Raw genomic sequence first — 42,108 nt, forward strand, 5'->3', positions numbered from 1 at the left:
CGGTGGCTGCTGCCGCTGCCACCTTCCGGCCGGCCTTCTCGGCATGCGCCCTGGCGATCTGTGCTCCGGCGCCGCCGGCGCGGTGGATGGACTCGCCGTCGGTGCCGTCGGCTGCCCAGTGCACGAACTTGAAGACCGCGTACGGGCACAGCAGCACCAGCACCATGACCACGATGCCGGACATGACATCTGCCAGTGCGGCGACACCATCCTTGGCCTCGGTCTTGCCCATGGCGGAGATACCGAGCACGAAGATCACGGTCATCAGCAGCTTGCTGACGACGAGGGTGGCGGTGGCTTCGATCCAGCCCCTGCGCCAGCGCCGTGCGACCTCCCAGCCGCCGCCGGCCGAGGCGAAAATGGCCAGGGTGACCATGACGAGGATTCCGACCTTGCGGACCATCATCACGCACCAGTAGAGAAAGGCGCCGACGGCGGAGCCGAGACCGGCGACGACCGGGACGAGCCAGCCCATGCCGGACAGGGACGCGATCATGTTGACCATCACAATGCGACGTACCGCCGACTCGATGCTCAGATGCGCGGTCTTGAACAGTCCGTCGCTGATGACATCGACGACCTCGATGGCGACCGTGGTCAGGGCGATGCAGCAGAAGGCGAACAGAACGCCGGACATGGTGCCGGTAAATGCCTGGGTGAGGGCCTGACCGTCGCGTTTGATTGCGGCACGGACGAGCTGCGCGCAGAACGTAGCGACCAGCAGGACCAGGCCCAGCGGTAGCAGCATTTCGTAATTGTCGCGGAACCAGCCGGCGTTCAGGTCCACGTTCGTGGTGGTGTTCACCACCTCGGCCGCCAGGTCGGCGGCGGCTGCCGCCAGTTCACCCGCCGACTTCATCATCCAGTTGCCGATGGCCTGGGCGGGGTCCGAGGCGAAAGAGACCGCGTCGCCGACGGCGCATAGCTTGTCGGTCAGGGGGAGATCGCAGAAACCCATGGGAGTTCCTCCTTTCTTGTCTCAGGTGCGGGTCACTGCGTCACGTTAGGAGCGATGGCGGCCAGGGTGCAGTCGTGGTTGGGGCGGCACTGCACGGCGAGGGTCACGGCGCGTTCCTCGGATCCGCCGCCGCCCTTCTTCCAGGCGATCCGCTGCGTGCCGTTGACGGTGACGACGTAGACGTACGCCTTGGTGATCGCGGATGGGTCGTCGGCCAGGGCTGCCTTGAATGCGCTGGGGAAGTGGCCCTCGGTGATGCCGGCGGTGGCGCGCTGGTTCTGGTCAGCCATCCGCGACCAGAGCACCGGGTCAGGGACCTGGCCGGAGACCGAGGCCCAGTCCGCGTACGCGGTCTCGTCGGTCATCCAGGCACGCATGCCGGCGAGTTGCTGGTCACGGCCGGTGTTGCGCGTGTCGTAGGACCACAGCATCTGTGCCGCGGCCTTGGCGTAGGCGACGGGCTCGGAGATCTGCGGGGGTTTGGCCACGGACCCGGTCCCGGCAGCCGGCTTCGGGGCGGTCTCGGAGGTGGACGGGCTGCTTGCTGGGGCCTGGGTGGTGTGGTCCGGGGTCTGGCGAGTGTCCTTGCTGCCGGACAGCCAGGCGACGGTGGCGGCGGTGGCGATCAGGGCGGTGACGACCAGAGTGACCATCGCGATGCGCTTGTTGGCCGACCAGCCAACGCCGTAGGAGGACAGCGAGAGGATGGGGAGTCGTTTCTGCATCAGTGGACCTGCGACCCCAAGCCTGAGAAGAACGCGACGATCCCGTTCGCGGCACCGAGTCCGAGGGCGGCGCCCGCGGCGACGAGGGCGCCCTTCTTGCCGTTGGCCTCTGCCTGGTGGCCGCCGGTGTGGTGGCCCCAGGCCCACACGCCGAGCGAGACGGCGAGGGCACCGACGACGGCGATGATCCCGAACAGGTTGATGCTGTTGACCACGTTCTTCAGCACGCTCAGGCCGGGCAGACCGCCGCCCTGGGGGGAGACGCCCGGGTCGTAGGCGAGCTGGATGACGCGGTCTGTGAGAGGGAGGGACATAGGTGTGGCGGGGCTCCTTGCATGCGCGGGCCAGGCGAGGGCTGGCGGGGAAGAGGAGAGACGAGGGAGAGGCGCGTTCGGGGCGCGGGAGATGGCCGCGGCGGCGGGCCGCTCGGAGCGGTGTCCGGGCGGGGCAACGTCAGAGGACGCGGCGGGCGGCGAGGATGTCCCAGTCCTTGATCGGGGTGATCCGGACCGGTTTTGATGTGCGTGGCGCCTCGATCACGAGGCCCTCGCCCATGTACATGCCGACGTGTTCGGGGCGGGCAGCGGTGCCGCGGCTGAAGATCAGGTCACCGGGCTGGAGCTGGCTGGGCGAGACCGCCTTGCCATCTTTGACCTGCGTGTACGTGGTGCGGGTGAGCGTGATGTCGGCGTGCGCGTACGCCTGTTGCATCAGCGAGCTGCAGTCGCAGCGGCGCATCGGGTCGGGTCCGTGCGAGTCGGTGCAGGATCCGCCCCACTGGTAGAGCGTGCCGAGCTGGTACATCGCCCACTCGATGGCCTTGCGTGCCTTCGGGGCAGCGTTCTTGGGGATCTTGTATCCCTTTGGGATGCTTCCCTCGGGGATGCGGCCGAAGCCGGAGCCGTCCTTGTCCGGAGCGCAGCCGGTGCTATCGGTCTGCTTGCTTTGATCCTCTGTGTCCTTGTCGGCGCCGGGGAAGGTCTTGGCAATGGCCGCCTGGAGTGCGGTGGCCAGGGATTCCCACGTCGCGTACGCATCCGGCCAGCCGGACTTCTGGACGGCCTGCGCGGCCTGGGTGACGGTCATCTGCTGCCAGCCGTTCACCTTGAGCAGTGCCTTGTAGAACTGTTCGCTCGCGTGGACCGGGTCGTGGATCTGCTGGGCGGTGCCCCAGCCCTGTGAAGGACGCTGCTGGAACAGGCCGAGGCTGTCCCGGTCGCCGTAGTTGAGGTTGCGCAACCGGGACTCCTGCATCGCCGTGGCGAGCGCGATGACCTGCCCCTTCCTGGGGACGTCGAGGCTGCGGCCGGTGGCCACGATCGTCTGGGCATTGGGGACCTGCTCGGCGGGCAGGTCCAGGCCCTCGATGTGAGCGTTCTTGCCGGACGCACCGTCGAGGATCTTGGCGACCTGCTGGGCGACGTCGTCGGCGTCGATGTCGGTCAGGCAGTTGTTGACCGACACGCTGTTCTGCACGGCGTTGGCGGAAACGGCCAGCATCATGCCGGTGCCGGCGAGCAGGAGCGGGGAGAGGAAGACGACGCCGATGCCGGCGGCGATCGCCTTCAATCCGTGTGGCCCGATCGCCGGTCACGGCATGTGGGCAGGGGCGGGTAGCGACATGTCATGCAGGTGTCCTTGGGGTGCGTGATCCGGTGTGCCGCGTGTGCATGGCGTGGTGGAAGGGACGCGGCGACCGGGGTGGGCGATCAGGGAATGGCCGACACAGGCGAGTTGCCGCTCGCTGAGCTGGACCCGCAGACGGGCCAGATGTGTCGGGGGCAGGAGAACAACGGCCAGACGTGGTGTGCGCCGGGCGGTTCAAAAACAGTAGGCCCGGATCGGCGGTTGACCAAAAAGTCGACGTGAGGTGCCGGAATCCGGCCCCTCGCCAGGGCACTTCTTGGTCGTCGGCGAATTCGCCCCTACAGTTTTGGAACTCCTCTCGCCTCCCCGCTCTCGGGCCCTGGGCTTCTGTATGCCCAGATCCGGCCCTCGGGGACACGCCTGCGAGACGGATGCACCCTCCGTCCCTCCACCCGAATCGGGGTTCCTCTTTGCCTTTTTCCCTGCACCAGGGCGACGCCCTCAGCGTCCTCACCAGCCTGCCGGACGACTGCGTCGACTCCGTCATCACCGACCCCCCGTACAACTCGGGCGGGCGGACCGCGAAGGAAAGGACCAGCCGCTCGGCAAAGGCGAAGTACACCTCCGCCGATGCCAAGCACGCCTTGCCGGACTTCACCGGCGAGAACATGGACCAGCGGTCGTACGGGTTCTGGCTGACGCAGATCATGACCGAAGCACACCGCCTCACCAAGACGGGCGGAACCGCGCTCCTGTTCACCGACTGGCGGCAGCTGCCCACCACGACGGACGCGATCCAGGCCGCCGGGTGGCTGTGGCGCGGAGTGCTGGCCTGGCACAAGCCACAGGCCAGGCCGCAGAAGGGCCGGTTCACCCAGAACTGCGAATTCATCGTCTGGGCCTCGAAGGGAGCGATCGACGGCTCCCGGAACCCCGTCTACCTGCCCGGCCTCTACAGCGCCTCGCAGCCCTCGGGGGCGAAGCGTCAGCACATCACCCAGAAGCCCGTCGAGGTCATGCGCGAACTGGTCAAGATCGCACCCGAGGCCGGCACAGTCCTCGACTTCTGTGCCGGCTCCGGTTCCACGGGCGTCGCTGCCCTGCTCGAAGGCCGCGACTTCATCGGCGTGGAGAAGACCGAAGACTACGCGTCCATCGCGGCCGAACGGCTCACGGAGACGATCCGCGAAACGCTGACCCAGGACGACGTGGGTCTCACCGCCTGACGCCGCAACGGCATCTCTGCAGCGGCAACCAGCGCCAGTTCCCGGTCAACGGCTGCGCCTCGAAACGCCTCGTCCATGGCCCAATGGGCGGTCTGCCCGATATCGCTTTCACTGTCCCCGTTTCCACGCCCTCCAGGAGACCACTCTCAACATGACTGAACCCGTAGAACCCCCGGCCGACGGGTTGGAGCCGGTCCGTATCCCAGATCTGCAGTTGGAAGGGATTGAGGCCAGCGTCCGGCGGCTGATGGAGCAGTCGGCGCAGCAGTCGCAGCAGCTCGACCATCTCGCCTCCGCGCCGGCCCCCACCGGCCCCTCACCGTTCGCGGCGTTCGGTATGCCGGGGCTCGGCGGTCCGCCCCCGGCTGCCCCGCCAGAACCACGGTCCATCATGGAGCTGGACGGGGAGGAACGCGAGGACGAACTCGACGCCCTGTCCGACTGGGTCGACGACTTTCTGCTGCCCGTTTACGGGTCGGAAGTCACTACGGCGACGCCCTGGTGCCTGCAGTGGCAGGAGCACGACGACGTCGTCGCTTGGCTTCACGCCCTGTGGCTCGCGTACCAGCAGCACAAGGATCCCGAGGCCGGGCTGAGCGGCCTGTTCGTGTGGCACCGGGATTTCCTCACGCACGCGATTGCTGCGATCCGTGCGCCAGGAGGGCCGCTGTCGGCGTGCATGACCGCCCCGGAGCGACCGGCACACCGGATCCTGCCCGGCCCGCCGCCCTCGGCCCGGTCGGGGAAGGGGACGGCGACCGAAGCGGAACAGGACGGGCCCGGCGAGCCTGAGATGCCGACGTCGTGAACGGCGGGCAGCAGCGGCCCGCTTTTGGCCTGAGCTTCGATCCCCGTGCCCTGACCGATCTCCTCCAGGCCCCCAGCGACATCCGGGACCTGACCCTCACCTACCTGCAGGAAGTCGTGAACGCTCGGCGCTTCGGGCTCCGGCTCACCGGTGACCTGGAGGGCTACCGCAAATTGTTCGTGGATTCCCGGCGGGAGTGGCGCGTCGTCTACGGCTTGCGCACGGCGCCGGAATCATCCGCGCACCAGCGGGAGATCCATGTGGTTGCGGTCCGGCCCCGGGCCGGCAACCAGGTCTATGACGAGGTCGGACGCCGTCTTGGGATGTCGCGCCGACCGCTGAGTGCCCGCACCCACGCGGCCCGTACCCGCTCCCCTCAGCTCATCACCCGCGGCCCAGTGCCGAGCCCGGGGCCACCGTCCTCCGCGCTGCCGGGCCAGCCCCGCCCCGCGCAGAACCTTTCGCAACGTCATTCCCGCTGAACTGCCTGGAGCCCCGCCTATGCCCTCTGATCCCGCACCGCCAGTCCGGCGTGCGGTCTCCTCCCTCGACCACCGCATCGAGGCTGTCACCGGTCATGACACCGACACTCTGTGGGCCCATCGAGACTGAGGCATCCTCGATGACCCACTTGCCAGCCTGGCCGACCAGCACCGCGAGCTGGACCGAGCCGAAAGCGGTGTGACCTTCTACCGAGTCCTCCTCCACCGCCTGTCCAGCGGAGAGTTTCCCGTCGATGGCGCCCTCTTCGAGCGCATCGACCGCACCGTGGAACAACTGGAGCAGGCCGCCGACGTACGCGACGGTGCCGCGCAGCGGGTGATCGCCGCACTGGAGCACATCGAAGCCGCCGCAGCAACGGCGCCGGTCGGCGGGAGAGCCCCGCTGTCGACTGCCGACCAGGCGACGCTGCTCGCCATCGTCGGCGGAGCCAAGCTCTACCAGCACCTCCTGACCAACCGGATGTCGGTGACCACCGCTTCCGGAACCCGCATCGCCTACGAGGAGCTGCAGCGCCTGGAAGGCTCCGGTCTGGTCACCCGGGACGCAGACACTCCCGTGCATGCCGGCCAGCCGGTCGCGCTGACCGACGCCGGACGAGCGGCACGGGCCGCCGCCCGTCGGCTCACCACATCCCAAGCGCCGCCGAGGGCAGGCCGGCCCGGGGCGTGGCCGTCCGCCCCCACACAGCGGCGTTGACTTCCCAGCAGAAAGGCCCTTCTTGACCTCCACCACATCGACACCCGCCCAGGGGAACTGCGATGAAGTCGACTTCCAACTCGACGAGTTCGACGCCGACGAGGAGATGAACGTCGCGTTCTACCACCAGATGGCGGTGGACGAGGACTTGCTCGTCCCTTTCGCTGAGCACCACACTGCCGACGGAGCGCACAGCTACTACGTCCTGTTCGACCGCTCAGCCACCTACGGCCACCCCGGCGACGCCCAATACGTGGCCGTCCACCTGCAACGGGATCGGGAGAAGCGGAGCTTCGATTTCGAGCACGCTTCGCTGCCGCTGCCCGCGATGGCACAGTCCTGGCTGATCCACCGAGGCTGTCCTCCCGATGCCATCGGCCTCGACCCCGAGCTGGGCCCTCCGCCGGCGGATGAGGCGACGCGGGCTCTGGGACAGCGCCTCGTGGGTGATGGCGACCACTACGCGATGGGCTACTCCTACACCCAGGACGACCCGGACGACTGGGTCACCGTCGTGGCCCTGCGCTCCCTGCACGAGCGTGCCCCGTCTCCGTACCGCGTCGTGGTCGAGGAGGTCGACACCGACGCGTGGACCCACACCCTGCGCGAGGGCGGCTTCGACACCGTCCAAGAAGCCCTCCAGTGGTGCCACGACAGGCTCAGCGGCACGGCCGGCCCTCTCCCTCCGGTGCGGTCATCCTCGGTGCCGACTCGCCCGCATCTCCCGGCAAATGCGCCTGCTCCACGCCCTCCTGGCCGGTCTCGCTGAACAACACGGCTGAATATCCGGGCGGATTGGGGCGGCAACATAGCCCACGATCGCCGGTTGGCCAAACCGGCGATTGTCCGGACTCTTTATGAGGCCGACGGGAAACGTCCCCCCGGCCGCCTCTCACTCATTCCTCTCTCCTGCACGGAGGTTTCTTCCACATGCGTTCAACCCGAATTGCCTTGTCCGCAGCGATGCTCGGTGCCCTTGCTCTGCCGGTGCTGTCCGCCACCACCGCGAGCGCGGCACCCGTGGCCGCTTCGGCGCTCGCGAGCAGCTGCTCGTCGCTGCCGCCGCTGCCGTACGAGGTGCACACGAAGGCCGTGACCATCAGGTCCAAGGCCACCACGAAGTCCACCGCGCTCGGCGTGCTCTACCGCGGCCACAAGTTCACCGTGCACAAGAAGAGCGGTAACTGGCTCTACATCACGGACAAGACGACCGGTGTCAAGGGCTGGGTTTCCGGCACGTACGTCTACCGCGACATCCGCATGTGTCTGGACTGAAAGACCCGCAGAGGCCCGCGCATTACCTGACTGCTCCGCCGGGACGGCTGCTGATTTGCGCCCCCAGGCGTCACTTTTCCTGAAAAGGAGTTCTCCCTTGTCCGACGACATACCCGACGGCAGCGACGATGTCGTGGGCGTGCTCACCGAGCGGATCGAAGCCCGCTTCGGAATGGGCCTGGCCCAGCTGAAGGCCGCAGTCGCCGCCGCGCCGGACGCGAACCCCGATGCCACCGCTGTCGTCAAGTACCACGGTCTCCTTCTCGACTCTCAGGCTGTGCTTGACCGTGCGGAGGACACCCTTCTTGCCGCGCTGGAAACGCGGCCCAGCGAGGTCGATGACCCGACGATGCACCTCGCCCAGCGGGTCAATGCGGCCGTATCCGCGCGCGACGGCCGGGCGCTGGTTGTGCGGTGGCTCCTGGACCCGGACGCTCCGGGGAAGCAGGGCCTTGCCGCAGATCGCCTCGCCCGTCTCAACCGCGGCTCCAGGAAAGGCCCGGCGGTGCAGACCACCGCTCCGCACCTCCCCGCGACGGCGTCGGTTCCGCGAGCGGGAAGGGCCACCCTGTGAGCGTCAGCCTCAAGCCCAGCAGCGTGGACGGCCGGCTGCAGGAGGTCTTCGGCGCTCCGGTCGCCGAGCTGTACGCGAGTGTGACCGGGCCCGATACTTCTGCCGCATTGGCCCGTGCCCTGGAATTGCGTTCCTTCCTCGCGTTGACCGAGGAGCAGGTCGCCCGCGTCCGGGACCGGGTACACGCCGACATGGCGCCGGACCGGGACATGGGCGAGCTGTCGGCGGACAAGCTCCGGTTCGACTCGCAGTGGCTGGAAGCGGCGCTCGATGCCCGCGATGGCTACCGCGCCGCGCTCGGCGAGCTGCTGCACACCATGCCCCCGCCCAACCAGCAGCCCCGGCCCGTCCGCCTCGCGCAGCCGATAGCCGTCGCGTCCCTGCCACCCTCCGCCGTTCCGGCACCCCCACGTGCCGGGATACCCCGGGCCCGCCGACCGTGAAAGCCCCCGCTTGCCCCTCCTCACCGCCGCCGAGATAGCCGGACGGATCGAGGACCTTTACGGCGCACCGCTCGCCACCCTCGAATCCCACGTTCAGGACCAGCCCCCCGGCATGCTCTCGGCCCTCCTCGGCATGCACCACGAACTCGCCTTCGCGGAGCGGAGCATCGCCGTCCACCGCGACCGCCTCGCCCAGCTCGTCCAACCCGGGCGGCACATCAGTGGACACGAGGTGTCGCACGTACTCGACTGTGCCCGCCGTCTCGCCGATGCGGTCGCCGTCCGCGACACCCAGGCCACGACGGTCACCGCAGTCCTCCAGAGCCTGGGCCGAGTTTCCCCGCCCGAGCCGGCCCCCGCCACCACCACGCCGGCTGTGCCCGCTCCGCCCGGTCGGCCTGCGAGCGCGACACCGGGGCGCTGACCACCCTTCTTCAACCAAGGAGTTCCCTTGACCACCACCGGTCTGTCCCCGGACACCGATGCCGACATCGCCCGGGTCACCGAAGCCCTTGGCATGATCACCCCACGCTGGACCGTACGGATCATCCTGGCGCTGAGCGGACGGCCCCAGCGCTACACGGACCTCGCGGTCAAGCTGCCCTGGCTGCAGAGCGGACAGCTTCACCCCAAGGTCCGGTCGCTGTGCGACTCCGGCCTGGTCGAACGCGTCGAGCACTCACCGCGGCACGTCACCTACGGTCTCACCGGGCGCGGCACGGATCTGCTCCCTGTACTGCCGCTGATCGCCGGGTGGGCCGACCGCTTTCTGGAGAAGCCGGACACGCCCACGTCCGCGATCGAGAACATCGAGGACAGCCTCACCCTGCTCACCCGCCGGCACGCCACAACGATCCTGTGGGTACTCAAATCCCGCCAGGAGACCAGCGCGCGGGCCCTGGCCAGCATCGTCATACCCGACGGCTACTGGACCAGTATCTATCCGCCGCTGCGGCAGCTCGTCGACGACGGCCTGGTGACGACAGCCGGCGCCGGGCAACCCTACCGGCTGTCCGAGGCCGGCGACGGTCTCGGAGGCGTCTTCGGAGCCCTGTCCGCGTGGTCTGCCGGTCGGCCGCTCACCCACACGTCCCAGCATCCGGTCTGGGGACACACCGACCACTCCGTGCGTACCGGCCCGCAGACCCAGGCCGCCCCCCACTCCCGGCGCCCCGCCCCCATGACGACCGCACCGGCACGTTCCGCGCACCATCCGGCCTGGCAGAACCGCGACCTGTTCTCCCACACCGCCCCGTCCCGTCCCAAGGCCGCGCTCACGGCGGGAGGGCCGGGCCGGTGACCACCGCTACATCCCAGGGACAGGTCGCGCGAGCGTGCACGGCACTGGCATCCGCCGACTTGATCCGCCTGATCACGGAGATCGACGACAACGGCCCCGTTCCGCCCCGCGGGCTGGCGCGCATCTTTCCGGATCTCACAAGGCGCCGGATCCGGCACACCATCGAGCAGGTTCAAACCCTCGGTCTGGTTAGCATCCGGTCCGGAGCCGGGCTCGGGCTCACCGACGCCGGCCTGCAGTTGGCCGACCTCTACGACTCCACCGCCCGATGGGCCCGGACCCACAACCACCCCAGTTCCACCTGTACCTTCATCACCCGTGTCCGGGCCACACTTCAGCTCCTCACCCCCGTTCAGCGCCCGGTCGCTGCACCACCAGCAGGCCCTGTGGAGGCTGTTGAGGATCTCGCCCGACTGCGTGAGGCCCTGGACCGCTGGATCGACTCCCACTGGAGCGACGACGAACCGGCCGATGCCCTCCAGGACCTCCCGGAAGCGGCGTGATCCCGCCACGCAGAGCGGTGAGCGCCCTTGGCACGAAGACCGCTGCGATGTGCTTGCCGCCCAGGGCATCACCCTGACCACCCACCCGTCCGGCAGCGCCCTGGACACTCTCGTCCAGCTCATCCAGGAAACAGCCGCGTCCGCGGACGAGGTACAGCACCAACTCCTCGACCAGGCGGAAACAGCCAGCCGAACTCTGGACCGGATCACCAGCGGGCGGGACACCGTCCACCACGCGACCACCGACGGGCTTCTGCAAATCACCGGCGTGTCCATCGACATGCTCATCGCCCGCCGAGGCGAAGGCATCCGCCTGCTGCGCATGCTCACCAACTCTTACGCAGACCAGCGGGCTTCGCTGGAACGGGACTCACCTCAGCAGATGCCAGCCCCGGCACAAGCCCCGCCCCGCGCACATCGCCGCCCCCCGCGCATAGCCCCTTCCTCCCGCCGGCCCAGGCTCCCTCTTCCAGCGGGCCGGCTTTCTCGAAGAAAGCATCGATGACCGACCTGATCACTGGCGGCCCCCGGCACGCCCGCCACACCACAGCACTGCTGCGCGGTATCTACCTGCCACGCAGCATGGACGCCGGCGGCTCCGCCATGACCACGTACGGCATCCCGCTCCTGGTGCTCGCCGCCACCAACTCCGCAGCGCTGACCGGCCTCGCGTTCGCACTGGAGTGGATCCCGCGACTGGCCGCGTTCGCAGTCGCAGGCGCCATGGTCGACCGCTACGGGGCCACCCGGGTGTTCCGTCTCGCCTCGGCAGCGCGGGCCACCGTGGTCCTGGCCGCAGCCCTCGCCCTGGCCCAGCTCAGCGGCGGCGGACCCAGCACCACGATCACCGTCATGCTGCTCGCCGCCGGTACGGGCGTGCTCACGGAGTTCTCCTACATCGCCGCCGAGACAGCGGGCGGCACGGCCAGCCGGGATGCCGGCGACCGCGCGCACCGCGTGCAGTCCGTCCTGCTCGGCATCGACCAGGTCGCCACTCTGGCCGGCCCCGCTCTCGCCGGACTGCTGCTGCAGTGGGCCGGAGCAACCGCGATGCTCATCGTGATCGCCGCCTTCTCACTGCTCGCCTCCGCTCTCACCACTCGCCGACACGACAAGGGACACACTGCCGCTCCCGAGCCCGTCCTCCGGGGGCTGCGCACCGGCTGGTCGACCTTGCGGTCGCTTCCTGCCCTCGGCTGGCTGGTGACGGGGCTGGCCGTGTCGAATCTGGCCACCGGCCTGCTGCAGGCCGCGGCCCCGGTGATCGTGGTGCAGCAAATGGGACGCTCCACCGCCGACGTGGGCCTGATCTGGTCGGCCGCCGCCGTTGCCTCGCTCGGGGCGGTCGCCATGTGCCGTTGGGCCATCGAACGCTTCGGCCTGTGGCCCGTCGGAGCTCTCTGCGCCACGATCGCCGCCTCGGCATGCCTGGCCGTCTCACTCACCCACACGTACCACGCCTACCTCGTGCTGATCGCCGTCCTCATGGCTGCCGAGGGCGGCATGACGGTGGTCCTGCGCACCCTGCGATCCCACCTGGTCCCCGCCCCGGTGTTCGGTAGCACCCTCGCACTGACCGTCCTCCTCCTGCTGGCCCCCTTCCCCGTCGCCGGCGTCCTGGTCGCCGCCGCGCCACCCGCCTTGCTCGGCCACACGATCACTGCCTGCGCCGTTCTGCAGGCCCTCGGTCTGGGCCTCACCTTCACCCGCCTGCGCACCCTCCCCGCCCTGCACACCCGTTCCGCCTGACCTCCCCACGCGATTTCGGCCGCCTGCCTCCCGGAGATCGACTTGACCCCCACGACCCGCCCCGCACCGCCCCAGACCGCCCGGCCCGCGTCCCGGCCGTCAGCCCGCGCAGGGGCCCGACCTACGATCACCGACCGGTTCCACGCATTCGACTCTGCCCACCCCTACGTCTACCGCGCCCTGGAGCAGCTGACCGCGGAACGGCTGGCAGCCGGGGACACCCGCCTCGGTCTCAAGCAGCTGTTCGAGACTCTGCGCTGGCGGCTGCCGAAGGACATGCGCGGCCTGGACAACAACTACACGGCGCTGTATGCCCGCAAGCTGCTCGCCGACCACCCCCAGTGGGCCCCTGCGTTCGAGCTTCGCCGACGCCGCGCCGCCTGAAGCCGGCATGCACCGCTACTGAACCTCTCGTATCCATATTTCCTGGAGTTCTTTTGCCTTCTCGCACTGTTCTTGTCGTTTCCCCGGGGGACGAGGTCTACCGCCGGTACTGCCTGGAGCAGGTGGCCGCAGCATGCAAGGTGGTGATCGTCACCGATTCCCAGCCCACCTGGCAGACCCCGCTCATCGCCGACTGGGAAGTCACCGACCTCACCGCCCCGGACGCGGTTGTCGCCGCCGGCCGTGAACTCGCCGCCCGTCACGATGTGTCCGGCGTGCTCACGTGGGACGAGTACCAGCTCGTGCCGACGGCTCGGCTCGCCGAGCACCTCGGTCTACCCGGCTCCGGCCCGGAGGCGATGCGAGCGTGCCGCGACAAGGGGCGCACCCGTACCGTACTGGCCGAGCACCGGGTCGGATCCGCCACCTCGATTCGCACCAGGTCGCTACTGGAGGCCCTCCTCGCGGCGGAATCGATCGGCTACCCGGTCGTCCTCAAGCCCGCCTCCAACGCGGCCAGTCTCGGTGTCATCCGCGTCGACAACGGCGAGAACCTGGCAGCCGGATACGCCTTCGCCACCGCCAGCGCCGGGGGAGTCGGCAGCGAGTCCGACGACGTGCTCGTCGAGGAATACCTCGACGGTCCCGAGGTATCGGTGGAGTGTGTCACCCACCGCGGCGTCACCGCAGCTGTCGCCGTCACCCGCAAGACGGTCGGCTTCGCCCCGTACTTCGAAGAGATCGCACACTCGGTCGACGCCTACGACCCGCTGCTCGCCGAAGTGGCGCCCGTCGCCACTGCCGCCGTAGCCGCACTCGGTATCACCACCGGCATCCAGCACGTAGAACTGCGCCTGACCGACCGCGGCCCGCGCATCATCGAGGTCAACGCCCGGATCGGAGGCGACCTCATCGGCCGCCTCGTCTCGCTCGCCACCGGCCTCGACCTCGCTCGCATCGCAGCAGACCTGGCCTGCGGCACCGCCCCCAACCTCGCTCCCACCCGGCACCAGGCCGCCGCCATCCGCATCCTGTACCCGGATGCCACAGGCACCCTCACTCACCGCTCGATCGACGCCCGGTTCGCCCACACCGTCGACTGGCTCGAAGAAGTCCGATGGCTCCGCGAACCCGGCGACCGGGCCGTCCTCCCGCCCGACGGCGACCTCGACACCGCCCGCATCGGCCACATCCTCGTCACCGCCCCCACGGCAGAAGACGCACAGGAGCGCCTGCGCCTGGCCACCGGCCATGTGACGGTCACTGTCGACACGCGCATGGCCTCTGGGGCTGACGGCGCCCCGAATGTGTGACGTCCTGTCCAGTCGGCCCGTCCGCGCAAGAAAGTGATGCATCATCCGCAAGGACGCGATCCGGCACTGCACACCCACCCACCGCAGGGTTGACCCGCGGTCACCCTCTTCCGGCCCGGTGCCGAGCGTGAAACCGCCGCAGCACGGCCCCAACCGTCCCCGCTGAACAGGAACCGCCCTGGCACCGACACACCAACTTCCTTACCCCACATTCGATTCAGGATCCCCATGCGTCTTTGTACTCGCTCGGTCGCTGTCCTCGTAGCTGCCGGCATATCCGGAACCTTGGCCTGGTCGCCGGCCCAGGCCGCCCCCTCGCCTTCCACTGTCCTGGGCCCCGGCTACACGATCCCCGACTCCGAGGGAAACGCCGGCACCTCCCACATCGGCGCCTACGGTCCTCCCGGCCCCAGCGTGTGGGGCCCCAATGAGACCTACTGTGGTGACCCGGAGCGGAAGGGGCCCGCCGATGCGGGCCGCTACAGTGCACCGGCCTCCGTCACGTCCTGGACCTCGTCGATGACCGGCAAGCCCGTACCTGCGGCGAACCTCGCGTACGCCTCGTACGTGATCGGCCGGTACGGGCAGACGCGGAACAACGCGCAGGCCGCCGCGGTGGATGCCGCCGTCTACGAATGGCTGGCTGGCGGTGCGTACGGCATCAACGGCCCCCGCGGCCGGGAACGCCTGGCCTACCCGGTGGTCTCACCCACCGCTCGCACCCTCGCGCTGCGCTACATCGACGAGGCACAGCACCTCGCGGGCCCGTACGCGTTGCACATCACTCCGTCGGTGACCCAGACGCACGCGGGGCAGAAGGTCTCTGTCTCGGTGAAGCTCACCTCCACCCTCACCGGCGAGGCCATTCCCGGCGTCGAGGTTTCCCTGGCCGAGTCCGGCTCCGGTACGGCAGAGGGCACAGTCACCACAGACAGGAACGGCTCCGGCAGCTGGTCGTTCACGCCCCGAGGCGCCGGGAAGGCCAAGGTCATGGCCACGGCAACCGGCCTGGCCGGGGCGCAGCTTAAGGTCCTCAGCCCCCAGAACCCGGCCGCGCAGCGCATGCTGCTGGCCGGCGACACGACCACCGCCCAGGACGGGGCCACCGTGGACGTGGAAGCCGCTCCGGGCGGGGTGGAGATCCACAAGAAGGATCCCGAGGGCAGCATCCTGACCGGCGCCAGGTTCCAGCTCCTCGACAGGACCGACAAGATCGTCGCTCAAGGGGAGACTGGTGCCAGGGGAGTGCTCGTCTTCGAAGGTATCGCCCCGGGCACCTACCGGCTGCGCGAGACCTCCACCGGCGACACCGTCCACGAGCTGGTGCCGGACCGGGACATCACCATCGCCGAGGGACGCACCGCCCACGCCAACCCCGTCACGGTCATCGACCCGTTCAAGACGGCCGAGCTGCTGGTCCGCAAGACGGACAAGGACAGCGGCAAGCCCCTGGCCGGAGCGGAAATCAACATCAGGGCCGACACCGTCGACCCGTCCGGCAAGCACCGCCCGGGCAAGCAGGTGCTCTCCCTGACGACAGGAAAGGACGGCACCGCTACGGCCAAGCTGGACGTCGCGCTCAAGGCAGGCACCCGCTACTGGGCCACCGAGGTCAAGGCTCCGGCCGGCTATCAACGCGACGCCGACGCGCTCACGTTCACCGCGAAGCCTGGTACCACCGTCACCGTGACGCTGGCCGACACCGCGACCCCGCCGACCACGCACCCGACGACTCCGCCCACCACTCCGCCGTTCTCGCCTCCCGCCGACACGCCACCTTCCGGCAGCCTCGCCCACACCGGCTCCGAGGCCACGGCGTGGTTGCTTAGCTCTGCCGGCTTGCTTCTCATTGCGGGAGGGGCCACCTACTGGGTTGCGCGTCGTCGGCGCCTGGGCTCGGAACCCGCGTCCGGCTGACGCGCCTGCGCAGCCACTTCGCCCCGCCGCTTCGCGCAGACATCCACAGGAACCTCTCATCGAATCTGACCTCTTCACAGACATTGACGGCGACATCTATGTCTCCCCTCGCTACCTCGCCAGCACCACCGGAACCGGCGACCCCGCCCTCACCCCGCTTCTCGACCTCGGCTGGGACCTCCAGCACGACGACCTCGGCAATGTGTACGTGACAGCCCCCGACCGGCGCGTGCGTCTGGGCTATCTGCCCGAAGGCGAGGACGACGGGCTCTGGCGCCTCAACGCCTACAAGGACCCGTTCGGCCCGCCGACGTGGGGTGTTTGTTTCAACGATCGCGTGCCCACGGAGTTCGTGGCCGCCTTCACCACCGTCCTCGCCACGGCGTACGAGCAGGGGCCGGGCGCCTACCTCGCCCGGCCGGACGCCAGAAGCGACGAGCACGAGCCCTTCCGCGCCATCGTCCCGCTCCTGAAGCAGGGCTGGCAGATCGACCGCCCGCGCCCGGGCGTCTTCACGGTGCAGGCCCCGGACGGGCTCGCCGGCATGGAGATCACCACCGGGGACCTCGATCCGGAATCCGAGCTGACCACGCGCGACGCCCGCTGGCAGCTGTGGGCCGGCAAGTCCATCGACCGGCCCGCCTGGTACGCGACGGCCAGCACCGACACCCCCGTCGCCCTGCTCACAGCCGTCACTCAATGCGTCTCCGACCCGGCACCACTGCCTCGGTGGCGCCAGGACACCCTCAGCTACTTCAAGGACATGGCTCGGCTCACCCCCATCCTCCCGTCCCAACCGTCGGCTCCCACCCCGCTCGACGTGCAACGGGCCGCCACATCCCGCCGCCCGACCGCGCTCCCCGCTTCCAGCGTCCCGCGCTGGAGCACTACCAGCCGCCCTGCCCTGCCCGGCCCCCGCCGATAGCCCCAGCTCGCCCCCGACCGGAGACCCTTCTTGTCCCTGCAAGCCCCCGAGTTCTTTGCCGAGTTGTGCCTCCCCTTCCACGACAGCACCGTCGTGGGCACCACCTACTACGCGTCCCCTGTCTCGGGCTCACCACTACGACTGCGGATCGACTTCACCGGAACCAAGCACGTAGACACGTATGGCGGTTTGTGCCTGGCGGTCGTCCACGCGGACAAGGGCGAGATCGACTCGGTAGCACTCAGCTTCCTGGATCACGGCACCTTCCACCGCCGCGACGAAGCCACCAACACCCGCCCGCACACCAAGCAGTACGGCACCTTCGACAAGTACCACCGCCCCGGCCGGCCTCCATGGGAGGGAGCCGTCACCACCGGGCTGCGCGACGCCATCCAGCGCTACAGCGCCGTCTGGTTCCCCGGAGCCTGGGCCGCGACCGCGCCGAGCCGTGCTGCGAGCCCCACCGCTCACAAGGCCCCTTTGCCGGCTGCCCCGAGCAGCGGTCGCGCCCGCTGAGTCTCCGTCCTTACCTCCGTCTCGCAGGTCTTGCGCGGCCCGTTCAAGCAGGAGCCCCCGCTTTGCCCCTCGACCCTTTCAACGACCTCGACCCCGACCAGACCGTGAACGTTCTCCCCCGCCGCCTTGCCGGCCCCGGCGCGCTGGACCTCCACACGGTGTGGCCCTTCCCTTTCGATGATGGCTGGCACCTCCATCCGGCAGACGCAGGGATGGTGTTCGCCAGCAGTCCCTGCGCGCGGCTGTGGACCCGCTTCGCTCCCGAACCCGAAAAGCGGGGCAAAGGGACGTGGACCATCGGCGCGAGCCGTGTCCCCTTCGGCGAGCTGACCTGGCAGACCGTCTTCGACGCCACTACCCCCGCAGAACTGCTGCGCGACGTCCACGCCGAGCTGCTCGACCTCTACGACCAGGGCCGGCTGTTTGACGGTGCGACGGAGCGATACGAGGGGTACGCGCTGCTGCTCGACCGCGGGTGGAGCCACAACGTCAAGACCAGCGACATCCAGACCTTCCTTGCCCCGGACTTGCTTGGAGGCGTGCACCAGTACGTCAACAGGGCGGCCGACAGGCCGGAGTGGCGGGTGTGGGGCGGGGACATCTGGGAGCCGGACTGGAGTGCGGAACTCTCGTCGGGCACGCCCACCGCGCTCGTCGCGGCCTTCACCGCCTCACTGGTCTCTACCGAGCCGGTGCAACGTGCAGTCAGAGACCTGCCCGTTCATGCTCGACAGCACCTCTATATGGCCACTCCGACAGCCAAGCGGCCCCCCGGCTGCTCACCCGTCGCTTTGCCTTTCTCTGGGCCCGTCCCAGGCCGGGCCCGATGACCTTCCCTCCACCTGATCAAGGAGTTCCACTTCTCGTGCATGCACGCACTGTCCGCGGCGCCGTCCGATCCGCTGCCGCCGTCGCTGCGGTGACGGGCACCCTCGTGTGGGCACCTGCCGCGACTGCCCAGCCGTCCGAGCCGACGCCCTCGGCTTCCGCTGCCCCCGCCGAGACACCGGTTCCGGCGGCGGGCAGCATCACGATCACCAAGAAGGACACGGCAGGGGACATCCTCCCCGGCGCCGCGTTCCTGCTGCTCGACTCCGCTGGCCAGGAAGCCGGACGAGGGAAGACCGATGCGCAAGGGACACTTGTCTTCCCCGACCTGCCCCCCGGTGTCTACCGGCTCAAGGAGACGGCCTCCGGTAGCCCGCTCCACGAGGTCGCCGCGGACCAAGACGTCATCGTCACTCCGGGCGCGACCACGCGGCTGACCATCACCGACGCGTTCAAAGCCGCCAAGGTCCTCCTCCAGGCCAAGGACGACAAGACCGGCAAGCTTCTGACCGGCGCGACCGTGAACATCGGCAGCGGCGACAAGACGCTGCTCACTCTCACCACCGGGGCCAAGGGCACGGCCTCCGGCGAGCTGCCGGTGCCGAGCCGGAAGGCCGAATTCTGGGTCAAGCAGATCAAGGCCCCTAGGGGCTACGACCTCTACAAGACCGTGAAGACGTTCGCCGCCGGCCCCGCGGCCCCGGTCACCGTGACCGTCACCAACGCCAAGACCGCAAGCACTCCGAAGCCTGACCCGTCCGGCAAGCCTGCGGACAAGCCCGCCCCCACCCCCTCTACGCCAGAGGACAAGCCGACTCACGACTCCTCCGGCGGCACGTCTCTCGCTGCTCCCGGCTCGGCCACGCCGAGTGCTGATCCCTCGCTTCCCGCGTCAGCCGAGTCCGACAAAACAACGCCGAAGGCCCCGAAGGGCTCCCTCGCTCACACCGGAGCCGACGCCACACCCTGGCTTCTCGGCGTCGGCGGACTCCTTGTCGCCGCCGGTAGCGGCGCTCTGATCGCTGCCCGCCGCCGCAAGCCAGCCGACCCTGTCCAGGACAGCAACGGCGAAACCAGCTAATCCCACGATCACTTGCCGACCAGCAGGCCCCCGGATCTCCGGGGGCCTCTTGCGTATACCGACGATAGAAACAGGCCGGCACCCCCGCCTCGGCACTATGCGTGAGCTTCTGAGGCGGAGAACCTTTCGCTCGAGAGCATGGCTAGCCTCGCGCTTTCACGAGGTGGGCTGTCCAAGAGTTGATCAGAAACACGGAAAGTGCCCTTGACCTGCAACGATAGGACTTGCTGAGGGTCCTGTTGACTGCAAGGAAAAGAGCACTTTCCAGGTGAGAAAGCCTATCTCGTCGTACCCACGTGTCCGTGTCCAGGGAGACGGTCGGTAGGTGGTCTCGCAGGCCGGTGCGGTCCTGCTGCTGGAGACGGTCCGCAAGACGGGCTTTGACCAGGTGATATCCGCAGCTCTGGCTCCGTGGCGGAAGCCGCGGGCCGTCCACGATCCCGGCAAGGTTCTCGTGGACGTGGCCCTGGCGGTCGCACTGGGCGACAGCGCTGCGGTGTGAGCCGGCTGTCTTCGGCCCGGTCGCCTCCGGCCCGACCGTCTCCCGTCTGATCGACACCCTCGCGGCATCCGGCGAGAAAGCCCTGCAGGCCGTCCGGTCCGCACGCTCCGAAGTCCGGCATCGTGCCCGGTCATTGGCGGGCGATACGGCCCCGGACGCCGACGGCCAGGTCACGGTCGATCTCGACGGCGTCCTCGTGATCGCCCACTCCGACAAAGAGGACGCGGCCGCGACCTGGAAGAAGACCTACGGCCATCACCCCCTGACGGCCTTCGTCGACCACGGACCGGGCGGAATCGGTGAGCCCGTCGCCGCGCTCCTCCGACCGGGAAACGCGGGCTCCAACACCGCCGCCGACCACATCACCACCGCCCAACTCGCCCTGGCCCAACTGCCCAGGCGCTACCGACGAGGACGGCAGACGCTGATCCGCACGGATTCCGCCGGCGGCACCCACGACTTCGTGTCCTGGCTCGCGAAGCGGGGCCGATGGCTGTCCTACTCGGTCGGCATGACGGTCACCGACGCGATCCACGAATACGTGCTGAAGGCCCCCACCTCGGCCTGGACCCCGGCCGTCGAGGCCGACGGTGAGGCCCGGAACGGGGCCTGGGTCGCCGAGCTCACCGGCAAGCTCCTTCACGGCTGGCCCAAGGGCATGCGGCTCATCGTGCGAAAGGAACGGCCCCATCCCGGAGCCCAGCTGAGGATCACGGACGCGGACGGCATGCGGATCACGTGCTTCGCGACCAATACCACCGGCCGACCGATCGCCGAGCTCAAGCTGCGTCACCGGCTCCGGGCACGGGCCGAGGACCGGATCCGGGCTGCTCGGGCCACCGGTCTACGCAACCTGCCCCTGCACGACACCGCCCAGAATCGGGTCTGGATGGAGATCGTCCAGATCGCGTTCGACCTGCTGGCCTGGATGCCCATGCTCGCGCTGACCGGCCGGGCGAGGCTCTGGGAACCACGTCGCTTGCGGTTACGCCTGTTCTCCGCAGCCGGCCAGCTCGTCATCACCGGTCGGCGCAGGATTCTCCGCGTCGCCCGGCATTGGCCTTGGACCGGCGAGATCACAGAAGCCCTTGAACGGCTCGCGCTCCTGCCCAACCCCGGCTGACCAGCAACCCACCGTCCCTGCGACAGCATCACCCACCCCGGGCAGTGGAACCCGGCGCCCACCCGCCACGACAGCCGGGCCACCGGCCTGCCCACCATCAGCTCCGGAAAGCGAAAGGGTCCACCGACGGAGTCGGTGGACCCTCGCGAGAGATCGAGGTTAGTGACACTCGTGCCACAACGGACCGATCTCAGCGATCACATCGGGCGAGAGCCCGGTGATCCGCTGGCTGCGGATGATTGCTGCAAGAGCCCGGCCCCCACCACACTCACCATGATCAACAATCAAGGTTCTGACGCGCTATCACCAACCATGCGCGCGCTCGCTGGCTGCGCATGCGCCGAGGCAGACGGAACTGGTGGCCCGACCCTTGCCGTCACGGAGATTGCAACAGAGCAGCCGTTCGATTGCCACTTTCGATTCGAGATGCTAATCACACGAGCAGGTAAAGCACGCCGGAGCGTCTCCTCATTCGTTACGTCACGCGCGAATTCACTGGGCAAACGCACCGTGCGCCACGGCAGTCACGGAAATGCTCACAGTCTGCCGGTTTCACGGTGTATGCACCCATATTTGATGATGCGAGAAGGGCTTGCGCCCCGTGGCGAGCACTGGCGCCCCGTGGCGACGAGGAACAGGCTTCGCGAACGCGAAGATCGTTAATTCCCATATGCACGTGCATTGGAGATTTACATCTACGGTCCCGCCGAAGCGTTCGGCACCCTACCGGAGCATTGATCGAGCAATTTCAACGACGATTCGATCAAATAACGCCAGAACTGCAGAGTGAAGTGCGGAAAATGGGTCCTCCCAGCGCTGAAGCCGCTGGGGGCGATTCTCGTTTGGTCAAGGGCCCGAGGATTGCAATGAGCTTCGGTGCATTCCTCTGAGAGCTGTAGTCTCGTGAAACGCAGGGTCGCCGCGCGACCACTGCGCGTGGGTGCACGCCCCAGAGGGTCCAGCCTCTGGGGCACACCGAAAGCACCCAACCGACTCCGAGGAGTAGATGGTGTTCCTCCGAAAAGGCCGAGGGTCCTCTAAAGCCGCCCCGGCCTACGTCTCCAGTATGCCTACGTGCACTTGCCGGGAAACCGGCCAGGCGGGCGCCAGGCGCCGCCGCCTGGGCGTGATCGCCGCCCTTGGCATCACCGGCTGCTTCGCGCTCTATGCCGAGCCCTTCCCGTGGGATTTCGTCCTGTCCGTGCTGGTCGCCCTGATTCTGCGGGGCTGAAGCGGTAAGGGTGGCCAGGCCAGCGGCCTGGCCACCCGTCACCCGGTACGCGATTCCCTCTCAGTCGGCTGTCTATCGGCCGACCCATGTGGAGATACGGACACCTCATGCATATGCCTATGGAACCTGCCCGCTGTGCGTACGCACCATGCAGGAAAGAGTTGAAGCAAACCGCGAAGACGGGCGCGCGCAGGAAGTACTGCGACCCCCGCTGCCGCCGGCGCGCGCAAGAGGCACGGGACCGCGCCCGGCGTACCCCGGTGCCACGGACGACGGCAGGGCAAAGTTCGGCGATCGCCTCCAACATCCAAGCTTGCGTGCAGCAGCTCCTGGACGAGGAGCGGCGCCACGCACCGCTGGAGGTGCGGTTCAAGCTGTCGCAGCTGCTAAACCGCGAGATCCGCTGTTATGTGGCAGCCGCAGTCCAGGAGGAGAGGGCGGCCGGTGAGGGGTGGGCCGGCATTGGCGAGGCGGCCGGGGTCCCCGCAGCCTCGGCCCGCGCAAGCTGGAGCGAGACGAAGGTCGCAGCGATACTCGCGTCGCGGCCGGTTCCATCTGCCGCCCGAGGAGCCTGTTCGCAGACTCCGGGTGCGGAAAGGACGCTCGACTGGGCGTTCGCCCGTCCCTCCTGTCGGTTGCAGCGGGCGGCTGCACGGGTTCTGCGGACGTACCTGACGGGCCTGCTGAAGACCGGTCCCGTCTCGGTCGACGATGTGGCCGTGCAGGCTTGCCTGCCTCGCGATGCGGTCACTTTGAGCCTGGGGGGCGAATTGATCGCCTCATGGCCCGTCACCTACATGCTGGCGTCGCTTCTGGGCGGGCAGCCCGGGATCCTTCGTACGGTGTGGGAAGCGGCCTCTGGGGAGCGAGTGCCGGGCGAGCAGCGGGTGGTTGAGGTCAAGCGTTGTGTGGGGGACGTGCTGCGGGTGCTGCACGTGGCCGCGGGCGAGCCGGATACCGAGACTCTGGCCGCGCTCGCGCACCTCGCTCCGGAAGCCGTCGCTGACGCGATCGCCGGCACCCGCATTCCGGACTGGTCGGGGACCGAGCGGCTTACCGCTTCCCTTGGAGCGGAACCGAGCATCGTTCAGCCTTTCTGGGAGTGCTGGTCGACCGCCGAGGCCGTCAACGAGGGTCACCATCACGTGGCCTGACGTACACCCCGTTCCCGCCCACGTCCAGGCGCCTTCCGACCGCTCCCTGGAGTACGACGCCTTCCGCCAGCTGCACGAGCGTCTGCATCCGACTTGCGCCCGTCTACGGACCGGCGACGCAGGACGTGCTGCCCAGGCCGTGGCCGAGGCATTCACCACCCTGTCCTCCCGGTGGGCGGAGGCTCTGCGAAGTGAGTGCCTCGCCGCGGACGCGTGGAACATCCTCAATGCAGCGGTCGGTGGCGCGGCTGAGTTCCGCCCCGGCGGGCCGCAGCGGCGCTGTCACTTGACCACGGTGCAGGCCGATGCTTGGTCCGGCTCCACCACCGCCTGGGCCGGCCTCACCCTGCCGGGCGCTGCGGCGCTCATGGGGACGGACAACCACACCGTACGTGCGGCGCTGAGTTCGGCTGCCCTCCAGGACTCAGAGGGGGCCGGGCGGGCATGTGCGCGCAGGACACACGGAGCGCGCGCGGAGGAAGTTCGGGCTGATGCGTTTCACACCAAGTGTCCACCCGTACTCTCCCGCACCATTCACTCCAAGGAGGGCTGCCGCCAGCTCAACTATCGCTCTACCATGGACTCTTCCCAACCCCGATCTTCAAATGAGGTCGAAAGGAGGGCAGATGGTCTACGGGGAGAAACCCCAAACTCACCACATCGACATGGATACCCCAAGTGTCGCCCGCATGTACGACGCGCTCTTAGGAGGCGTCACCAACTATGCGGTGGACCGCGATGCCTGCAACGAGCTGCTGCGCATCGCACCCAGCACCCAGCTCCTCGCCCGGAACAACCGGGCGTTCCTCGGCCGGGTCGTCCGCTACCTCGTCGAGGAACATGACATCCGGCAGTTCCTCGACCACGGCTCCGGGCTCCCCTCCCTGGAGAACGTCCATGAAGTCGCCCAGGACCTGTACGAGGACTGCCGCGTCGCCTACGTCGACAACGACCCCATGGTCCACGCCTTCGGCCGCACGACCCTGGACGAGAACGACAACACCATGGTCATAGACGCGGACATGCGCGACTCCGAGGACATCTTCCGGGCCACCGCGGAGTTCTTCGACTGGAAGAAACCTATCGCCGCCCTGTTCGTCTCCGTTCTGCACTGCCTCGCCGACACGAACAATGACCGCGACCCCGGCGCCATGATCAAGCGTGTCGCCACGAAGCTTCCCGCCGGCAGCTTCCTCGTCATCTGCCAACTCGTCAGCAATAATGCCGCCGTACGCACCAAAGTCACTCAGCTGATGGACGAAGCCACTGGTGGACACTGGGGAAGAGTCCGCAAACCGGACGAGGTGCGAGCCTACTTCGAGGGCCTGACGATCATCGAGCCAGGGCTCGTCGACGTCGTCGACTGGAAAGCCGACACGCCGCCGCCCCCACCGGAGCTCCGGGCCACCGACTGGGTCGAGTGGGGCGGAGTCGCCAGCATCTAAAGGGCGTTGCAGAAGGCCGCCTCCTCCGTGGGGCCATCGTCCTACGAGTGGTAGCCCTTGATGGCCTCACGGATCAGCCGTTTACTCTCCACCCGGTCGGCCGCCACCGCCATGAGCTGGTGCAAGTCGTTGCGGTACTTGTCCACGATGTCAGGGCGCGTGATGTAGTCAGCCCCGTTGATGTGCTCCACATACACCAGATCCGACGGGCCCTGAGCAGGAAAATCCAACTGCGCGATGGCGTACGGAGGCGTCACATCGGCACCGCAACCGAACGGTACGATTCGAATGTTCGTCCTCTTGACGTCCGCCTGCTCCAGCAGATACTCCAACTGCTCCCGCATCACCCCGCGCCCGCCCCGAGGTCGCAGCAGAACTCCCTCGTCGATGAGGGCCGTTAGCCGCAGGGACCGCTGCAACCGCGCTTCTCGCAGCTTCTCCTGACGTTCCTGACGCATCTCACCGACGCGCTCCGCCTCGCGCTCGTCCTTCTTCACCGTCTTCGCGAGACTCACAGCATATTCACGGGTCTGGAGAACTCCGGGAACAACCTGGTTCTCGTACGCACGGATTTCCCGTGCGCTACCCTCCAGTGCGATCAGTCGCCTCAAGTAGGTCGGGGTGACGTCGCTAAACTTCTGATACCAGGCACCATCTCGTGTCTGGTCCAGCAGACGTTCTATGGTCCGTCGCTCTTGGTGGCTGAGCTTCATGAAGTCAGCGAGGTCCATCACGTCACGAGTTCGCGGCGGACTCTCTCCACGCTCCAGTCGGCTGATCTTGGAGACTGATGCGCGAATTGCGTAGCCCAACTCCGCCTGTTTCAGTCCCCGTTCCTCCCGACACTGCCTCAGAAACTCGCCGAACATGAGGTTGGCAACGTCGGGGCCAGGATGCAACTGAGTGACAGTCGCCTCCTGGTCGTCCGGCCGTACACGAGGAACAGCGGGCATGCGAAGCTCCCGAGAGGACAGATGCCAGTATCAGCCCCAGGATGCACCCCGCACGCCCGCAGCTCCAAGCTTTGGCCCAAGCTCGGGCATCACTCGATCAGATGATCGAACTCCCCGAGCTTGGCCGCCGCAATAAAGCGCCGCACCTCTTCGGAGGTGTACAGCAGCGCACCACTACTCGGAAACCGAGAGTTCCGGATCGCCATACCAGAGTCCAGCTTGGCCAGTTCGACACAGTTGCCATCCCCCTGGCTCGACCGGGCCTTCACCCACCGAACGCCCTCGACCTCGCTCGCCACAACACCGTTCTCGATCTGCATGAACTTCCCCTCTCTCGCGCTCCAACCGAATGGCCTGCCGCGACGAAGAGTCGATTCCCCCTCCGACTCACATTCCCATATGGGATTGCACGGCGAGGCTCGGTGGGAATCCTAGCTAGCGGAACGCCGATGCGAAGTCCCCCGGGAGAGTGCAACCGCTCCCCCTGCTTTAGGGATAGGCATATTGGAATACTTGTCGGAGCCGGGGCATTTCCCGTAGACGGTCTCCGCCCCGGGGTGCGTCCAGTGCGGGGACACGCGACGCGTGGCGGGCGACCAACCGTTCCCCGGAGAACCAGAAGATCGTTTACGGGACAACCCTTTGCCATCTCCGCCAGTTGCACGCCGCGGCGGGCGTGCCCTCCACGCGGCACATGGCCGCACGGACCGGGTACGGCAAGAGCACGATCAGCGAAGCCTTCGCGGGGCGCCGCCTGCCAACCTGGCCGGTCGTGGAAAGGCTCGCCGCCGCACTCGGCGCAGACGCAGACGATCTGCGTGTTCGGTGGGTTGCGGCCCGGGGACGACCGGCCACGGCGCAGCCGGTACCCGACTGGCTCACCTCCGTGCGCACCAGTGCCGGAATCCCCGAGATCGTCACCGGCCTGAGCCTTGGGGACGCGGTTGCGGTCGCGCCGAGCGACCCGAAGCGGGCCATCGCATCGAGCTGGGAGGTCTTGCGTGTGTGCGCCCTGCAACTGGCGCACTGCTACTACGGCGACATCCCGGGAAGCTGGTCATCCAACATCGTGGCGACCTATCAGAGGGCCGAGGACGACGGACTGCTCCCCGCCGGCGTCGCCGCCGTCGCCCACACGGTCCACTACCGCCACGTCGAAGCCCAATTCCCCGACAAGGAACTGCCGAGCGCGGCCGAACTCCTCCAGATCATCGTCCTCGCCTACCGGCTGGCCTGGCAGGCACGCGACGTTGTCGAGATCTACGAGGAGACCGGCAAGCCCCAGCCGTAGGGCTTCACTCCCAAAACAGGCCGCCGAAGCGCGTCCGTCACCGTCACGGTGGCGCGGCCTTTTTGCGGGCGGAGGCATGCCGGAATCGTCAGGGCTCGGTTCGATGGCAAAACGACTGGGTTCGATGTCAACGGACAAAGTTCGCCCGAGGCAGACAGGAAAGACTCCCGAAAGACTGGCCAACCTCTGCGAGAGCATGTCAATGTAGACGACCTTGCAGGAAATCCCAGGTCAGAGAGGTGATTGCCTGTGGCCGTGACGCCCGTTGGTCCCGGATTCTCCACCACTGCCGAAGCCCTGCGGTTGCGTGACTGGCAGCTTGGCCCCGGCCAGCCCATGCTCGTGCTGGACCTTTTTCCCGGCGAAGACTTCCACCTGATTGTGGACGACCGAGCTGACGTGCATGTCAGCTCGAAGGACGGCCGCTTCTACCTCGGCTGGTTTCCGTCCGGCCGTCCCGGCACCGACGGTGAGGGATGGAAGATCGCCGTCACAGGCACGGCCAAGGTGCCCGGCTACCACATGTCGTTCGACACCGAGACGCCGGCCGACATTGTCGCCGCTGCCGTGGCGCGCGTGCTGGAGACCTCGCATCGCGCGTGACAGCGCAGGTGCCCACAGGCAGTGCTTGCTCCGAAAACGGGCTGGCCCCCGGCCTTTCCATCACTCACCATTCCCCTCCTCAGGAGGCTGTTCGTGACGTCCCCGGACATGACCGTCGGTGATCTGATCGCCCTGCTGTCCGACTGCGACCGGAGCGCTCCGGTCCGCCAGGCCATGAACCCGTTCTTTCCGATGGCACACCGCTTGGCGCAGGTCGTGCAGTCCGTAGACGAGACCGGCCAGACCGTCGTCTATCTCGCCGAAGGGCGGGACGAGGACACGCAGCTTGGCCACCTGCCGCCCGAGGTCGCCGTCGCCCTGACCTGGCAGGGCCCCGTCCAGGCACCCCCGCGCCGCCCTCGCCGCAGTGCCGGCGGCAACTAGATCCGCACCGAGTCCTTGGAGGCGCCTTTGTACCCCGACATCCCGCTCGCCTCATCCACTCCGCCCGGCGGCCAGCCCGCCTTCTGGGTCGGTCCTCGGTATCTGGCAGGCGACGACCAGCGCCTCTACGACGTCGTTTCCGACACGCTCGCTGGCCTGGGCTGGACAAGCCTGACGATCGTCCGCGGTCGGCACGAGCCGGACGAGGCACCGGAGGACCGCCAGGTCCTGCGCAGCACCGTCCTGCACATCGCCCCCGACACCCTCCGATGGGCGCAGTGGGTCCTGGCGGACGAGCCGTTCCACCTGGGGGACCGGCAGGTCGCCTGGCAGGTCTCTGCCCGAGCGGACACGAGCGGTCCGCTCGCCGAATGGTCGGCCTACTTCACCCCCGACGTTCCCGGCGAGGCGGTGGCCGACTTCCTCGTCGCACTCGATGCCCGCGACCAGCCCGCCGTGCCGCTCGCTGGCCCCGAGCTGGTCCTCGATGCCGTCGCCGGGCACGGATGGCTCCGTGACATCGACCAGCCCCAGGCAGCAGCGACGGACCCGACGTTCACCTCTCACTTCAGTCTCGGCGAGGTGCCGGCCCTCATCCAGGACGCCGACCCGCGCGCCCTGACCACCGAGGCCGACGAGGCGGGACCGGCCGGATGGCAGGCATGGGCCACGCCCGCCATCGGCGCACCGTGCTTGTGGGCGGTGTCTTTCGGCGCCAGCGTCCCGCACGACCTCGTCGCCGCCTTCGCCGCCTCCCTCAGCTCGACCGCACCGGTCCTGCGCCGGGTCCTGCCCGAGGCCACCCGGGAGCGACTGCTGCGGGCGCCGGCCTAGAAATCGACGGTGCCCCTCAGCCCGCCGGACGAAGCCTGGTCCTCCTGAATGGAGGGCCGGGCTTCTGGCATTTCCCTCCGAGGCTCGGGCGGGCCATCGAGTCGGAGGAGGGAGGTTTGGGCGACGAGCAAAAGGTGTCGGGCCCGCCCTGCTGGAGGTGAACCGCCTTCGAGGAAGTGGGGTGTAGTGGGGTCGGCTCGGTGTAGCGGTGAGGATTCCTCACGTGGCATCGGCGGCGTCTCAAACGGGGCAAAGTGGCCACACTTTGGCGTGGCGGTGTCGTTCAGCATGTGGTAATCGGCGGCACGTTGAAGTGGGGCAAGATGGCCAAGGTATGGCGTAGCGATGCCACATTCCAGTGCGGCTGAATAGCCATATGCCTCGAACCGAAGAGAAGCAGCAGCCAGCCCTTGAACTCCGTTGCGGTGGAGTGCACGTCATCGTTCAACGCATCCCGCCCTGGCTCGTGACGGCCGTGGTCACGGCCTTCGTCACGACGATGGGGAGTGGACTCGCAACATGGTTCACGTCCCGTTAGGAACCTGCTGGACGGTGCAGCGGGGCGAGCCGCACAGCACTACTGCCCCCGACCATCTTGGTCGGGGGCAGTAGTGCGCCGGGGCCGTTCAGCTGGCTGCCGTGGCCTTGGCGAGGGCCTTGTCGAGGTGGCGGTCGACGAGGGCCGGAGAGCCGGAGACCACCAGAAGCAGGCTGCCGTCCCGGATCGCGGTCTGCTTGACCACGGTGCTCCGTCCTCCGGTGGAGAACGTCAGGAGCTGGCTCCACTGCTCGTCCCCGAGGCCGTGGGGCGCGGGCAGCTTCTGCGAGGCCATGTCGATCGGGGTGCCGCCCACGATGACCTGATAGGTCGGGCATTCGGTCATGGCGTCGGAGATCCGTTCGATGCCCTCGGACAGCTTGTTCGCGCTGTCGCTGTACAGCTCCTCGGCGACCTCGGAGCTGCTGCCGCCGTAGGTGAAGGCCGTCTTCGCCTTGCGCGGGAAGGCGAGCGTGCCGCCACCGGTTGCCGCGTCGCCGCCCAGCGCGCTCAGGGCCGGGCAGCCGATGACGGTGACGTCGTCGTGCTGGGTGGGGCGCTCCGGCTTGCGCAGGTATCCGCTGCCGAGGTCGCTCTGGTCGAGCAGGCGCTTCTTCAATGCGGCCGAGGACAGCGGAGCGGTGTTCTGGGCGGCACGGGCCGGCGGCCCGGCCTGGGCGGAGGAGACGGCGGCGGGCTTCGCTCCGGTGGTGTCGGTGGAGCAGGCGGGCACGGTGAGGAGCGTGAGGGCGGTGAAGCCGAGGGCGGTGGTGTGGCGAACGCGCATGCTGGAACTGACCCCTTGGTTAGGCGACGGGTGGTCAGTGCGGGCCCCGGAGGCCCGGTGGGGTCGTAGGAGTGGGGGTCAGTGGCCGAGGTGGCGCAGGCAGTCCTCGAACGTGGCGTGCCTCGTGCCCGAGGGGCCAGTGTGCCGGTTGTACCAGGCGGTGTCGAGACGGATCTCCTGCTGCTGGTGGCCGGCCCGGCAGCGCAGCCAGATCTGGTCGCGGGTAGAGAGGATGAGCCAGTCCCGGTATGCGCCGCACTCGGCACAAGCGACCATCTCGCCATCGATGACGAGGGGCTGCTTCCAGGAGGTCATTCGGCCATCGAGCTGGTCGTGGCTGGGCACGCGCAGCTCCGGCGGGAGAAAGTCGTTCACCGCGGTGGGCGACTCGGCGTGCTCCGGTTCGGCAGGCGCTCGCTCGATCTCCGGCGGTACTTGGCCCTCCAGCTGCGCCGACAGCGCGGAGTACCGGCGCTGTATCTCGCTGGGCTCTGCGGCCCGGCGGCGTATCCGGTGAAACACCCTGGCGTCTCCTTCGTTTCGTCCTGCACGCGTCATGATCGTCCCTCACGTCGCAGGCGGTTTCAATTCACAAAGTTCACAGTCATGTTCCACGAGGCCGGTGTCTCGTCCCTCGTCATCTTGCCGCTGTCCCAAGTGAGCTTGTTCAGTTCTCTGTTCGTCCCGAGCCACCTCGCCACCTCGCATCGAGCTTCTGTGCGCGATTCTTCGGCCGCTTCGACGTCAGCGACGACCGTGCGTAGACGCTCCGGCAGTTCGGGTTCATCGTGTGTTGCCAGCTTCCTCGCCGCGATGCCGGCCAGGTGACGTGGGGTGGGACGCTCCAGGACGCATGGCCGACAGCTTCTCCACCGTGCCGTGTTCGGATGCTCCAGAGGTGTCGGCAGGCAGATCGGCGAGATGCCGCAGCCGCCACACCAGTACGTCGCTGACCGAGTCCGCGGTGTCGAGTTCGCGGCGCTCTACTGCGTTGGACAGGAGGGTGGCTGGGTCGTGGCCGGCGGCTTCGGCGTCCGCGATGGTCGTGGCCAGGGCGTACCAGCCGGGCTCGGCGAGGATCTTCTCGGCCAGTTCCGGCAGCGTCCCGCGCAGCATTGCCGTCTGCCGCTGGAGCAGGGGGCGATTCAGGCGCCGGCCGCGCTGGTAGAGCGCCGTGAGTGGCTGAGCGGCGGCGGCCCGATAGGCGGAACGCAGGTGTTCGGCGGCTTGGAGGGCGGCGGCGGCCTGCTGTGCGTGGCCGTTCTTCGCGTGCCAGTGAACGGCTGCGGTGACGAGGAAGAACAGCATGTCGATCGCCATCGCGGTGGTCGCGCCGTCCTCGCCGCGGCCGAGGGCGGGACCGCCGTGGACGAGGTCGCGGGCGGCCTGACGCAGGGCACGGTCGTGTCCCCGCTCGGCACGGATGTGAGAGCGGGAGGCACGCTCGTACGCGGCGGCGGCGGCGCGCAGGTCGCGACGGGTGTGAGCAGCGGACGTTTTCGCGAGCGCGTCCAAGACCTCGCCGGCCGACGCGATGTACGCGGCGGCGACCGCGCCCCGGCCCTGTTCGATGATCGTTATCGCCGCCCATGCGGCTGACGCGGTCTGCCGACGTGCGGCAGACGGGCTCGATGCAGCCCTGGGAGCACCTGTGGGTGGGGTCTGGGCCGAGTGGTCGGCGGACCAGCGCTCCCGTATCCGGGGCAGGGACAGGTCGGGGGCGAGGCGCGCGCCCGGGTAGAACACGGGCTCGCCGTCCTTGTTGCGGTCGTCGGGAAGAGCCACCTTGTAGCCGAGCAGGTCGCCGGAGGGGGCGGCACGCGTGCGGATCAGGAGGCCGGCGGCGGCCAGTCGGCCGAGGAACTCCGCCTCGCTCCTGGCGCCGGTCACCGCCTGGCGTACGGTCTCGCGCAGTTCCTCGCGTGCGGTGCGCGCGCGGCCCTGGCGCTGGGCCTTGTGGCGCTCGGCGCTGGTGGGGCGTTGGGCGGCTGTGCCGTCCCCGGTGTTGAGCTGCTTGAGTCCGTACTCGGCTTCGACCAGGCGGGCTTCGGCCTGGGAGCGCTTTGCGTCGTTGTGCAGCCGGGGCTTGCGGCCGTCCTCGCGCACAAGGGTGGCGATGATGTGGATGTGGTCGTCCGCGTGGCGTACGGCAGCCCAACGGCACCCCGCGTCGTCGTCCGCCGGGGCGATGCCGGTCGCGGCGACCATGCGTCGGGCGATCTGTGCCCACTGCTCGTCTGTCAGGACCGGATCCTCTGGGGCGGCACGGACTGACAGGTGCCATACGTGCTTGGCCGGACGGCGCGATGCCGCCAGGGCGTCGACCGGCTGGTCCAGGAGCTGTTGGAGTTGCTTGAGCGTCGCCTGCGGATCGCGGCCGGGGTCAGGGACGAAACCATCCCACGCCGCAACGAGGTGGGGGTCGGTGTGTTCCTCGTGGGTGCCGGGTCCGTAGAGGTAGGCAAGCAGGCCGATGGTGCGCGACCCCCGCTTGTGGACTCGGGGGATCATCCGGCTCGTGTTTCGGTGTCGAGGTAGTGCTGGGCGAAGGTGTCCACGCGCTGGGCGGCGGCGCGGACGGCGTTGAGGACGGCCGTGGCATGCGGAACGTCCGCACCGGAGTTCGTGGCCTTGGCCACCTGATTGAGGTTGTTGCCGATCTGGCTCAGGTGGCGGCGTACGGCAAAAAGTTCATCAATCACTTCGCGTTCCGAAGCTATTTCGGCGGCTGTGCGGTTGAGGTCACGGGCGGCTCTGAGCGCTGCGTGGGCGAGAAAACTGGCGACGCTCATCTGGCACACGGTGGCGGCGCGGACGAGCTGCTGGAACTCGTCGTCGTTCATGCGGCAACTGGGCTGGTGTTTACGCTTGTTCGCGTCGTGGAGGCGCTGACGCGAGCGCGGCTTGGCGGGCGCGGCATGAGTGCAGCGTGGGCTGTGGCAGGTGTGTTGTTCCTTCCCCTGGGGATGCGATCCGCCCTCGGTCGCATCCCCCCGGACCGGCGCCCCCTGGTGCCGGTCCGATCCTCCCGCCATTTCAGGGGCGGGGAATCCAATTGCATTGCTCCCGACGGGAGCAATGCAATTGGGATAACTTGCTCGGCCTGAGCCCGAGTTGGAGTCGTGTGCAGGTTCCGGGGTGTTGGCGGTCCGGGTCGGGTGCGTCATCGGGATTCGGGCCTCGCAGAGCGGATGCGGTGCTGGATGGTGGCGGCCAGGTCGACAACATCGACCGGTCCCATAAGGACACGGACGGGGCCGTCGTGCCGGAACTGGACGAGCCACTGGCCCGTAGGAGCGAGAACTGCGGTGTGAAGCAGCCCTCGTCGGACAAGGACGTCGGCCCAGGCGCTGGCCTCGGCGGTCGTGGGCTCGGATGAGCGGGTGGGGTGCGGGATCACGGCGTGTTTCCTGGAGCAGGGGGGTGGCCCGGCACGGAGCCGGGCCACCCGTCGCGGGTTGGGGGATTTGAGCTGCGGCTTTGCTGGTTCAGCCGCACTCGGGGCAGCGACTGACGTGGCTGGTGAGTGCCCTGGCCATCCGCGCCTTCGTTGACGTGGCTTGCTTCGCGCTGGACTTTGCTGCTGGCTTACCCTCGTGCCGTTCGGAGTGGGCGAGCATGTAGCCGATCTCCCGCTCGTACTCTGCGCGGACAGTCTTGAACCGGCGGCAGGTCTTCATCGTGCGGTGCCCCTTGTCTTGTTGGTGTTGTCGCTCCGTAGTTCATGGAGGACGTGGCTCAGGCGGTCGTTTCGGCCGCCCGTAAGGCCCTCGCGCCGCAGGATCTCCCGCAGCTGGACACGAGTTATGGCTGCGTTGCCGTCCCGTTCGAGCAGGGCGGGTACGTGGGGGCGGACCTGCTGGACGAGTTGGTCCACGGACTGCTCCAGCTCGCGCGGCAGACGCTGCGTCTGAGGGCTGCGGGACCGGCCACTTCGCTTCCCTTTGTTGATCTTCGTGGTCGGCTTCCGCCGGAGAGAAACCTTGTGTCCCCGGTCCCCGGTGGGTTCGGTCCCCGTGTCGGGGGTGGTCGGTCCCCGGTCCCCGGTGGGTTCGGTCCCCGAATCGGCGGCGGACGGTCCCCGATAATCAGGGCCCTGAGCAGGCACTTCTCGCGCAGGAGGGCCGGTCCCCACGCTTCCGGCGCTCCCCGCCGAGGCTTCCGAATCGGCGGGACCGGTCCCCGGGACCGTGTCCCTCTCCGGGGCCCTGGCCTCCGCTCCGGTCCCACCGTTGTGGCCCTCGGTCCCCGCGCATGACGCTGCCTTCGAGTCCGCGATCTCGGGGACCGGTCCCCTCAGGCCGCTCGGTCCCCGGTCCCCGTCCGACTCGTCGGGACCGGCCACGGGGACCGGCGCTCTCGCGGTCTGCGGCGAGGGGACCGTGGCTGTTGTGGTGCTGTGTTCCGGGGACCAGGGAGAGGGCAGCGGGACCGTGGCGAGCGCGAGCGCGTGCCGCCGGGCGGCGAGCTGATCGAGCAGCTTCGCGCGCTGTAGGGGATCAGCGCCGACCGAAGCCCCGCCGACCGCCTTCGACAGCCGCCGGGTAAGTCGTCGGCCGCGCCGGCTTCGCTGTTGCTCGGGGGTGCGCTCTGCGAGGCGAGCGGCCAGGGCGACCGCGCGGCTGGTGGCCCGGTCCCGGGTGATCTGTGCGGCGTCGCGGTCTCGCGTGGCTATGCCGAGGCGGGACAGCAGCCGCTCGCGCACCTCCCGTCCCAGGACGGCGATCAACCCGTGGGAGGCAGCGCCCGGGGTGCGCAGGCGCAGCTCGATTCCCATGGCTTGGTGCCACAGCATCGCTGCCATGACTGGCCCGACGAAGGCTCGGACCGTACCCCCGATGAGACCGCTCTCCGCGTAGGCGGGGATCACCTGCACTCCGGTGATCACCCAGACCAGTGTGCCCGGCAGACCGGGGGCACCCTGGGCGGCCAGATTCTGCCGCGCCATCAGCGCGGTCGCGAAGAGCGCCAGTTCGGCCGCGGCAAACATGCCGGCCCGCTCGGCGGTGCCCGCCATGTCGAGGTAGTCGGCGGCGAAGCGCCAGCTCGTGTCGGCGCTGTAGGCGGTGCAGCCGAGGGCGGCGACGGCCGCGACCTTGACCGCCGGGCCGCCGAAACGTTTCTGCGAGCGTGTGCTCCGGCGCCGGGCTGTCCAGGCGGTCAGCACCAGGGCGAAGGCGGCGGGCACACCGGCTGCGAGGAGGAGGGAAAGGTCCGGAGCGGCACCGAGGGACAGGACGGGGTGGGTCATGCGGCCTTTCCGAGAGGGGCGTGCGCCGAGGCAGATGTCACCGGGCGGCAGACCGGCTGGCGTGTGCCGGGCTTGGCGGGCGAGGGGCCGACTGCGGGCGGGGTGGCCTTCGTCCGCTTCTTTTTGGGCCGGGGCACGCCATGGGTGCGGTCGCGGTCGAAGACTTTGGTGGCGGCCTGCTGGAGGAGGTCACGGGCGTGTGTGCGGCTGATCCGCAGAGCGACGGCGAGCCGGTCTGGCTGCCATCCCCGGACGTAGGCGTGGTCGATGACGATCTGCCGCTCGGCCGCAGTCAGGTGCACGTCGCGTCCCCGGAAGATGGCCGTCACACGTTGGTAGTCGAGGCGCTGGGACAGTCCGTCGTGCCAGGGGCGTCGCTCGGCCTCGGTGAGCCCGCCCCAGATGCCTTCCTTGAGGCTGTTCTCCAGGGCGTAGTTGAGGCAGTCGCGGCGTACTGGGCACCAGCCGCACAGCTCCTTGGCCTCGGCGATGTCTTCGTGGTCCCGGGGGCCCGGGAAGAACACCGCGTCGGCGTCCTCGACGTCCATGCCGTGGCACGCACCGCGGGTGTGCCAGCTGGTGTCGCCGATGCCGCGCAGGCCGGTGGGCGTGTCGTAGGTGGTGATGTGGCGCAAGGCGGTCTCCGATGTGCTGCTGCGTCGGCCGGCCGGGGCTGGACAGCGGGCGGACGCGGCGTCGATGCCGGCTGCAGCCCAGGCAGGCGTCGCAGCCGGGGCGGAAGAGGTGGTGCTGCAGCCGATGCACCGGACGGGGGTGCACCGGCGGGCCGGTCAGGCCAACGCGGGCTGCTCGGGTGCCTGGGCCCGCTCGGCGTCGGCGAGGTCGCGACGGCTCGGGTGCGGGGCGCCGAGCGGGACATTGCCGCGTGCGCTGCTGCGGAAGCACGGGGCGCCGGGCTGGGCCCGGCACCACGGGCAGCGGACCGAGAGCACGTCGGACTTCCCGGCAGCCACGGCTGCCTCGCGAGCCGCGCGGGCGGGCCGGTAGGGCATGAGGGTGGCTCGGGCCGCAGGAGGTATGCAGGAGCCGATTTCCCGCAGCCGCGCTTCCAGTTCCGGATCGATCTGGCGGCGACCGCTGGTGATCGCCCGAGCCTGCGCGGGCTGGGCGGTGCCGAAGGCCACGGCGTGCCGGGTGCCGACCAGTTCGGCGGTCCAGGCCGCCTGGTCGTCCGGGTCGACGCTGGGGGTGGGGTCGGTGTGCTGGCCCAAGCGGTCGCGCCGGTAGCTCTCCCACGGGCGGCCGATGTCCGCGGGCAGGATCTGGTACGGCGAGAGGCGGATGTGCTGCCGGGCGACGGTCCGGGCGTCCCAGCCGTGCGGCGTGGCCATGGGCACGTTGTCCAGAAGCTCGTGCCACTGGGCAAGCTGGTCGCGGGCCTCGCCCCGGTCGGTACGGATGGTGCGGGGGTCGAGTCGGCCGATGTAGGCCAGCAGGGCGGCGATTTCGCGGCGATCCACGGTGTGGCTACTCCGTTCCGGTCGGCTCGTCGAGGGCGGCAAGGAGGGCTGCGGTGTGGGCTTCGGCGCGGGTCATGCCGCCGGGCCGGGCAGAGCTGTTGCCGGGCAGGGAGTTGAGGTCCGGGCGGCCCGGGGCGTGCTCACGGGCGATCCAGGAGCGCCAGTCGGCAGCCCAGGCGCCCGCCGACCGGCGCTTCCAGCCGGTGCGGTGCAGACGCCACTTCGCGTCGGCATCGGCCAGACCCTGCGCACCGAGGCGGTCGAGATGTCCTTGTAGGCGGGTCCAGGCGTGGGTGTCTGGGTCGATTCGCCATTCGGCAGCCGAAGTGACGGCGGTGCCACCACTGCTGTACCTACGGTTCAAATCCGGTTCACTACGGTTCTGTGTGCCGGATCCCGGTACATCGGGGTACCGGCTTCCGGTACGCCGGGGTACCGGTTTCCGTCGTGAGGTGCCGGTTTTCGGCCCTGCCGGTTTCCGGCCCGTCGTTGGGGGTTCCGGTACCTCACGGAGGCGGATGCCGTACCGGCGCAGCGCCGAGACTCGGAGCGCCGGGTCGGTTTCGGGCTCGTCCACAGGCGCGGCACCGTCGTCGTCCGCCTCCTGCTCCCTCGCGGCTTCTGCCACGGCCCTCGCGGCGAGGGGCAGGCGGTAGACGGTGCTGCGCTGGGGGCCGACGAGGTCGTCGAGCTGCTCCAGCTCGCCGTCGTCGAGCAGCCGGTCGAGGGCATCACGCACCGTGGACCGGGAGGCATTCGCGCGCTTCGCCAGGCTCGTCAGGGAGGCCCAGGCGACGCACTGCTCGTCGGCCACCCGGTCGGCTATCGACAGCAGGACCAGGCGCGCGGTTCCCCGGCTGGTGCTGTGCTCCCACACCCATTCCCGGGTTTCGGCACTCATCGGCCACTCCCGTCCGTCAGACGGGATGCGTGTGCCGGGTCAGTGACCGGAGCGCATCCGAGCCAGCCGCGGATGGATGAGGGGAGATGGGCGGCTGCCGCGCAGGTCAGAATGCGGGGACTTTCGCGCATGGCGGAGCGCATGCAAGACTCTCCTTTGGCGTTGCCACGCTGAGACGCCCCGTGGAAGGGATCAGCGTGGTGATGGTGGCGATGTCCGCCCTTGCCGGGGCGGTTAGCCGTTCAGCGTTCGGCGTCCGAGAGTTGCACCTCTCGGACGCCGTCGCTGTTGTGTCCGGAGCCGGGCCTACGACGCCCTGACTGTCCGCATACCGCGACTCCTCGTGTTCCATCGAGCCGGGCGGGCTGCCCAGGCGACGACGAACATCGCACGACCTGCCGTCAAGATCCAGACTTGGTTCTTAAACCCTGTAGAAGTCGCGCGGTGGCGCACGACGCGTGGTGACGGCTCATGAGGTCCTCGGGGCATGCGGGTGCCGTGGGCATGGCAGGACTGCAGCCCTCAGCCGTCCTGACCTGCACGGCAACACTTTGGTGTTGCCGTGCCTGGAACCTACGCCAAAGTAATCCCCACGTTCAATACTGAAGTGCTCTGAAGTGCGCCTTGGTCACGTATCTCTACTACAGTGTCCCTGGATGCCTGATGATGCAGAGGAGAGGAGCCGGGCGATGACGGAGAGCAGCGGATCGGCTGATGTACCTGCCGCAGCCTCCGAAGGCCGGCACCCCACCCTCGCCGACAAGCTCAACCGCCTCTTCGACGCCAGGAAGAACCCGGCGACCGGGAACCGGTACACCAACGCTGAGGTGTCTCGGGCCATCTCCGAGGCTGCGTCCGGTGGGCCGGACGGCATCACGGTGGCGGCGAGCACGATCGCGTCGATCCGCAACGGCGCGAAGCCCAACCCCACGAAGAACACGATCGAGGCGTTGGCACGTCACTTCAAGGTCAGGCCCGAATACTTCTTTCCCGACTTCGACGACGCGGAGGAAGTCGAGAAGGTTCCGGCGGCCTTCGAACTGATCGACGCCGTCAAGGACAGTGAAGTCCGCGGGATTGCGCTGCGAGCCCACGGCCTCTCGGCCGACAGTTTGAAGATGATCGCATCGGTGATCACTCAGGCACGCCGCTGGGAAGGGCTCGACAGCCCCGGAGAGTGAGTGACCTACCTCACCCGGTATCCCATTTTTGACGGTTTTGCCTTCATGAGTCCTTAAAGATCTCCTTGGCTTGCGGTGCGCCTTGTGTAAAGCTCCGCTCAGGCCACAGATAATTCTTGTGCGCCCGCCAATAAAGACCATGAAAGTGCTTTTGAAAGACCATGAAAGTGCTTTTGCTCGGGGGAGCAAGGATCTCGTTCCATGTTTAATCGGCGTTACGCGCGAAGAGAGGCGCAGCTGAGAAGACAGTGCGAGGTGCAATTGCGGGGCATCGAAATATCTGACCCTTATGCGGTGGATGAAATATGCCATCAACTGGCGATCAGACGTGGGCGCCCCCTGTACCTCCATGAATTGCCTGACCTGGGTGGCGTGGATACTCCATGCGGAATTGTTCTCTCGTTTGACAGTGAAGATCACATATTTCACGTCGCAGCGACGAGTGAGCGGCATCGCGCCCAAATAGTGCGCCACGAATTGGCGCATCTCCTGCTCGGACATGCCGGCGACAACGCGAGCGTCGTAGAGTCGCTCCTGTCGGTCATCCCGGAGGCCATCGACCCCTCCGCCGTGCTCACTGCCCTCGGGCGAACCAGCTATGACACCGAGACCGAGTACGACGCCGAGATGGCTGCCTCGTGCCTCGGACAGCTGTTCCAAGAGCTCGCCCACTCGGGCCGCGCCCCAGGCCGGTCCGGCGCCATGGCGCGACTGGACGACGCCTTGGTCCATCCAAGAAAGAACCGCCGCTCATGAACACCCCCACCATCGTCGCCTGCGCGCTGTGGCTCGTGGCCCTGTGGCGCCTGCCTTCCATCCGCCACTCCCACAAGCAGCGCAGCCTCGCACTCACGCTCGCGGCCCTGGCTGCGGCCATGACACTCGAAGTCCCTGAGATCAAGGCGGCCATCAACGACCATGTAGGCATCACCGGGCTGCCCCCGCTGCTGAAGCACCTCCTCGGCGTCAGCTCCGCTGCATTCCTGCTGGACTTCGTCATCGCCGTCGTCCGGCCACAGGGCCTGGCGCACCGCACCCGGATAGCGGCAATCGGCACCACCCTGCCCCTCATGCTCGCCTTCTACGCAATGGCCAACTGGATGCCAGGAGGGGCAGTAAGAGTCGGCGAAGGCAAGCGAGCCATCTACCCGGTGCTGTACATGGCCGCCTTCACGCTGTACATCGGCGTAGCCATGATCGTCGCGACCTGGCTCTTCCTCGCGAGTGTCCGGCACAGCCGCACCCTGCTCGGAAAGGCCGGCCTCGGGTTCCTAGGGCTCGGGACGATGCTCGGGAGCCTCTATGCCCTGCAGCGCATTGGATTCGTCACCCTCCAGCTCACAACAGGGGCCGAGAACCCAGAGCTGGAAGATCTTCTCTCCACAACCCTCAAGCAACTGGCCATCCTGTCGATCGCGCTAGGCGTCTGCTTGCCCCCGATCTCCGTCGCCGTGGAGTACGTCGAGTCCTGGAACACGCTTCGCCGAGTCCAACCTCTGTGGCATCAACTCACGCAGGCAACACCCTATGTAGTCCTCTCCGCATCCATCGCCAAGAGGCGTGTCCCCTTCCGGCTTGAACGCTGCGTCATCGAGATCGAAGACGCCAGCCTCGCGCTCCGCGAATACGTTTCGGCGGAGCTCCACGAGCGCGCTCGGTCATTCGCCCGGCGAAGTGGCGTAAGCGACACGGAGATTGAGGCGGTCGCGGAAGCGTCCTGGCTTTCCGTCGCCGCACGCATCGCCCCAATAGGGAAGCAAGTAAAGGGAGTTACTTACCCCCAGCTCGGCGTAACTGGGAGGGACCGGCCAAGCGAAATAGCGTGGCTTCGCGCCGTGTCACACGCATACTCGGCCTCGCCAGTCGTTGCCGAATTCTCCCGCCAGGAAGAACCGTCGACCACCGTCCCCGCAGCCAGCCCGGAAAGGCTCTCCCCCCGTGGCAACTGAAATCCGCCCCCAAGAGTCCAAGCTGGCACGCCGGATCACGGACTGGCTTGAGCCGAAGAACTGGATCATCGCCGTCACGCTCCTGATCGGCTGGCGCACTGCCCAGTGGACCGGAGTCGCATGGGGAGTCGCCGGCGCACTCTTTGCCGCCATCATTCCCATCACCTTCATCAAGTACGGAATCCGGAAAGGCCACTGGGGCGACCGCCACGTCGGCGCCAAGCGCGCCAGGCTGATCGTCATGGCCGTCATCCTGCTTTCCGTCGCCACCGGGATCGCCCTGATGACCGCCGCAGGGGCACCGCACACAATGATCGCCCTCATCGTGTCGATGCTCGCCACCCTGGCAATCCTCGCTGCGATCACACTCGCCTGGAAGATCTCGGTGCACCAGGCCGTATCCGCCGGCGCCTGCGCCATGCTGGTCCAGACCTACGGACCTTGGATGGCACTCGGGTTCCTCCTGGTCGTCCTCGTCGGGTGGTCCCGAGTCGAGTTGCGCGACCACACCCGCAACCAGGTCGTCGCCGGCACGATCCTCGGAACCACCGTGGCCGCGATCGTGTTCCAACTGGCACGCTGACGATCTACCGGGGCCTCGGAGGACGGGTGTGGACCTGCACTGCCACAGACAACCCCGATGCCGACATAGCGCCCGCCCCGAGAGCACGTGGGAGACCAATGACCCGGCCATGGTGGTACCGGACCCCTCCGATCGCAGTTGTGCTGATCGCATACGCCGCGACCGCCTGTATCCTCTTCCTCACTGTCTCGAAATCGGCCATCGTGTGGGCCGGGGGCGGTCTGCTACTGGGGCTGCTGACTACCTTCGTGCAGGGCGCGGCCAAGGCCCGGCACGACAGGCTCAGGAGCGCTGGGTGATTCGCAGGAAGTCCCGACCCACGGCCTCGTAGCGGCTGGTCTCGACGTTCGATGACGCACCCCCACCACATCCTTGACCCCGCCCGGCTCCGCCAACCCGGTGTCCTCGGGTCCAACGGCGGCAGTGCCCTCGTCCTCGCCCGCTCCTGCGCTCACCCTGAGCGTCTTGATGCAGCTCCTGGACGCCGCGGCCCGGCAGAGCGCCCTCGCCGGGTTCCTCACCGTCCGCGAGCGATGTCGAGAGTGAAGGAGCCGGTCCCGCCCCCGTTGAAGTCGATGAGGGTGGTGGCCAGCGGGGTGGGCAGG

The 42,108-nt window shown here is 68.3% G+C and carries 45 protein-coding genes and 2 pseudogenes (1 of these 47 only partly in view); 32 read left to right on the forward strand and 15 right to left on the reverse strand.

Features of this window, described 5'->3' with window-relative positions:
• From GA0115234_RS02860 to GA0115234_RS02875, 4 genes are all read right to left on the reverse strand, one after another.
• Positions 1 to 958 carry the 5' portion of an SCO6881 family protein gene (locus GA0115234_RS02860; protein ID WP_093539215.1) on the reverse strand. 374 nt of this gene lie to the left of the window's left edge, so 958 of the gene's 1,332 nt are visible here — the first part of the coding sequence; its start codon is at positions 956 to 958; its stop codon lies off the left edge, out of view.
• Positions 959 to 990: 32 nt separating this feature from the next.
• On the reverse strand, positions 991 to 1,683 hold the full coding sequence (locus tag GA0115234_RS02865; protein WP_093539216.1) for a hypothetical protein: 693 nt from the start codon (positions 1,681 to 1,683) through the stop codon (positions 991 to 993).
• The gene (locus GA0115234_RS02870; RefSeq protein WP_093539217.1) at positions 1,683 to 1,997 is read right to left on the reverse strand and encodes a DUF6112 family protein; all 315 of its coding nucleotides are present in this window, start codon (positions 1,995 to 1,997) and stop codon (positions 1,683 to 1,685) included. The genes GA0115234_RS02865 and GA0115234_RS02870 overlap by 1 nt, the downstream gene beginning before the upstream one ends.
• A gap of 139 nt (positions 1,998 to 2,136) precedes the next feature.
• On the reverse strand, positions 2,137 to 3,252 hold the full coding sequence (locus GA0115234_RS02875) for a C40 family peptidase (RefSeq protein ID WP_093539218.1): 1,116 nt from the start codon (positions 3,250 to 3,252) through the stop codon (positions 2,137 to 2,139).
• A 488-nt stretch (positions 3,253 to 3,740) separates the two neighbouring features.
• On the opposite strand from GA0115234_RS02875, the gene GA0115234_RS02880 reads away from it, so the two are divergent.
• The 23 genes and pseudogenes from GA0115234_RS02880 (at position 3,741) to GA0115234_RS03000 (ending at position 24,767) form a co-directional block, all read left to right on the forward strand.
• Positions 3,741 to 4,496, forward strand: coding sequence for a DNA-methyltransferase (locus tag GA0115234_RS02880; RefSeq protein WP_093539219.1), 756 nt, complete (start codon positions 3,741 to 3,743; stop codon positions 4,494 to 4,496).
• A 247-nt stretch (positions 4,497 to 4,743) separates the two neighbouring features.
• Positions 4,744 to 5,304, forward strand: coding sequence for a DUF4913 domain-containing protein (locus tag GA0115234_RS02885; RefSeq protein WP_161275557.1), 561 nt, complete (start codon positions 4,744 to 4,746; stop codon positions 5,302 to 5,304).
• Entirely contained in the window at positions 5,301 to 5,786 is a 486-nt protein-coding gene (locus GA0115234_RS02890; protein WP_093539221.1) for a hypothetical protein, read from the forward strand. Before GA0115234_RS02885 ends, GA0115234_RS02890 begins: the two co-directional genes overlap by 4 nt.
• Positions 5,787 to 5,985: 199 nt before the next feature.
• Positions 5,986 to 6,504 carry a hypothetical protein gene (locus tag GA0115234_RS02895; RefSeq protein ID WP_343335927.1) on the forward strand — a complete coding sequence of 173 codons (519 nt, stop codon included), beginning with the start codon at positions 5,986 to 5,988 and terminating at the stop codon, positions 6,502 to 6,504.
• Positions 6,505 to 6,610: 106 nt separating this feature from the next.
• Entirely contained in the window at positions 6,611 to 7,273 is a 663-nt protein-coding gene (locus tag GA0115234_RS02900; protein ID WP_237541047.1) for a hypothetical protein, read from the forward strand.
• Between the two features lie 194 nt (positions 7,274 to 7,467).
• On the forward strand, positions 7,468 to 7,779 hold the full coding sequence (locus GA0115234_RS02905) for an SH3 domain-containing protein (RefSeq protein WP_093539223.1): 312 nt from the start codon (positions 7,468 to 7,470) through the stop codon (positions 7,777 to 7,779).
• A gap of 97 nt (positions 7,780 to 7,876) precedes the next feature.
• Entirely contained in the window at positions 7,877 to 8,353 is a 477-nt protein-coding gene (locus GA0115234_RS02910; protein WP_093539224.1) for a hypothetical protein, read from the forward strand.
• Entirely contained in the window at positions 8,350 to 8,796 is a 447-nt protein-coding gene (locus tag GA0115234_RS02915) for a hypothetical protein (protein ID WP_093539225.1), read from the forward strand. Before GA0115234_RS02910 ends, GA0115234_RS02915 begins: the two co-directional genes overlap by 4 nt.
• A gap of 10 nt (positions 8,797 to 8,806) precedes the next feature.
• Positions 8,807 to 9,220, forward strand: a complete 414-nt coding sequence (locus GA0115234_RS02920) for a hypothetical protein (RefSeq protein ID WP_093539226.1) — start codon at positions 8,807 to 8,809, stop codon at positions 9,218 to 9,220.
• A 27-nt stretch (positions 9,221 to 9,247) separates the two neighbouring features.
• Complete coding sequence (locus GA0115234_RS02925) at positions 9,248 to 10,096, forward strand: winged helix-turn-helix transcriptional regulator (protein ID WP_093539227.1); 849 nt, start codon at positions 9,248 to 9,250, stop codon at positions 10,094 to 10,096.
• Positions 10,093 to 10,599: a hypothetical protein gene (locus GA0115234_RS02930; protein WP_093539228.1), complete on the forward strand. Its 507-nt coding sequence runs from the start codon at positions 10,093 to 10,095 to the stop codon at positions 10,597 to 10,599. The genes GA0115234_RS02925 and GA0115234_RS02930 overlap by 4 nt, the downstream gene beginning before the upstream one ends.
• Before the next feature lie 501 nt (positions 10,600 to 11,100).
• Positions 11,101 to 12,348, forward strand: coding sequence for an MFS transporter (locus GA0115234_RS02940; protein ID WP_093539230.1), 1,248 nt, complete (start codon positions 11,101 to 11,103; stop codon positions 12,346 to 12,348).
• 42 nt (positions 12,349 to 12,390) lie between these two features.
• Positions 12,391 to 12,732, forward strand: a complete 342-nt coding sequence (locus GA0115234_RS02945; protein ID WP_093539231.1) for a hypothetical protein — start codon at positions 12,391 to 12,393, stop codon at positions 12,730 to 12,732.
• 53 nt (positions 12,733 to 12,785) lie between these two features.
• Positions 12,786 to 14,045 carry an ATP-grasp domain-containing protein gene (locus GA0115234_RS02950; protein ID WP_093539232.1) on the forward strand — a complete coding sequence of 420 codons (1,260 nt, stop codon included), beginning with the start codon at positions 12,786 to 12,788 and terminating at the stop codon, positions 14,043 to 14,045.
• 519 nt (positions 14,046 to 14,564) lie between these two features.
• On the forward strand, positions 14,565 to 15,962 hold the full coding sequence (locus GA0115234_RS02955; protein WP_237541031.1) for an MSCRAMM family protein: 1,398 nt from the start codon (positions 14,565 to 14,567) through the stop codon (positions 15,960 to 15,962).
• 58 nt (positions 15,963 to 16,020) lie between these two features.
• Positions 16,021 to 16,887 carry a DUF317 domain-containing protein gene (locus GA0115234_RS02960; RefSeq protein WP_093539274.1) on the forward strand — a complete coding sequence of 289 codons (867 nt, stop codon included), beginning with the start codon at positions 16,021 to 16,023 and terminating at the stop codon, positions 16,885 to 16,887.
• A gap of 30 nt (positions 16,888 to 16,917) precedes the next feature.
• Entirely contained in the window at positions 16,918 to 17,403 is a 486-nt protein-coding gene (locus GA0115234_RS02965) for a hypothetical protein (protein ID WP_093539234.1), read from the forward strand.
• 62 nt (positions 17,404 to 17,465) lie between these two features.
• Complete coding sequence (locus tag GA0115234_RS02970; protein WP_093539235.1) at positions 17,466 to 18,233, forward strand: DUF317 domain-containing protein; 768 nt, start codon at positions 17,466 to 17,468, stop codon at positions 18,231 to 18,233.
• Between the two features lie 35 nt (positions 18,234 to 18,268).
• Positions 18,269 to 19,312 carry a SpaA isopeptide-forming pilin-related protein gene (locus GA0115234_RS02975; RefSeq protein ID WP_256088574.1) on the forward strand — a complete coding sequence of 348 codons (1,044 nt, stop codon included), beginning with the start codon at positions 18,269 to 18,271 and terminating at the stop codon, positions 19,310 to 19,312.
• Positions 19,313 to 19,637: 325 nt separating this feature from the next.
• Positions 19,638 to 20,937 (forward strand): annotated as a pseudogene (locus tag GA0115234_RS02980) (IS1380 family transposase).
• A 1,066-nt stretch (positions 20,938 to 22,003) separates the two neighbouring features.
• Positions 22,004 to 22,168 (forward strand): hypothetical protein, encoded by a 165-nt coding sequence (locus tag GA0115234_RS42170; protein ID WP_161275552.1) that lies wholly within the window; start codon positions 22,004 to 22,006, stop codon positions 22,166 to 22,168.
• Between the two features lie 317 nt (positions 22,169 to 22,485).
• Positions 22,486 to 23,322 (forward strand): hypothetical protein, encoded by an 837-nt coding sequence (locus GA0115234_RS02990; protein WP_256088575.1) that lies wholly within the window; start codon positions 22,486 to 22,488, stop codon positions 23,320 to 23,322.
• A 626-nt stretch (positions 23,323 to 23,948) separates the two neighbouring features.
• The gene (locus GA0115234_RS03000; protein WP_093539238.1) at positions 23,949 to 24,767 is read left to right on the forward strand and encodes an SAM-dependent methyltransferase; all 819 of its coding nucleotides are present in this window, start codon (positions 23,949 to 23,951) and stop codon (positions 24,765 to 24,767) included.
• 41 nt (positions 24,768 to 24,808) lie between these two features.
• Here GA0115234_RS03000 and GA0115234_RS03005 read toward each other — a convergent pair whose 3' ends face one another.
• Both GA0115234_RS03005 and GA0115234_RS03010 read right to left on the reverse strand, forming a co-directional pair.
• Complete coding sequence (locus tag GA0115234_RS03005) at positions 24,809 to 25,720, reverse strand: helix-turn-helix domain-containing protein (protein ID WP_093539239.1); 912 nt, start codon at positions 25,718 to 25,720, stop codon at positions 24,809 to 24,811.
• A gap of 89 nt (positions 25,721 to 25,809) precedes the next feature.
• Positions 25,810 to 26,040 carry a DUF397 domain-containing protein gene (locus tag GA0115234_RS03010; protein ID WP_176729055.1) on the reverse strand — a complete coding sequence of 77 codons (231 nt, stop codon included), beginning with the start codon at positions 26,038 to 26,040 and terminating at the stop codon, positions 25,810 to 25,812.
• 338 nt (positions 26,041 to 26,378) lie between these two features.
• Between GA0115234_RS03010 and GA0115234_RS44250 the strand changes: the two are divergent.
• From GA0115234_RS44250 to GA0115234_RS03030, 5 genes and pseudogenes are all read left to right on the forward strand, one after another.
• Positions 26,379 to 26,525 (forward strand): annotated as a pseudogene (locus GA0115234_RS44250) (helix-turn-helix domain-containing protein); the annotation flags it as partial.
• 81 nt (positions 26,526 to 26,606) lie between these two features.
• Positions 26,607 to 27,011: a hypothetical protein gene (locus GA0115234_RS43150; RefSeq protein ID WP_256088576.1), complete on the forward strand. Its 405-nt coding sequence runs from the start codon at positions 26,607 to 26,609 to the stop codon at positions 27,009 to 27,011.
• A 249-nt stretch (positions 27,012 to 27,260) separates the two neighbouring features.
• A complete protein-coding gene (locus tag GA0115234_RS03020; RefSeq protein ID WP_093539241.1) occupies positions 27,261 to 27,614 on the forward strand; it encodes a DUF317 domain-containing protein in 354 nt (117 codons plus the stop codon).
• 93 nt (positions 27,615 to 27,707) lie between these two features.
• Complete coding sequence (locus GA0115234_RS03025; RefSeq protein WP_093539242.1) at positions 27,708 to 27,998, forward strand: hypothetical protein; 291 nt, start codon at positions 27,708 to 27,710, stop codon at positions 27,996 to 27,998.
• A 15-nt stretch (positions 27,999 to 28,013) separates the two neighbouring features.
• The gene (locus GA0115234_RS03030; RefSeq protein ID WP_093539243.1) at positions 28,014 to 28,832 is read left to right on the forward strand and encodes a DUF317 domain-containing protein; all 819 of its coding nucleotides are present in this window, start codon (positions 28,014 to 28,016) and stop codon (positions 28,830 to 28,832) included.
• Positions 28,833 to 29,458: 626 nt separating this feature from the next.
• Here GA0115234_RS03030 and GA0115234_RS03035 read toward each other — a convergent pair.
• From GA0115234_RS03035 to GA0115234_RS03080, 9 genes are all read right to left on the reverse strand, one after another.
• Entirely contained in the window at positions 29,459 to 30,157 is a 699-nt protein-coding gene (locus GA0115234_RS03035) for a hypothetical protein (RefSeq protein ID WP_093539244.1), read from the reverse strand.
• Between the two features lie 78 nt (positions 30,158 to 30,235).
• A complete protein-coding gene (locus tag GA0115234_RS03040; protein WP_161275554.1) occupies positions 30,236 to 30,679 on the reverse strand; it encodes a hypothetical protein in 444 nt (147 codons plus the stop codon).
• 261 nt (positions 30,680 to 30,940) lie between these two features.
• Entirely contained in the window at positions 30,941 to 32,668 is a 1,728-nt protein-coding gene (locus GA0115234_RS03045; RefSeq protein ID WP_093539245.1) for a relaxase/mobilization nuclease domain-containing protein, read from the reverse strand.
• Positions 32,665 to 33,324: a plasmid mobilization protein gene (locus GA0115234_RS44255; RefSeq protein WP_093539246.1), complete on the reverse strand. Its 660-nt coding sequence runs from the start codon at positions 33,322 to 33,324 to the stop codon at positions 32,665 to 32,667. Before GA0115234_RS44255 ends, GA0115234_RS03045 begins: the two co-directional genes overlap by 4 nt.
• Positions 33,325 to 33,645: 321 nt before the next feature.
• On the reverse strand, positions 33,646 to 33,837 hold the full coding sequence (locus tag GA0115234_RS43165; RefSeq protein ID WP_093539248.1) for a hypothetical protein: 192 nt from the start codon (positions 33,835 to 33,837) through the stop codon (positions 33,646 to 33,648).
• A complete protein-coding gene (locus tag GA0115234_RS03065) occupies positions 33,834 to 35,408 on the reverse strand; it encodes a hypothetical protein (RefSeq protein ID WP_093539249.1) in 1,575 nt (524 codons plus the stop codon). Before GA0115234_RS03065 ends, GA0115234_RS43165 begins: the two co-directional genes overlap by 4 nt.
• Entirely contained in the window at positions 35,405 to 36,043 is a 639-nt protein-coding gene (locus tag GA0115234_RS03070; RefSeq protein WP_093539250.1) for a WhiB family transcriptional regulator, read from the reverse strand. The genes GA0115234_RS03065 and GA0115234_RS03070 overlap by 4 nt, the downstream gene beginning before the upstream one ends.
• A 156-nt stretch (positions 36,044 to 36,199) precedes the next feature.
• Complete coding sequence (locus tag GA0115234_RS03075; protein ID WP_093539251.1) at positions 36,200 to 36,889, reverse strand: zinc finger domain-containing protein; 690 nt, start codon at positions 36,887 to 36,889, stop codon at positions 36,200 to 36,202.
• A gap of 7 nt (positions 36,890 to 36,896) precedes the next feature.
• Entirely contained in the window at positions 36,897 to 37,790 is an 894-nt protein-coding gene (locus GA0115234_RS03080) for a helix-turn-helix domain-containing protein (protein WP_093539252.1), read from the reverse strand.
• A 689-nt stretch (positions 37,791 to 38,479) separates the two neighbouring features.
• On the opposite strand from GA0115234_RS03080, the gene GA0115234_RS03085 reads away from it, so the two are divergent.
• The 4 genes from GA0115234_RS03085 (at position 38,480) to GA0115234_RS03100 (ending at position 41,503) form a co-directional block, all read left to right on the forward strand.
• Positions 38,480 to 38,971 carry a transcriptional regulator gene (locus GA0115234_RS03085; RefSeq protein ID WP_093539253.1) on the forward strand — a complete coding sequence of 164 codons (492 nt, stop codon included), beginning with the start codon at positions 38,480 to 38,482 and terminating at the stop codon, positions 38,969 to 38,971.
• Positions 38,972 to 39,172: 201 nt separating this feature from the next.
• Positions 39,173 to 39,727 (forward strand): secondary metabolite protein, encoded by a 555-nt coding sequence (locus GA0115234_RS03090; RefSeq protein ID WP_093539254.1) that lies wholly within the window; start codon positions 39,173 to 39,175, stop codon positions 39,725 to 39,727.
• Positions 39,724 to 40,920: an MAB_1171c family putative transporter gene (locus GA0115234_RS03095; protein WP_093539255.1), complete on the forward strand. Its 1,197-nt coding sequence runs from the start codon at positions 39,724 to 39,726 to the stop codon at positions 40,918 to 40,920. Before GA0115234_RS03090 ends, GA0115234_RS03095 begins: the two co-directional genes overlap by 4 nt.
• Positions 40,910 to 41,503, forward strand: a complete 594-nt coding sequence (locus GA0115234_RS03100) for a phosphatase PAP2 family protein (protein ID WP_256088578.1) — start codon at positions 40,910 to 40,912, stop codon at positions 41,501 to 41,503. The genes GA0115234_RS03095 and GA0115234_RS03100 overlap by 11 nt, the downstream gene beginning before the upstream one ends.
• Positions 41,504 to 42,108: the final 605 nt, after the last annotated feature.

Source organism: Streptomyces sp. DvalAA-43 (genome assembly GCF_900091725.1).
GTDB classification, from domain to species: Bacteria; Actinomycetota; Actinomycetes; order Streptomycetales; family Streptomycetaceae; genus Streptomyces; species Streptomyces pulveraceus.

Bases quoted from the DNA above. Each gene is read 5' to 3' on its own strand.
- GA0115234_RS03090 (WP_093539254.1), top strand. From the start codon at position 39,173: ATGTTTAATCGGCGTTACGCGCGAAGAGAGGCGCAGCTGAGAAGACAG.
- GA0115234_RS03010 (WP_176729055.1), bottom strand. From the start codon at position 26,040: ATGCAGATCGAGAACGGTGTTGTGGCGAGCGAGGTCGAGGGCGTTCGG.
- GA0115234_RS02955 (WP_237541031.1), top strand. From the start codon at position 14,565: ATGACCGGCAAGCCCGTACCTGCGGCGAACCTCGCGTACGCCTCGTAC.
- GA0115234_RS03065 (WP_093539249.1), bottom strand. From the start codon at position 35,408: ATGACCCACCCCGTCCTGTCCCTCGGTGCCGCTCCGGACCTTTCCCTC.
- GA0115234_RS03045 (WP_093539245.1), bottom strand. From the start codon at position 32,668: ATGATCCCCCGAGTCCACAAGCGGGGGTCGCGCACCATCGGCCTGCTT.
- GA0115234_RS03035 (WP_093539244.1), bottom strand. From the start codon at position 30,157: ATGCGCGTTCGCCACACCACCGCCCTCGGCTTCACCGCCCTCACGCTC.
- GA0115234_RS02900 (WP_237541047.1), top strand. From the start codon at position 6,611: ATGAACGTCGCGTTCTACCACCAGATGGCGGTGGACGAGGACTTGCTC.
- GA0115234_RS42170 (WP_161275552.1), top strand. From the start codon at position 22,004: ATGCCTACGTGCACTTGCCGGGAAACCGGCCAGGCGGGCGCCAGGCGC.
- GA0115234_RS02865 (WP_093539216.1), bottom strand. From the start codon at position 1,683: ATGCAGAAACGACTCCCCATCCTCTCGCTGTCCTCCTACGGCGTTGGC.
- GA0115234_RS03085 (WP_093539253.1), top strand. From the start codon at position 38,480: ATGACGGAGAGCAGCGGATCGGCTGATGTACCTGCCGCAGCCTCCGAA.
- GA0115234_RS03000 (WP_093539238.1), top strand. From the start codon at position 23,949: ATGGTCTACGGGGAGAAACCCCAAACTCACCACATCGACATGGATACC.
- GA0115234_RS03080 (WP_093539252.1), bottom strand. From the start codon at position 37,790: ATGAGTGCCGAAACCCGGGAATGGGTGTGGGAGCACAGCACCAGCCGG.
- GA0115234_RS02940 (WP_093539230.1), top strand. From the start codon at position 11,101: ATGACCGACCTGATCACTGGCGGCCCCCGGCACGCCCGCCACACCACA.
- GA0115234_RS43165 (WP_093539248.1), bottom strand. From the start codon at position 33,837: ATGAAGACCTGCCGCCGGTTCAAGACTGTCCGCGCAGAGTACGAGCGG.
- GA0115234_RS02885 (WP_161275557.1), top strand. From the start codon at position 4,744: ATGGAGCAGTCGGCGCAGCAGTCGCAGCAGCTCGACCATCTCGCCTCC.
- GA0115234_RS03005 (WP_093539239.1), bottom strand. From the start codon at position 25,720: ATGCCCGCTGTTCCTCGTGTACGGCCGGACGACCAGGAGGCGACTGTC.
- GA0115234_RS03095 (WP_093539255.1), top strand. From the start codon at position 39,724: ATGAACACCCCCACCATCGTCGCCTGCGCGCTGTGGCTCGTGGCCCTG.
- GA0115234_RS44255 (WP_093539246.1), bottom strand. From the start codon at position 33,324: ATGACGCACCCGACCCGGACCGCCAACACCCCGGAACCTGCACACGAC.
- GA0115234_RS02905 (WP_093539223.1), top strand. From the start codon at position 7,468: ATGCTCGGTGCCCTTGCTCTGCCGGTGCTGTCCGCCACCACCGCGAGC.
- GA0115234_RS02870 (WP_093539217.1), bottom strand. From the start codon at position 1,997: ATGTCCCTCCCTCTCACAGACCGCGTCATCCAGCTCGCCTACGACCCG.